We start from the raw sequence: 56,489 nt of genomic DNA, 5'->3' as shown, positions 1-56,489 counted from the left end.
GTCTACGTGTTCTCGCCAACGGTCGATGAGCGTCACGTTTTCTCCTGCGGCAGCCAGTCGCGCGCCAATGAATCCGCCTACTGCGCCAGCACCGACAACCGCAATGTGGGGTGCCATTACTGGCCCTCCTTATCCAGCCAGACATTTTTCAGCGAACTGAAGGTTTGGTCTGGCGTGTTGCTGATGCCGTGCAGGTGCGAGCTGTAAACGGTCTGACGCTGTAACTCGAACAGCGGCAGGTTAGGCAAATCCGTCATCGCAATGCGTTGCCATTCATGGAACGCTTTCAGGCGGTTCGCGGGGTTGGTGTCGGTTTGCGTGGTTTTGATAATCGCATCCAGCGTCGGGTTGGAATAACGCGCCCCGTTGGTGTTGGGCACGCCTTTCACAATGGAGTCGGTGCCGTACAGGCGGTATAGCCCCATGGCCGGATCGATCAGCGCGGAGAACTGCCCGGCACGGGTTTGGAAATCATAATCGGTGTAAATCCGACGGTAGTAGCTTGGGGTGTCCTGCGTGCGCAGTTTTAGCGTCACGCCGACCTGTTTCAGGTTCTGGCGCAAAAACTCCGCGGTATTCTGCAAGGATTCATTGTTTCCCTCATAGTCGAAAAACAGCGAGAAGCGCTCACCGTTGGCACCGCGCGGGTAGCCTGCCGCATCCAGCAGTTGTTCCGCTTTCTTGGCATCGAAGGGGTAATGCGGAACATCATTGGTGAAATATTTTTGATAATGCGGAATAGGGCTGGTAGCCACTTTACCAATGCCGTACCACGCACTGTCGATCAATCCCTGACGGTCAATCGCGTAAGCCAGCGCCTGCCGCACGTTGACCTGCCGCAGAATCGGGTCTTGCGTGTTGAATTCGAAGGTAAAGAACGGGGAGAGCCAGTTATAGCCTTCGCTGGTAATTTTCAGCGTCGGATTTTTTTTCAATCGGGCGATATCGGCCAGTGGAACCGGATCGAACGGTCCGTATTTTACCTCTCCGGTTTCAAACGCGGCGGCTCGTGACGCATCGTCTGGGATCAGGCGGAAAATCAGTTTATCGAGATAGGGCTTGCCCTGATCCCAATAGTTTTCATTGCGCGCCAACTCGATGAATTCACCCCGACGCCAGCTCACAAAGCGGAATGGGCCGGTACCGATCGGCGCAATATTGTGGGGGTTTTTCAGTGGATCGCTGCCCTGATACAGATGCGCAGGCAATACCTGCGATTCTGCCGCACTCAGTGCGCTGAGCAAGATCGGTGACGGTTGAGACAGTTTGAATATCGCCGTCAGCGGGTCGGGCGTTTCTACATCCACCAGATTGGCAAAGGTGGTGCGTCCGCGCGGGTGCAGTTTTTTCCACAGTTCCAACGCGCTGTAGCGAATATCCTGTGAGGTGAAGGGTTCGCCATCGTGCCATTTTACGTTGGGGCGCAAGTTGAAGCGCACCGAGAGACCGTCTGCGGCGGTTTCCCAACTCAGCGCCAGGCTCGGCTGCGGGTTCATGTCTTTGTCGTAAGAAAGCAGACCATCGAACACATTGGGCGATACCGCGTTAACCGAAAAGTGGTTGTTGATGGCACTGCTCAGCACGCTCGGTGCCGGATTGATGACCGCGATCAGTGTGCCACCGCGCACCGGTTCAGCGGCGTAGGCCAGACTGCCGCCCAACAGCAGAGTCCCTATCAACAGGCTTGTCGGAAAACGAATATCCTTTAGAACATGGATGTACTTTAGAAAACGAATGTACTTAGGCATGAGATTTCCCCTTACTGGTGTGTAATGTGTGGTTAAGGCTTTTATTGTTGTGACTTCACGGGCTGTTAGTTGAACGGGCTTTCCGTTGACGGTGCGGATAAATGACAAGCAACGAGAGAATCCGAACCGACGGAATGCAAGGGTGGTACGCTGCGGCGACAGCGATCGGTAGCAAAACGGCAGCGGGTATGGAACGCGCACCCGCTGGGGATAGAGAGCGGACTGGGGACATCCCCAGTGAGTATCTGTTTATCGGCAATACGTGAACGGCGTGGGTCCATCACCGGGATAGCCTGGAGCAGTGCCTGGGTGTAGGGATGCTGCGGCGATTCCATGATGTCGGCATAAGGTGCTATTTCCACAATGCGCCCCAAATACATCACGGCGATTCGGTCCGCCATATGCTGCACCACGCCGATATCATGGCTGACAAACAGGTACGCCATCCGGTACTGCTGCTGCAAATCCACCAGCAAATTCAATACCTGCGCCTGCAACGAGACGTCCAGTGCGGAGACCGGTTCATCCAGTACGATAATGTCTGGGCGAGGCGCGATGGCGCGAGCAATGGCGACCCGCTGACGCTGACCGCCGGAAAGCTGATGTGGGAAACGGTCGAACAGCGCAACGGGTAACCCGACGTCATCCATCAACGCCAGCACGCGTTTATTGCGCGTAGCCCGGTGTTTTTCCGTCAGCGTTAACGGCTCGCCAATCAGTTGCCCCACCGTGAAACGCGGATCGAGGGATGCTGCCGGATCCTGGAACACCATCTGAATGCGCTGACGCAACGGGCGCAGCTTTCGTTTCGGGAGCGAGGTTACGTCCACGCCACCGATCACAACGCGCCCGGCACTCGGTTCCAACAGCCGCATCACGGCGAGCGCCAATGAGGATTTGCCACAGCCAGATTCACCGACAATACCGACCGTTTCGCCCGCCGCAACCTCAAGGTTGATGCCGTTGACCGCATAGGCCTTGCCTTGTGGGGTGGGGTAGGTCACCTGTAAATCTTGCACCTGTAACATTACGCGGCCTCCTCGCTGCTGCGGGCATCATTGACGCTGTGCAGGCGCGGCCTGGTGCCATGACGGGCACGCGGCTGAGGGCGTGCCAACAGCAACTGGCGGCTATAGGGATGGCGTGGGCCATCAAAAAAGGAAAATACATCCTGCTCTTCCACGATGACGCCGTGGCGCATCACGGCGACGCGATCGGCGGTTTCGGCGATCACGCCCAGATCGTGGGTAATCAGCAGCAGAGACATGTCCAGTTCGTCTTTAAGGCTGACCAGCAGTTGCAGTATCTGGGCCTGAATGGTGACATCCAGTGCGGTGGTCGGCTCATCGGCAATCAACACTGCCGGACGCGCCGCCAGTGCCAGTGCGATGACCACCCGCTGGCGCATCCCGCCAGAGAGCTTGTGCGGATAGTCGTTAAAACGGCGTTCGGGTTCTGGAATTCGCACTTGCAGCAGCAGATCGAGTGCGCGCATCTTGGCCTCGCGCTGGGAAAGTGAGCTGGCGGCAAGGATCGCCTCAATCAACTGACTGCCAATGGTCAACACCGGATTCAACGCGCTCATCGGGTCTTGAAATACCATAGCCAATGCCGGGCCGCCGCGCTGACGGCGCTGGCGCGGTGTGGTATGTAAAATATCGGTACCACCCAGCAGGACATGCCCGGTGCTGTGTGCCTCGGGTAATAATCCCATCAGCGTCAGTCCGGTCACGCTTTTACCACAGCCTGATTCCCCCACCAGCGCCAGCGTTTGACCCGCGAAAAGATCGAAAGAGATGCCGTGCACCACGCGTTGCGGCACGGCATGGCGGGCCGAAAACGCAACCCTGAGATCCTGAACCTGAAGCAGCGGTGCGGTCATTTTGTGGCCCCCTTATGCGGATTCCCTTTATGTGGATTGAGCAGATCCGTAAGGCCGTTGCTTAACAACGTAAAGCTCATGACGGTGATAAAAATAGCCAGCCCCGGCAGCGCGATGAGATACCAGGCGGTTCTCAGTAACGGTCTGGCGTTGCGAATCATCGCGCCCCACGACACGGTATTAGGATCGCCCAGACCGAGAAACGCGAGCGCGGCTTCGACCAGAATGGCGTGGGCGATCACCACGGAAATCATCACAATGACCGGCGCGGCACTGTTCGGAAGGATGTGCTGACGCACGATGCCGAGATGGCCGATGCCCATGGTTTCGGCGGCCAGTACATAATCGGCGTGACGGATTTTGAACACTTCGGCACGGGTCAGACGCGCAATTTCGGTCCATGACGTAAGGCCGATTGCCAGCGCCACGCTGCCCAACGACGGGGAGAGCAGCGCGACCAGCACCATTGAAAACAGAAAGGTCGGGATGGTTTGGAAGTATTCGCAAATGCGGATCAGCACATCGTCATACCACCCGCCGAGATAACCGGCGGTAGCACCGACGCTGACGCCAATCACCGTGGCAATCAGCGCAGCACCGAGACCAATGGCTAATGACACACGGGCACCGTGTGCCAATTGCGCGGCCACGTCGCGCCCGAGCTGATCGGTGCCTAACGGAAATTGCGTATTTTGCAGTGGCCACAGCGTGCGCGGCCCCACCATCGACTGGGGATCGCCGGGGAACAGCAGTCCGGCGCAGGCAGCGATAACCAACAGCGCTGCTAACAGGTAGAGCCCGATGCGCAGATAGGCATTGAGATGAACGTCAGGGCGGATTTTCATGACGCCAATCCAATGCGCGGATCGAGCACGCCGTACAGAATATCAATCAGCAGGCTGCTCAACACCACCAACAACGAGTTGCAGAGGAACAGGCTGAGCAACAGATTGATATCGCGATCGGACACCGCCTCGAAAGCCAGTCTCCCCATACCCGGCCAGGAGAAGACGGTTTCGACCACCACGGCACCGCCAAGCAACGAGCCGAGCTGTAAACCGGTAAGGGTGACCACCGGCAACAGTGAGTTGCGCAAAATGTGGCGCAGGGTGACTGCCGTCTCGCTGATGCCTTTCGCCCGCGCAGTGCGCACAAAATCGAGCGGGTACACTTCCAGCATTGAGGCGCGTGTCACCCGGGCATACAGCGCTAAATGCGATAAACCCAATGCGATGGCGGGCATAATCAGATGCCAGGCGACATCGCCTGCCACACCGAATGCTCCAGGCGTGGCACCTACCGTGACCATGCCGCCGATGGGCAGCCAACGGAAATGTACCGCGAACAGCACAATGCCCATCAAGCCGAACCAGAACACGGGTATGGCAAACACCACGGCGGAAAACAGCGTAACGCCCTGATCGAAAAGGCCATGGCGATAGCGTGCGGCAAAACACCCGAGGATCACGCCAACTATCACAGAAAACAGCAGACTGCTGCCCAGCAGCAGCAGCGTGGCGGGCAGTCGCTCCAGAATTAATGTTTGTACCGGCAGGTTATAGCGAAACGAAAATCCCAGATCGAAATGGGCTATTTGAGAAAAATAGGTGGTCAGCTGTTCAAAACCGGAGCGGTCGAGACCGAATTGCGCGCGCAACATCTCCATATATTCAGGCGTTGCTGCACCGGATTCTCCGGCAATAACATCCGCCAAATCTCCCGGTACCGATCTGAGTAAAATAAAATTACCCAATATCACTAATCCGGCGACAATACTGACCTGTGCAAGCCGGCGAAATAGATAACGCATCATTTCAGTCAGTGTGTCCTGATTAATCACTAATCCAAATAATCATACGGAGAATGCCCTTGGTGTCTATTTCATTTTTTAGCTATAAATAGTCCGAGAGTGGCAATATAAATAGCGCTGGATTGTCTGCTTTAATTATGTTTTCTTATTTGAATGCAAACAACAAAACTAACGATTCATTATATTTTATTAAGTATTAATAAAATAATGGCATCGTGATGTAGACCGTATTCTGTAAACACCAGTATCGCTAAACCCATAAAGGAAACACCCGTTATGTCCATCAAGAACGTGAAAACAAAGAATATCTCTTGGTTAAAACTTAAAAATACGACAACGACGCAAGAGACAGAAAAGTTATTCGAGGACTCCATCGAGACACGCGGTTTTATCCGCAATATGCAGGCGGTATTGGGACAATTCCCTGCGGCGCTGCTGGCTCAGGATGCGCTAAGCCGCGCGCTGACCGTGGAATACGAAGGAGGATTGAACGGTAAAGAGCGCGAATTGATTGCGCTGGTGGTGAGCGTACAAAACCGTTGCCGTCCTTGCGTTTGGGGGCACGCGGCGAAACTGCGGCAGATCACCGGTGATGCGCTCTGGGTTGGCGGCATTGAAGTGAACTACCGTGACGCGGAATTAACCCCACGTGAGCGGGCGATTGCTGACTATGTGCAGAAATTGACGGAAGCGCCGGAAACCGTGGAAGAGCGCGATTTGGCACCGCTGCGCGCCAGCGGCGTCACGGAGCAGGAGATTATCGAAGTGGTCGCTATCGCCGCCTATTTCAACTTCAGTAACCGCATCAACAGCGGGCTTGGCGTCCAACCCAATCCGGAACCTTTCCTTTCATTCCGCTAAGCCTTGCCCACGCCCTTGATGCGCTGATGTTTTCCTACGCTTATCAGGCGGGGGCGTTGCCACGCTAACAGGAAGAGACTCATCATGTCTGAACGTATTTTAATTATCGGTGCGGGGGCGATTGGCAGCTATCTTGGCGCCTATCTGACTCGCGCCGGGCGTCAGGTCACGCTTATCGACCCCTGGGCCGAAAATGTCGAGGCGATCCGGCGTGACGGCGTGTCGTTGGAAGGACTGACGCCGGAAGAGCATTTCACCGTGCCGTTAAACATTCTTCACCTTGGCGACGCGCAGCGCCTGCACCTGGAGCCACCGTTTGATATTGGGCTGGTGGCGCTCAAGTCTTACGATACGCTGTGGGCCACCCAGTTTATCCGCCCCTTTATCCGGCCCGAGGGGGTGATTGCCTCCGCGCAGAATTGTATCAACGACGCGCGCGTGGCGTCGGTTGCCGGCAAGGAGAATACGCTGGGCATTGTCATTACCATCGCTGCCGAGCTGTATGCACCGGGCAAGGTGCGTCGCGGTAACCAGCGCGGTGCGCCGGGAACGCTGCGCGTGGGTGAGTTTGGCGGCGGTATCACGTCGCGTTTGCAGCGTGTGGGTGAGCTGTTGCAGCCTGTCGATGCGGTGCTGGTGACGCCTGATTTGTACGCCCACCGTTGGACCAAACTCAGCATCAATGCGATGCGTAATTCGATTGCCGCCGCCAGCGGCCTGACCGGTAACGATCTGATTCGTCATGAACGGGTTCGGCGCTTTGCCATTCGGTTAGGAGGAGAAGCGGCACAGGTAGGATTGGCGCAAGGGCTGGCACTGGATGCCATAAACCGCAGTACGCCAGAGGTATTGGTTAAGGCGGCACAAGGTGATGTGCACGCGCTGGCGGAGGCCGAGGCCAACTTTTTGTCTTATGTGGAACTTGGGACACAGAGTGAACATCAGCGTCCGTCGATGGGGCAGGATATCCGCCGCCAGCGGCGCACTGAAATCGATTATATGAACGGCCTTATCGTTGAGGTCGGCCAACAGGTTGGCGTTGCTACTCCGGCGAATGCCGCGATTGTTGATGCTATCCATCAGATTGAACGCGGACAGCTTTCACCCTCACCAGAATTGATCGTCCAGTTGGATGAATCATTGCAGCGCTAATGAATACGGAGCGTGGGTTTTGCACTCACGCTCCGTATCTCATCCCTCTTTTTCCTTGTTACTCAACGAAGATTTTATCCCGCCCCAACCGCACCATCGGTGCCAGCGTGATCAACAGCAGTAATCCCGAGGCAATCAATAACCCTAAGCTAATGGGCTCATGCACGAAAATACCGAAATCTCCGCGTGAAATGATCAGCGCCCGGCGTAAATTCTCCTCCATCATCGGTCCGAGAATAAAGCCCAACAGCAGCGGCGCAAGCTCAAAGCGCAGCATCGCCAGGGTATAACCCAATAAGGCAAACAGGGCGGCCAAAAACAGGTCGAACGGATTATTGGAGACGCTGTAAATACCGACGCAGCTAAACAGCACAATGGCCGGATAAAACAAGCGATAAGGTATTTTTAACAGACGGACCCACACGCCGACCATCGGCAAGTTGAGCACCAGCAGCATCGCGTTCCCTACCCACATGCTCGCCACCATGCCCCAAAACAGGTCCGGTTCGCTCTGCATAATGCGTGGGCCGGGGTTAATACCGTGGATCATCATGGCGCCCACCATCAGGGCCATAATGGCGTTTGACGGTAATCCCAGCGTGAGCAGCGGAATAAACGAGGTTTGCGCCGCTGCGTTATTGGCGGATTCCGGCGCGGCAACCCCTTCGATAGCCCCCTTGCCGAAGCGGGAAGGGTCTTTCGCCAGCTTCTTTTCCACCGTGTAGGCGGCGAAAGAGGCGAGTGCGGCCCCTCCACCCGGCAGCAGACCGAGCACTGAGCCCAGTAAGGAACCACGTAAAACGGCAGGAGTGGCCTGACGGATATCCTGCGCGCTTGGCATCAGCTTACCGTGTTCAATCACCGTACCGCCGCTTTTTTCCTGCTGTACTAACACGCGGATGATTTCACCAATGCCAAAAACCCCCATTGCCAGCGGCACAAAATCGATGCCGTCAGCGAGTTCAGGAATACCAAAGGTGAAGCGTAATTCACCGGAGTTGATGTCGGTGCCCACCAATCCCAGCAGCAGTCCAACCACTACCATGGTGATGGCTTTTAGCAGTGAGCCTTGTGCCAGCACCACCGCGCCAATGAGGCCTAACACCAGCAGCGAGAAATAATCTGCCGGCCCGAAGCGAATGGCCATGCTGGCGAGCGACGGGGAGAAAAACCCAATGACAAAGGTCGCCAGGGTTCCGGCAAAAAACGACCCCAACGCGGCAATCGCCAATGCGGGACCGGCACGGCCCTGTTTCGCCATGGCGTGCCCGTCCAGACAGGTGATCACCGAGGAGGTTTCACCCGGCATATTCAGTAGAATCGACGTGGTAGAACCGCCATATTGTGCGCCGTAATAAATCCCCGCCAACATGATCAGGGCACTGGTCGGTTCCAGCGTGAAAGTAAACGGCAACAGCAGCGCGATGGTGACCAGCGGCCCGACGCCGGGTAACACGCCCACCAGCGTGCCAAACAGCGCGCCGCAAAAGCAATAGAACAGGTTGTTCGGTAACAGTGCTATCGACAGGCCGTGGAACAACCCCTGCCATACATCCGGGATCATAGCGGCCATACCTTAAGCGGTAAGCCCAGCACCTGAACAAACAGCAGTGGGACGGAAAACGCCAGCACCGTCGCCAGCGCCAGCGTTTCCTTGAGTTTGGCTTCACGGCTGCCGATTGCGGCGGTAATCACCGTCAGCAGGCTGGCAACAATAATGCCCCACTGATCGACCAACAGGGCAAATAAAATCACCGCACCCAGCATCAATAGCGGAGCACGCAGCGTGAAACCGGCTTCATCGGGGGCGCGGCGACGTGGCGATGATAGCCAGGCACGCACGGCAATCAATCCCCCCAGCAGTACCAACAGTGCACCCAAAATGGTCGGCATGTAACCGGCACCCATTCTGGCGGCGGTGCCGAGCGTGTGTTCGGTGTTGGCAATGGCGATGGCACCTGCGCCAAGCAGGGCAATCGCGATGCCGGACAGGAATTCGCCCTGTATGCGTTTATGCGTTGCAGACATGGGTCTACCTCGTTTAATCATTTATTGTTTAAGCGTGATGTTGTAGCGATACCGGGGGATCACCACTTGCCGGGGGGCAGAATACCCGCTGCGTCACGCGCCGATGCGCCCTGTTCCAGCGCTTTCAACAGATGACTCTCTTTTTCTGCCGCTTGCAGCGCGCGATCCAGCACGGTCTGCGCAACATCACTGGGGACGATAATCACGCCATCGTTATCCGCCAGAATCAGATCGCCGGGCCTGACCTGAACGCCGCCGATATTGACCACATCGTTAAACGCCACCAGTTCCAGACGGCGCTTGCCGGTGCGCGGTGTGACGCTGCGTGACCAGACTTTCAACCCCGATTCGACGATGCTGCCGCTGTCGCGCACGGCACCGTCAACCACCACCCCTGCCAGCCCTTTGGCCTTTGCCGCCGTGGCAAGAATGCCGCCAAAGCTGGAGGCATCGTTGCTGCCTGCCGCATCAACCACGAACACATCGCCGGGCTGCGTTAGCGTGATTTGGTCGATACCGCCGCCTTGCGGCGCGTTGCCAGCGGACAGCGTGAAGCCGGGCAACTGTCTGGCGCGGCTCTGACGCGCTGTCACCGCCGGGCCGACGATGCGTTGTCCCGGCGCAAGTGGCCGTAGCGTCTGTGCCGGGATCGCCGTGTCATAGCCCAGTTCATCAAGAATGTCCGCCACCACCGAGGTCAGATCCGGCAATGATAAAAACCCCTGAATCACCTCTGCGGCCGGTCGGGTGATCTCCACGTGCCTGATTAGCTGTGGGTTCAGCGTGCCCAGCAGGCGATCGGCATAAGGCTGTAACTGTTGTGCGATTGATTTTGTCTCACTCATGGCGCGCTCCTGACTTATTGCTGCTGGATATTGGCGTTGGTTACCACGGTGCGCCATTGCTCGTAACCGCGTTTGATTTCGGCATCGAATTCCGCTGGCGTGCTGTTGACCAACGTCATGCCGGCCTTATCGGTGATCGCGATGTAGCTCGGGTCATTCTGGTAGCCAACCACGGCATCGTGCAGCTTTGTCACTACGCTATCTGGCGTCGATGCCGGGCCAAGCAGCCCCAGCCAGGAACGGGCAACAAAGTTAGGGACACCCGCTTCTGAAAGGGTCGGAATATCAGGGGCAAACGGGCTGCGCTGTTCGGTTGAAACACCCAGCGGGCGAATGGTGCCGGCCTCAAAGTAGGGCACCGCCGTGCTCAGCACCAGGAAGCCCAGTTGAATCCGCTTGCCCAGCAGCTCGGAAATGATTTCGCCCTGGCCCTTGAGCGGCACATGCACCACATCAATACCCGTTAACTGTTGTAAATAGGCGGTGCTGAGATGCTGGCCGGAGCCTATGCCCGCCGTGCCGTAATTGTATTTCCCCGGATTGGCGTTGATGTGCGCCAACACTTCCGTCAGGTTTTTCCCCGGCAGGTCGGGCGAGACGGCGAAGACGCTTGCCTGATCGCTCACCAGAGAGATGGATTTGAAATCCTTGAAGATGTCATAGCGCAAGTGGGTGTTGAGTGCCGGTACGGTCACGTGATTGGATGAGGCGAACAGGAAGGTGTGACCATCGGTCGCTCGTGCCACGTATTCGGTGCCGACAGCCGCCCCGGCACCGGGACGGTTTTCCACCACAAACGTCTGACCGAACGATTTGCTCAGGCGTTCCGCCAGGGCGCGAGCCAACAGATCGGTGCCTCCGCCGGGTGGGAACGGTACCACCAGCTTGACGGTTTTGGTGGGCCAGTCAGCGTTCGCCGCCATGGCCGGTGACCCCAATGCTATTCCGGCGGCCACTAAGGATGCGGATGCTAACTGTAACCAGCGACGGCGTGATATCCCCGATGTATTCATAATGTGTTACTCCTCAATGATTTTATTGTTATACCCGTCATACTTCGAGTTGCAGATGCGTTGGCTACGCTCACTCACCCGAATCACTTACTTGAGTAAGCTCATCGGGGTTCCCTCTCTTGCCGCCTTCCTGCAACTCGAATTATTTAGGGTATAGATAGCTGCTAAGCCAGTAATGGAACGGGCTATTCCCACGCTTTCAGCGCTTGCCAATCTTCCGGGGTTGCGGTGGAAGAGAAACGGTGCAGCAAGCGTGTTTTTTCTTCCTGTAACGGCTGTAAACGCGCAATTGTGTCGTCAAGCAAGGCATAGGGAATGGCGATAACGCCGTCGTCATCTCCCACAATCAGGTCGCCGGGAGAGATTTCCACGCCAGCCACTGTCAGCGGGGTCGCCAGTGGGCCGAGCTGTGCTTTTTCGCCCCGGCTTTTCAGGCTAATGCCACGGGCAAACAGGGGAAGATCCCAAGTGCGCAATAGCGCGGCATCGCGAATGGCACCGTCAATCAAGACACCGCCTAGCCCACGGTTGGCGGCGAGCGTCGCCATCATGTCGCCGAAAGAGGCACCTTGGGTAAAACCGTCCACGCTATACACCAGGATGTCTCCCGGCTGTGCCAGCGTGATGGCGGCATGTCCCGTCAGGTTGTCGCCGGGAAAACCGGCGGCGGTAAACGCGGCACCCAGCAGCCGAAACCCCGAACGCAGCGGCTTGATGGAGGAATGCAGTGCACCACGTTGCCCAACAGCCTGATAAATCAGTGCAGTACTGGCCGTTTTGAACGCCGCCAATTGATCCGCATTGGGTCGGGGGAAATCGGTATTTATTACGCTGGCCAAGGCGTTATCTCCAGATAATCACAATTTCAGGCTGCCATCGGTTTTTAATAGTTGAATCAGGCAGGAAGCAATAAACCTATACCCATTAATCAGGTATGAGAATGACAACCAAGGGTATGAAAATAAGATAATGCCATCGAGAATAAGGTGATTAAATTTTTTGTCTAGTGATTATCCGGTGGATCATTATTCAAATAAGGGCTAATTATTCTTCAAATATGAAATAAGAGAGAAATAGATTAATAATATTAAACAGTCATGAGGATGTTTCGAATTTCAAACTCGATTATTCAGTAAGTGGAAATAGTTAGAATAATATTGGCTATGTTTACGCATCAATTTTGCGTTATATCTTGTCGCTCTGCGCTTTTGTCTAATAAGGGCCACAATGAAAATCACAAATATTGAAACCTTTTTTTATCATCCAGGGGTCGGGAAAAACCTGCTTTTTGTCAAAGTGGATACCGATGAAGGCATTTATGGCTGGGGCGAAGCCTATGTGACAAATACCAAAGAGAAGGTCGTCAGTGAATACCTTAATGCCATCTCTCCGCTGGTGATCGGGCGTGAAGCCTACCATATCCGTCACCTTGGTCAGACGCTGCTTGATGATTTTGCGATTCGCCGTAATTCGGTTGACCTGCTGTGCGCCTGGAGTGCCATCGAACTGGCGCTGTGGGATATCGTCGGCAAGAAAGCCGGGCTGCCGCTGCACCGTATTCTGGGTGGCGCGGTGCGCGAAAAGATTCGTCTTTATGCCAACGGCTGGTGGTTTGGTGCCAAGAGCATTGATGATACGGTAAAACGCGCATTGAACGTGGTCGCGCAAGGGTATGATGCCATCAAATGGGACCCCTTCCCTGGCCCATGGCGCACCTTTATTTCCCGCGCCGATGAAACCGCTGCCGTGGAGAATGTGAAGGCGGTGCGTGAAGCGGTAGGGCCGAATGTGGAACTGCTGATCGACGGCCACCGTCGCCTGGCACCGAATCACGCCATTCGCGTGATTGAACGTCTGGAAGAATACGATATTGGCTGGTACGAAGAGCCCTGTCCGCCAGAAAACATCGATCTCACCGTCGAAGTCAAACGCAGCACGCACACGCCGATCGTGCTGGGTGAAGCGCTCTACACCAAAGAAGGGTTTGTGCCGGTGTTTGAGAAACGCGCGGCGGACATTATCAACCCGGATATTTGCGCGGTTGGCGGCTTGTTATCGATGCTGGAGATTGCTGCGCTGGCCGCCCCGCACGGCGTGGCCGTCACACCGCATAACTACAACAGCCCGATTGTCGGGCTGGCGGCGACGGTCCACCTTTCCGCGGTTATCCCTAACTTCAATATTGCAGAAGTGTTCGTCAACCTGATTGAACCGACACAGGGTATTGCCACCCAAGGCATCACGATTGCCAACGGCTGGGCCGACGTGCCCGACGCGCCGGGACTGGGAATCGATCTGGATATTAATGAACTCAAGAAACGCCCTTACAGCCCGTTACCGGGTAAAGGACTGCGTGATTACCGCGAAGAATTCCCGCGCAAAGTCGCTGCCGTTGCCCCTAATGTCTTTAACCCAGCCTGATTCACGGAAAACATAACCATGTCAAAACTTACTCAAGATTTCATTCGCCCAGACCAGGAACTGATTGACGCTTTTAAAGAAATTACCGCCGCTACCGCCCATGAAGCCTTCGGTCGACGCGGTGCGGTAGACTCTGCCATCAAGCCGATTTATCCCGGTTTGCGCGTATTGGGCTCCGCATTCACGGTGAAAACCCCTGCCGGGGATAATTTCACTATCCACGCGGCGCTCCAGTTGGCGAAACCCGGTGACGTTCTGGTGATTGATGCCGGAGACTACACGGAACAAGGGTCGTTTGGTGATGTCATGGCCACGGCGGCCCTCAGTCGCGGTATCGCCGGATTGGTCACCAACGGCGGGGTGCGGGATGCGGAACGCATCCACAAATTGGGCTTCCCGATTTTCTCCCGCTCCATTTCCATTAAGGGTACGGTTAAAGAAACCTTTGGTGAAATCAATCAGCCGATTTCTTTTGGCGGCGTGACGATAAATCCGGGCGATCTGATCATCGGTGATGATGACGGCATCGTTGCCATTCCGCGTGAGAAGATTGAAGAGGTGCTTGCCGCTTCGCGCAGCCGTGATGAAAAAGAAGTGAAACTGCGTGCGCAAATTCAGCAGGGCAAAACCATCTGGGAACTGCACAACTTCAATGCGCTGTTGAAGCGTAATGGCATTGATGTTGAGATTTGATCTGCCCGAGGTATAACTCCGCGTTGTTATACGCTGTTTTTTCTAAATAGCCTGATAGGTGAGTGCTGCACCGATGCGCGGTGCGGCGCTTGCTTTATTGGGTTGCCATTTTTATTTCTGCTTTCTGAGATTAACAGCAGGGAATAAAAACATCGACCTTCTTCGCAAAAATAAAAAACGACAATAATAGTGCTTATCGTTTGTGTTATTTGTTTCGTCTCAATGATGTCATTTATCGGTGATTGAGATGAAAAAAAGCATGTTGATTATTTTTGTACTTTTCTTTAGTCATGGTGCTTATTCCACTTTATTTTTCTACCGTTACGATAGCGTGGACGCTGAGGATGCATTTAAAATTGGTTTTATTCCCTCAGGGCATAACAGGAACATGTATGAACACATAAGGGGAACCAGCTGTTTTGAGGGGGACGCAACTTCTAATTTTATTTCTACTTCATCCTCAGAGCAAATGTCACACATTATGGCAGAATCAGCGACGCCTGTTGGAATGATGTACTACCTCTATACCATTCGTCCTACCAGCAATTTTTATAGCTCAGTGAATAGTCTCCGAGCGGCTTTCGTTCGCACCAACGATTGGCGCTTTCAAAGTACGGTTCTAGATTATATGCATGAACAGGAGTGGTTGGCATTAGGGGGCATTGACACGGAGCAAATCTACAGCGCAAGGGCCTATCGAAGTAGAGGGCCCGATCAGCAGGCGGAATTTATCGCAGAGTATCTCAATCCTGCCTATCTTGATGCTGATACTGGGCCTAGTAGTGGTCATTATTATATTCCAGATTTACCTCGCTACGAATCGAGTGAGCGCTCTGCATGTTCTATTTGTTCCATTGATTCAATATCCAGTATGACTAAAAGAGATATAACCGACAGTCTTAGTCGATGGAAGAAATGCAGATATAAGATGATCGCAGCTGTGATGGATGACTAAAAAATATTAATGGAGGCTACGAATGAGAAGGACAGTCGGGTTAACAGTATTGCTGTTAATAAGCATGTCTTCCCATGCAATGGGGGACTTGGAAAGTGAATGTCACAAGGGAGGTAAACACAATATGCTCAAGGGTGAACATATAAAGGAGTATTTTATATCAACAACGATATCTGAAACAAATTATGGATTTAAGATAAAAGTAAATGATGAATGGTATAAAACAATATTAAAAGAGAACGAAGAGCAAGGGTATCGAGATCAGTTTTCCAGTACAGCCAGAATAGCCAAAATACTCCATCTTCCTGTGAATGTTTGTGTAGACAAAGTAAATGGCTATTTACTGGGTATCGAGCTTTTCTAGCAAGCGGGCTCGCATTGCAGTGGCATCGGGTGAAGTGCTTAAAGGTCGACGTTGCACCGCAACAGACAAAAAACGCCTGCCATTTCTGGCAAGCGTTTTTCTAAAAAACCAACGGTAATGAACCAGTATCAGTTCATGCCGTATTTTTTCAATTTCTTGCGCAGCGTACCGCGGTTGATACCCATCATCAGGGCCGCGCGGGTCTGGTTACCACGGGTGTACTGCATCACCATGTCCAACAGTGGCTGTTCAACTTCAGCCAGTACCAGCTCATACAGGTCATTCACATCCTGACCGTTAAGTTGAGCGAAATAGTTCTTCAGTGCCTGTTTAACCGAGTCGCGCAGGGGTTTTTGGGTTACCTGAGCCTGAGAGTTTACGGTAGAAACGGTCAGTACGTCAGAATTCACGCGTTGTTCGAACATAGTTCTGTCAGCTCTTTTTCTGTTTACGCAAGATTTTCAAAATATGCCTCCAACGCCTCCAGCTGTTCGCTGGCATCCTCAATGGCGTTGAATGTGCGCCTAAACTGGTCATTGGGGGCGTTCTCCTGGAGATACCAGGAGACGTGCTTACGAGCAATACGGAATCCCTTGCCCGGACCATAAAAGTCGTGCAATTCCCGTATGTGCTTGAAGAGCAAACGCTTCACCTCTGCCAATGGCATCGGTGCCAGTTGCTCCCCCGTGTCCAGATAATGCTGGATTTCCCGAAAGATCCAGGGTCTTCCCTGAGCAGCCCGTCCTATCATCAGGGCATCTGCCCCGGTGTAATCAAGAACCGCTCTGGCTTTACGCGGGCTTGTAATGTCGCCATTCGCGATAACGGGAATGGAAACGGCCTGCTTAACCGCCCGAATGCTGTCGTATTCTGCCTCACCGTTGAACAGGCACGCACGGGTGCGGCCATGTACGGTAAGCGCCTGAATACCACAGGCTTCGGCCAGTCTGGCAATGTCTACACAGTTACGGTGCTCCGGTGCCCAGCCAGTACGAATTTTCAGCGTGACCGGTACGTCCACCGCCTTAACCACGGCGGAGAGGATCTGTTTTACCAAATCCGGATACTGCAACAGCGCAGAACCCGCCATCTTGCGGTTTACCTTCTTTGCAGGACACCCCATGTTGATATCAATGATTTGCGCGCCAAAATCAGTGTTGATTCTGGCTGCCGCTGCCATCTCATCAGGGTCGCTACCGGCAATCTGCACGGCGCGGATCCCAGGTTCATCACTGTGTACCATGCGCAGACGCGACTTATCCGAACGCCACACCTCCGGATTGGAGGAGAGCATTTCGGAGACCGTCATCCCAGCCCCCATCTCATGACAGAGCGTCCTGAACGGGCGATCGCTGACGCCAGCCATGGGGGCGGCAATCAATCGATTAGCTAGCTGAAATTGTCCAATGTGCATAGACAAAGAGTGACCATACTGTGTCTGCAAGGGCGCGTATATTACGCATTTTTTACGCCAGATGAAAGGCCAAACTTTGAGCAATTGAGCGGAACAGATCAAGGAAATGTGTCTTTGCGCGCTTGAAATTCTTAATTGTCTTTTTATTACAGCAAGTTATAAGAAAAGTCACTTATTGGTCCAACCATTGCACGATAAAACATTTCTGCGCAACAGTACGCAAATGCTGGGACAGGCCGCGCCCGATGGCGTTTTGCTGCGCAACAACCGGCGCTTTATCGCACAGCCGCTATACCCGTCATACTTCAAGCTGCAGGTGCGTTGGCTGCACTCGTTATTCGGCCCATCCCTGGGCCTCACCTCTTACGAGGCCGCCGCAGGCGGCGTTCAAATCTGCTCCCGGCAGATTTGTCACCCGAATCACTTACCTGAGTAAGCTCATCGGGATTCGTTCGCTTGCCGCGTTACGAGACGCATAAATGAGTCTCGCCCTAAAGGGCCAGCGCAAGCGCTGTTCAAAACGTAAACGTTTTGTCCTGCAACTCGAATTATTTAGGGTATATACATCAATGATTTTGACGAGTGCCGCCAACCGCCGTGAAACGGCTAAGGACACTCGCCATGATGCTTAGCGCTTGATGCCGGTAATGCGGCACCACTCCTCTTTCTCAACGGTCGGGTCGAGTTCGAACAGCTCGGTGTAAGCCGCTGCCACGTTCTCTGCCTGTGACGCCAGAATGCCCGATAACCCTAAATGCCCTCCCGCCTTGGGCAGTGTGCTAATCAGCGGTGCCAGCTCGCGCAGCGGGCCTGCAAGGATATTGGCAACCACAACGTCGGCAGAGAGATCGTTGGGCTGGTCTTTCGACAGATAGAGCGCCAGACGCTCTGAGACGCCATTACGCTGCGCATTGTCGCGGCTGGCTTGAATGGCCTGAGGGTCGATATCGATGCCAATTGCCTGTGCCGCGCCCAGTTTCAGCGCGGCGATCGCCAAAATACCGGAACCACAGCCAAAATCGATAACCGTCTTGCCTGCCAGATCCAGACCATCGAGCCATTGCAGGCACAGGGACGTAGTAGGGTGCGTGCCGGTACCAAAGGCCAGGCCGGGATCCAGCATCACGTTAACCGCGTTCGGATCAGGGATGTCACGCCAGCTCGGGCAGATCCACAGGCGTTTACCAAACTGCATCGGGTGGAAGTTGTCCATCCACTCCCGTTCCCAGTCTTTGTCTTCCAATTGCTCGATTTTATGGTGAAAACCGGCACCTAGCAGCGGCTCTTGTTCCAGTTGAGCAATCACGTCCGGCATCTCGGTTTCGGCGTCGTACAGCCCAATCACGTCGGTATCGCCCCATAAACGGGTTTCCCCCGGCAGCGGCTCGAATACCGGCGTATCGTGGGTATCCTGAAAGGTGACGGATACCGCACCGCTCTCGATAAGCACATCGCCCAATTGTTCAGCCTGCGCGCCCGTCGTATTAATTTTGAGTTGAATCCACGGCATAGCAGCCTCTGTTCCCGTTAATGTGAAGGTGTAGCGGCAGCGTTTGGCACAGGATTGCTGCCAAAACGGTTACCAATAAGAAATGCCAATAAGCTGAACGAAAGGGCGGGGACAATCGGGTGAAAGCCCGCCAGATTCAGCTTAAAGGTGGCAAGTAGGGTATAGCATAAGGCACCGACCATCATGGCGCTGAGCGCGCCGGTCGCATTGGCGCGTTCCCAATAAAGCCCCAGCACCAGCGGCCACAGGAATACCGCCTCCAGGCCGCCAAAGGCCAGCAGATTGAGCCAGATAATCATTTCAGGCGGTCGCCAGGAGGCCAGCAGCGTCAGCATACCCAGCAGCAGCGTGGTGGCGCTGGAGAGCCATTTGATATGGCGTTCACTCTGCGCTTGATGCGGTTTTACGCTCAGATACAGATCTTTGATGATGGTGGCAGACGCTTGCAGCAGGTGCGCATTAATGTTGGCCATAATGGCGGACATGGGCGCAGCGAGGAAGATGCCAGCAGCCAGCGGCGGCAGCACCTTCACCATCAGTTCCGGCAAGACCTGATCGGGAATGGTCAGGTTGGGCATAATAGCGCGCCCCAGCGCGCCTGCCAGATGCATGCCCAGCATCAGCACGGTGATCACGATGGTGCCGATAATGATGCCACGATGCAGCGCTTTGCTGTCTTTGTAGGAAATGCAGCGCACTGCGGTGTTAGGCAGGCCGATGACGCCGAAGCACACCAATACCCAAAATGACGCCATAAACGGGAAGGTAAGCGTCTGGCCGCTGCCGTGCGGGTCGACCAGTGCCGGATCGATCTGACGCAGCGTTTCTACCGCGCTGCCCAGCCCGCCAGCGGCAGAGATAATCGCCACCAGCAGCAAGACCGTGCCGATCAGCATCACCACGCCTTGCATCGCGTCATTGAGCACGCTGGCGCGAAAACCGCCGAAGGTGGTGTAAAGCCCTATCGTGACGCCGAAAATCAGCAAGCCAACGTCGTAGGGCACGTTAGCCGCAGTTTCCAGCAGGCGAGCGCCGCCGATAAACTGTACCGCCATCGCCCCGATAAAGGCCACCAGCAGGCTCAGACTGGCAAACCACACCAGCAGGCGGCTGCCATAACGGGCATACAGCATATCGTTCAGGGTAATGGCGTTGTAGCGCCGCGCCAGAATGGCGAATTTTTTCCCCAGAATACCGAGAGAAAGCAGCATGGTTGGCACTTGGATCACTGCCAACAGCACCCAGCCCAGGCCGTATTTATAGGCGGCACCCGGCCCACCGATAAACGAACTGGCGCTGACATAGGTGCCAATCAGCGTCATGGCGAGCACAAACCCACCCATCGAACGGCTACCGAGGAAATACTCGTTGAGGAAATTGCCTTCGCGGCGGCGCAGATAAGCGTAAATCGACAGCCCGAACACCAGCATCAGGTAGACGACCAGCGGCAGAATCACATCATTGTGCATCGTCGTCTCCCAATGGGATATCGCGGAACACCAGGTGCGTCATCAGCCAGCACAGCACGATAAACACCAGCGGCAGCAGCAGGCAGGAGAACTCAAACCAGCGCGGCAGCCCGGTCGGTCCGGCGGTATTGTCAGGCACGTAGGCGGTGACTATCCAGCCTACGAGGTAAAAGAGTGTCAGGAACAGTGCCCAGCGCGCCTCTTTGTGCGCTTGGGGGAAGCGTTTGTCCATGGTTTTTCCCTGTAAAGCAGTACCAGCAAGCAAAAAGGCCAGCATGGCTGGCCTTTATACGCTTGTACGATGCAGATTATTGCAGACCGAGTTTTTTCTCCAGATAGTGGATATTGGTTCCACCGTGCTGGAAGTTCTCGTCGCTCATAATCTTCAACTGCAACTCAATGTTGGTTTTAATACCATCAATGATCAGTTCCGCCAAGGCGTTTTTCATCCGGGAAATCGCGATATCGCGGCTTTCACCGTAAGTGATCAGCTTGCCGATCATGGAATCGTAGTACGGCGGCACGGTATAGCCCGCGTAAATGTGCGATTCCCAGCGTACGCCAAAACCGCCCGGTGCGTGGAAACGGGTGATCTTGCCCGGACTCGGCAGGAAGGTGTTGGGATCTTCGGCGTTGATACGGCATTCCACCGCATGACCGCGCACGATGACTTCTTCCTGTTTGATCGACAGCGGCTGACCGGCAGCGATGCGCAGCTGCTCTTTGATCAGATCGACTCCGGTGATCATCTCCGTTACCGGATGCTCAACCTGAATACGGGTGTTCATCTCGATAAAGTAAAATTCACCGTTTTCAAACAGGAATTCGAACGTACCGGCACCGCGATAGCCGATATCCACACAGGCTTTGGCGCAGCGATCGCCGATGTAGCGACGCAAATCTGCCGTGATGCCCGGTGCAGGCGCTTCTTCCACCACTTTCTGGTGACGACGCTGCATGGAGCAGTCGCGTTCTGCCAGATAGATGGCGTTGCCCTGACCGTCAGCCAATACCTGAATTTCCACGTGACGCGGATTTTCCAGGTATTTTTCCATATACACCATGTCGTTATTGAAAGCGGCTTTCGCTTCCGCACGGGTCATGAGGATGGATTGCTCCAGATCTTTTTCGCTGCGCACTACGCGCATGCCGCGACCGCCGCCGCCGCCAGAGGCTTTGATAATCACCGGGTAGCCGATGCGTTTACCAAAGGCGCGGTTCTTGTCCATGTCGTCGCCCAGCGGGCCGTCAGAGCCCGGTACGCACGGTACGCCCGCTTTCTTCATGGCAGAAATGGCAGAGACTTTGTCACCCATCAAACGGATGGTGTCTGCGCGTGGGCCAATGAAGATAAAGCCGGAGCGCTCAACCTGCTCGGCAAAATCGGCATTCTCGGACAAAAAGCCGTAGCCGGGGTGGATGGCCACAGCGCCGGTGATTTCTGCGGCAGAAATGATCGCCGGGATGTTCAGGTAGCTCTTGGTCGACTGCGCCGGGCCGATACACACGGTCTCATCGGCCAGCAGCACATGTTTCAGATCGCGGTCCGCGCTGGAGTGAACGGCAACGGTTTTGATGCCCAGTTCTTTACAGGCGCGCAAAATACGCAGCGCAATCTCTCCGCGGTTCGCGATAACGATTTTATCTAGCATGGTAAGCCTCGTTATTCGATGACAACCGGTTATTCAATGATAACCAGAGCCTCATCAAACTCTACCGGTTGGCCGTTTTCAAGCAGCACGGCTTTCACCACGCCTGCTTTATCAGCTTCGATTTGGTTCATCATTTTCATGGCTTCAACGATGCACAAGGTATCGCCGACGTTAACGCGCTGCCCCACTTCAACGAATGCCTTGGCATCCGGGCTTGGCGTACGGTAGAACGTACCCACCATGGGAGAGCGCACGATGTGACCGCTCACGGCCGCCGGTGCAGCGGCAACTTCCGGTGCCGGAGCCACCGCGTTTGCCAATGCCGGTGCAGGTTGCTGCATCATGGGCGCATAGGCTTGCTGCATCATCGGGTAAGCCGGTGCTACAGGGGCACGACTGATACGTACTGATTCTTCACCTTCTGAGATTTCCAGTTCGGCGATGCCGGATTCTTCAACCAGTTCGATCAGTTTCTTGATTTTACGAATATCCATGGATGTGGTTCCGTACTCATTTGTTGAAATGGGTTTATTTAGTTTGACGTGGACAGGCGTTTTACCGCCGTCTGTAACGCATAGCCATATCCATCCGCGCCCAGGCCGCAAATCACACCCACCGCCACATCGGACAGGTAAGAGTGATGGCGGAACGGCTCGCGTGCGTGCACGTTGCTCAGATGGATCTCGATAAACGGAATTTCCACGGCCAGTAGCGCATCACGTAATGCAACGCTGGTGTGGGTGAATGCCGCCGGGTTAATTAAAATAAAATCCGTGTTGCCGCGTGCCTGATGAAGCGTATCAATCAGCACATGCTCGGCATTGGATTGGACATGGGAGAAGTGTACATTGAGCGACTGCGCCTGATGTTCCAGACCGCTGACGATCTCTGCAAGCGTAGTGCTGCCGTACTTCTCTGGCTCACGGGTTCCCAGCAGATTCAGGTTGGGACCGTTCAAAAGCAAAATGTGAAATCTCTCTGCCATTGTGCCGCTATCTCCCGCGATACACCCAGTTTGTAGAAAAACGTGTCGCACAACATAGCGCGAAGCACATCGTTTGTCACCTTTTGGCAACGTAAATTGTTCACCGGGCGATAAGGTCGGGCATTATAACCATATCGTGGCAATTAGCAGCTAAATACTGGTCTTATCTCCGCAACTGGCTTTAACACCCCCGTCGCACGCGGCGGCGCGCTGCTGTCGCTTTCCCGGCATTAACGCCACCACTGGCGGAACTTTTTGTAACGCAGTGCTAACAAGAACAGCGCACCCAGCCCATAGATCACCGGCTGCGGCGATAAGATTTTTACTGACCACAAATAATGAATCGGTGCGAGCACCGCGATGGCATAGATAAGGTTATGCAAGCGCTGCCAGTTTTTGCCAAGCGCCCGTTGCGCCGCCTGAAATGAGGTTACCGCCAGGGCCAGCAATAGCAGCCAACTGAGTGCGCCGACTGTCAGGTAGGGGCGATTAATCAGCTCCTGGCCCAACAGCGCAAGGTTGGCGATCCCCAGTTCCAACAGCGCATAGCTGGTCAGATGCAGTGTAGCCCAGGCAAAACACCACAGGCCAAGCAAGCGGCGGCAGCGGATCAGCAGCGGCTGTTTGCCGTAGCGCGCCAGCGGCGTGACCAACAGCGTGCCCAGCAACAGCTTTAGCGCCATTCGTCCGGTAAAGTGCTGGATATCTTTGGCCGGATCGGCGCTCAATGCCCCTTGTTGAATGGCATAAAACAGCCACAGCAGCGGCAACGCGGCGGCGGCATGCAAGATGATTTTCAGCCAGAACACCTGGCGGAGTGTCAGACGCATTCAGAAATTATCCCGCAGGTTCAGACCGCGATACAGCGGTGCCACTTGCTCGGCATAGCCGTTAAACAGCAGCGTCGGTTGGCGCTGAACGTTAAGCAGTCCGCCTGCACCAATCACCCGTTCACTGGCCTGCGACCAGCGCGGATGGTTAACATCCGGGTTCACATTGGCATAAAACCCATATTCATCTGGCGCCGCCAGATTCCAGGTTGAGGGCGGTCGTTCGCGCGTAAAGCGGATTTTTACGATGGATTTGATGTTTTTGAATCCATATTTCCACGGTGTCACCAGGCGGATGGGCGCGCCGTTCTGCGGTGGCAAGGTTTTGCCATAGACACCGAGCGCCAGCAGGGTCAAGGGATGTAGCGCCTCTTCCAGGGTTAAGCCTTCTACATAAGGATAGTCAAGCCCGCCGCCGAGAAAGCGATCTTTCTGCCCCGGCATCTGTTCGGGATCGTGCAGGGTTTGAAAGGCAACATAGCGCGCGGCGCTGGTCGGCTCTGCGAACTGAATCAGTTTCGCCAACGGGAACCCTACCCAGGGAATCACCATTGACCAGGCCTCGACGCAGCGAAAACGATAGATGCGCTCTTCCAGCGGAAAGCGCTTGATAATGTCATCGATATCCAGCGTGATGGGCTTGGCGATTTCCCCTTCTATTTGTACCTTCCAGCCTTCCGTGCGCAACCCGCCTGCATTGGCGGCCGGGTCGGCTTTATCCAGCCCGAATTCATAAAAGTTGTTGTAGCCTGTCACCTTGTCTTCGGGTGTCAGCGTAAGTGATGTCGGCGCATTGTGTTCAGGTGTGAAGGTAAGCGGCGTGGGCGGTGGTGCCGTCGGCCTTTTTTTGCCGCCGCCGGTGAGCCAGTCCAGCACGTCCGCCTGTGCGCTGTGCGGCAGGCTCAGCGAGGCGGCGGCGATGCCCAGCGCTTTCATCACGGCGCGGCGCTGGTGAAAAATCCCCTCAGGGGTCACGTCGGCGGCGCTCGGTTGGCGTTGACGATGAGAATCAGACATGATGATGCTCCACGGGTTACAACGGCTGAATGCTATAAGTATGGAAGATAAGACGGCCTGAGCAAAAAAGAGTTCATTGCAGAGTGTTGCACGGTAAGCCTAAAGGGGAGCCTGACGGCGGATATCGGTTGCGAACACGCCACGATCGCGATGGGATTGTGACCGGAGAGGAAAAGTCAGGGAAAATCCTTTAGTGTCTATATTTGTAACAGGTAGTATTGGTGCTAGCGGTGAAAACGGCGCGGGGGATATCACCCGTGCGGCGAGAGGATGCAGGGATGGGCGAATGACGAAATTTTCTTCATTGATGACGATGGTACTGGTCGTCGTCATATCCCTGCTTTTTATCATAGGGTTAGTCACCATTGTTGACGATAATCTACAGCAGGTTGACAACCAGCTTCACGCTATTGCGACCAGTATCGATCAGGCGCTGTTGGTGCAACCTCCTGAACGGTTACGCTTTTGGCTGCCCTCAATGATGAAGGCGGCGGGGGTTGTGCTGCTGGAGATCCGCGATCTCGATCAAAACCTGCAATATTCGCTGCGACTGCCGGAGCTGATGAGCGCAGAGGGTGATTATGTGCACCACGTGATGCAACTGCCACTGATGCAAAACGCCGATTTCCGCGTCAATCTCACCTATCTTGATCCCTTTTTCGGTTCGCCGCGCTGGATTTTCTCCACCATCGCCATGGTGGTGGCGATGGCGTGCATGCCCGCGCTGCTGGTGTATGCCGTGCGGCGTTTTCGCCGCAAGGTGGCAGGACACGAACAGCTCGAGACGCGTGCCAACCGCATTTTGCGCGGTGAACGCGAGTCGGTGGCGCGGGGTTCGGTGCACGAATGGCCCGATAGCGCCAGCGGTGCGTTCGATCAGTTGCTGTCGGATCTCGCCGACGCTCGCGAAGAGCGCAGTCGACTGGATACGCTGATTCGCGCGTTTGCCGCCCAGGATGCGGAAACCGGATTAAGCAATCGCCTGTTTTTTGATAACCAACTCACCACACAGTTGGAAGACGCGGAAAATGTCGGCACCCACGGTGTGGTAATGATGATTCGCCTGCCGGATTTCGATACCTTGCAGGAAACGCACCGTTACGCCAATGAACTGCGCGAGTACCGCAATACGCTGGTCAATATGCTCTCGACCTTTGTCATGCGTTACCCCTCCGCGCTGCTGGCGCGCTATTTCAACAGCGATTTTGCCGTGCTGCTGCCACACCGTTCGCTGAAAGAAGCGGATATTATTGCGGCGCAGTTAGTCAAAGCGCTGGATATTCTGCCGATCACGCCGCTTATCGATCGCGAGGATGTGCTGCATATCGGCATTTGCGCCTATGCCAGCGGGCAGAGTTCTGAACAGGTGATGGAAAGCGTGGAAGATGCCACGCGCAATGCGGTATTGCAGGGCGGCAACGGCTGGTGCGTATTTGACCGGCAGGTGCCTGACAAGGGGCGCGGTAGCGTGAAATGGCGCACATTGCTGGAACAGACGCTGGCAAAAGGGGGCCCGCATCTGTACCAAAAACCGGCGGTGACGCGCGATGGCGTAGTGCATCATCGGGAAATCATGCCGCGTATTACCGATGGCGATCAGGTACTGTTGGCCGCTGAATATATGCCGCTGGTGCAGCAATTGGGGCTGACGCCCAATTATGACCGGTTGCTGGTGGCGCAAATCATCGCGCTGTCAGCCTCGTGGCCGCAAGAGACCCTGGCGATGCCCGTCAATGTGGATTCGCTGTTGCAGCGTCCTTTCTGGCGTTGGCTACAAGAAGTGCTATTGCAATGTCCGAAACAGCAGCGTCAACGTATATTGTTTGAACTTGCTGAGTCAGATGTGTGTCAGTATATCGAGCGTCTGCGTCCGATTCTGAATACGCTGGTGGGATTGGGGTGTCGGCTGGCGGTGACGCAAGCCGGGCTGACCTTGGTCAGTACCACCTATATCAGAACGTTGCAGGTAGAAATCATCAAGTTGCATCCGGGTCTGGTGCGGCGTTTTGAACGCAGAACGGAAAATCAGCTTTTTGTTCAAAGCCTGATTGAAGCCTGCAAGGGAACCTCCGCCAGCGTATTTGCCGCGGGCGTCAGAACCCAGGAAGAGTGGAATACACTTTCGAGTCGCGGTGTTTACGGTGGTCAGGGCGATTTTTTCGCGGCGTCTATCCCCGTCAGCGATGAGTTGAAAAAATATTCACCCCGGCGTCGTGTTTAGGATGAATGTCGCAGGTAAATTGACGTAGAATGCGTGGTTTATAAATCGGTTAGTGTCTGCATATTGCATGGACTGGCCGATAAAATGTTAGATTTTGTGTCCTGTGTTAACGCCATCCGGCTGCGTGAAAAAGCGGTAACTCGCTTTACCGCACAAAGAAATATCGCCCCGACCGTTTTTTCGGGGAACGCGATGCGTATGACACAGGGGAATTTTTCACCGATGCAGAGCGCTGTCGTGCCTTGTCGCTGCACCGTGTGGTTGGTAAAGTAGGCGGATTTCTTTTCGCCCCCAGCTTGCAGGATTATCCTTTCGTTATGTTTAAAAAATTTCGTGGCATGTTTTCCAACGACTTGTCCATCGACCTGGGTACCGCCAATACCCTGATTTATGTTAAAGGGCAGGGCATTGTACTGAATGAGCCGTCTGTGGTCGCCATCCGTCAGGATCGCGCCGGTTCGCCTAAGAGCGTCGCCGCCGTAGGCCATGAAGCCAAACAGATGCTTGGTCGTACTCCGGGTAATATCGCAGCCATCCGCCCGATGAAAGACGGCGTGATTGCCGACTTTTTCGTGACCGAGAAAATGTTGCAGCACTTTATCAAACAAGTGCACAGCAACAGCTTCATGCGTCCGAGCCCGCGCGTGCTGGTGTGTGTGCCGGTCGGTGCAACTCAGGTTGAACGCCGTGCCATCCGTGAATCTGCGCAAGGGGCCGGGGCGCGCGAAGTGTTCCTTATTGAAGAACCGATGGCAGCGGCTATCGGTGCCGGGCTGCCGGTTTCTGAAGCAACCGGCTCCATGGTGGTGGATATCGGTGGCGGTACCACGGAAGTGGCGGTTATCTCCCTGAACGGCGTGGTCTACTCTTCTTCCGTGCGTATTGGCGGTGACCGCTTCGATGAAGCTATCATCAATTATGTGCGCCGTAACTACGGCTCGCTGATCGGTGAAGCGACGGCGGAACGTATCAAGCACGAAATCGGTTCTGCGTATCCGGGCGATGAAGTGCGCGAAATCGAAGTACGTGGTCGTAACCTGGCTGAGGGCGTGCCGCGCGGCTTTACCCTTAACTCGAACGAAATTCTGGAAGCATTGCAGGAACCGTTGACCGGCATCGTGAGCGCGGTGATGGTTGCACTGGAACAGTGCCCGCCAGAACTGGCTTCCGACATTTCTGAACGCGGTATGGTGTTGACCGGTGGCGGCGCGCTGCTGCGTAACCTGGATCGCCTGCTGATGGAAGAGACCGGCATTCCGGTGGTGGTTGCCGAAGATCCGCTGACCTGTGTGGCACGCGGTGGCGGTAAAGCGCTGGAAATGATCGACATGCACGGCGGCGATCTGTTCAGCGAAGAGTAAGAGTGCCGAATAAAAGGAAGGGGAACCGTATGGGGAAACAGCGTTGTTTTTCATCCCGTAGGGTAGCCCCTCTTTTTTTATTCTGTGGCGAGCCATTTTCACGGGTATCGCCATTAGCGTAATTCCCTACGCCCGACGCCCCTCTGCCCCTGCGTTTCTGCGGGCATGACGGCGGTGAATAATATGAATGGTCTCTTTAGTGTCGAGCGTGTCGGGCGTTCTTTATTCGCGTTGAGGAATACGCAACCTTTATGAAGCCGATTTTTAGCAGGGGACCTTCCCTGCAATTGCGACTTTTTCTTGCCGTCTTCACGGCGATGGCGATCATTATCGCCGATAGCCGCTTGGGGACGTTTCTCAAGATCCGTACCTATATGGATACGGCGGTCAGCCCGTTCTATTTTCTCGCCAACGGGCCGCGTGAAGTATTGGATAATGTCTCTGAATCGCTGGCGACCAAAAATCAGCTAGCGCTGGAAAACCGTGCGTTACGCCAGGAACTGCAACTGCGCAACAGCGATCTGCTGCTGCTCGGCCAACTAAAACAGGAAAATGCGCGTCTGCGCGAACTGTTGGGGTCACCGCTGCGTCAGGATGAGCAGAAGATGGTGACCCAGGTGATTTCCGCAGGCACCGACCCTTATAGCGATCAGGTGGTTATCGATAAAGGGGCGGCGCACGGGGTCTACGAAGGGCAACCGGTTATCAGCGATAAAGGGGTGGTCGGGCAGGTTGTCGCGGTCGGTCAGTTGACCAGCCGTGTGCTGCTGATCTGCGATGTTTCCCATGCGCTGCCGATTCAGGTGCTGCGCAATGATATCCGCGTGATTGCCGCCGGTAATGGCTGCACTGACGATCTGCAACTGGAGCATTTGCCCAACAACACCGATGTTCGCGTCGGCGATGTGCTGGTGACCTCCGGGCTGGGCGGTCGTTTCCCTGAAGGGTATCCGGTGGGCGTCGTCTCCGAAGTGAAGGTGGATACGCAACGCGCCTACACCGTTATCAAGGCGCATCCCACCGCCGGCCTGCAACGTTTACGCTATCTGCTGCTGTTGTGGGGTGTCGACGACGTGTCGGGCAAAGGGTTGCCGCCGCAAGAAGTGCACCGCGTCGCCAATGAACGTTTGATGCAGATGATGCCGCAGGTACTGCCGTCTCCTGATGAAATGGGCCCGCCCGCACCGCCTGCCGCTGCGGCACCCGCCGCGCCGTCGCAGGGCAATGCACAACCGAAGAGTGCCCCTGCGCGCAGCTCGTCTCAAGGTCAGCAACCTCAACGTAATACGCCACCTGCTGCTACGCCAGCACAGGGAGGACGCCAATGAACCGCTATCGCCGTCACGGCAACTGGATCATCTGGTTATCGTTCCTGATTGCCATGGTGCTGCAAATCATGCCGTGGCCGGATCAGTTCTATCACTTCCGGCCCTCGTGGCTCTCACTGTTTCTGATCTATTGGGTGATGGCGCTACCCCATCGGGTTAACGTCGGCACCGGTTTTGTGCTGGGAATGGTGATGGATCTTATTTTAGGGTCCACGCTTGGCGTGCGTGCGCTGGCGCTCAGCATTGTTGCCTATCTGGTGGCGTTCAAATTTCAACTGTTCCGCAATATGGCGCTCTGGCAACAAGCTCTGATTGTCATGGTGCTTTCGCTGGTGATGGATCTGATTGTCTTCTGGGCGGAATTCTTGGTAAGCAATGTGTCATTCCGGCCGGAAAATTTGTGGAACTGTGTGGTCGATGGCGTGTTGTGGCCCTGGCTATTCCTGTTGATGCGCAAAATTCGCCGTCAGTTCACAGTACAATAATCAATAAGGGCGTAGTCCTTAACCGGCGCGCCTACAGTAAAATACGTAGGGTGACTACGTAGTGAGGATATATGACTGCGCTCTATCTGGCCTCGGGTTCACCGCGCCGCCGCGAACTGCTTACGTTGCTGGACATCCCTTTTGAACTGCTGCGGGTTGATGTTATTGAGCAGCGGGCAGCGCATGAAACGGCAGAGGTCTATGTGCGCCGCCTGGCGCAGGATAAAGCGCAGGCAGGGGTTGCTGCCGCACCGCAGGATTTGCCGGTGTTGGGGGCAGATACCATCGTGGTGCTGGAAGGGCAGGTACTGGAAAAACCGCGCGATGAAGCCCATGCTGCACACATCTTATCGATGCTTTCAGGGCGACATCATCAGGTGATGACCGCGGTCACGTTGGCCGATCGCCGCACCCAGTGCAGTGCGCTGGTGGTCACCGACGTGACGTTTCGCGCCCTGACGCCGCAGGATATTGCCCATTACGTTGCCAGCGGTGAGCCGATGGATAAAGCGGGAGCCTACGGCATTCAGGGTAAAGGCGGCTGTTTCGTCAGAGCGATCGCCGGCAGTTACCACGCGGTTGTCGGGTTGCCGCTGGTGGAAACCCATGAATTGTATAATCAGATTATAGCGTTACGAACGGCAGGAGCAGAGAATGACAGCTGAGTTACTGGTCAACGTGACGCCGTCGGAAACGCGCGTTGCCTACATTGACGGCGGAATACTGCAAGAGATCCACATTGAGCGCGAAGCGAAACGCGGTATCGTGGGCAATATCTATAAAGGTCGTGTCAGCCGGGTGTTGCCGGGCATGCAGGCCGCCTTCGTGGATATCGGGCTGGATAAGGCGGCGTTTTTGCACGCGTCAGACATCATGCCCCACACCGAATGCGTGGCCGGAGAAGAACAGAAAAATTTCCACGTGCGCGATATCGCTGAACTGGTGCGCCAGGGGCAGGATCTGATGGTGCAGGTGGTGAAAGATCCGCTCGGCACCAAAGGTGCCCGATTGACCACCGATATTACGCTGCCATCGCGCTATCTGGTTTTCATGCCCGGCGCGGCCCACGTTGGCGTTTCACAGCGTATTGAAAGTGAAGTGGAACGCGAACGCCTAAAGAAAATCGTCAGCGAATACTGCGACGAGCAGGGCGGGTTTATTATCCGCACGGCGGCGGAAGGGATCGGGGAAGATGAGCTTTCTTCCGACGCCGCGTTTCTTAAACGCCTGTGGACCAAAGTCAGCGAGCGTAAAAAACGTAACCAGACCAAATGCAAGCTGTACGGTGAAGTGGCGTTGGCGCAGCGTATTCTGCGCGATTTTGCCGGTGCGGCGTTGGACCGCATCCGCATCGACTCCCGCCTGACCTATGACGCGCTGCTGGAGTTCACCACTGACTATATTCCGGAAACCACCAATAAGCTGGAGCATTACGCCGGACGCCAGCCCATTTTCGATCTCTATGATGTGGAGAATGAAATTCAGCGCTCGCTGGACCGAAAGGTGGAACTCAAATCCGGCGGCTATCTGATCATCGATCAGACCGAGGCGATGACGACGATAGACATCAATACCGGGGCGTTCGTCGGTCACCGCAATCTGGATGAGACCATCTTTAACACCAATATCGAAGCGACGCAGGCCATCGCCCGCCAACTGCGGCTGCGCAACCTGGGTGGTATCATCATTATCGATTTCATCGACATGAGTAATGAAGACCACCGTCGCCGGGTGCTGCACTCTCTGGAGCAGGCGCTCGCCAAAGATCGGGTTAAAACCAGTATTAACGGTTTCTCTCAACTAGGATTAGTGGAGATGACGCGCAAACGCACCCGTGAGAGCATTGAGCATGTGCTGTGTCATCAATGCCCGACGTGCCATGGTCGCGGCAGAGTGAAAAGCGTCGAGACCGTTTGCTACGAAATCATGCGTGAAATTGTGCGGGTGCATCATGCCTATGACACCGATCGCTTCCTGGTCTACGCATCGCCTGCGGTGGCTGAGGTATTGAAAAGCGAAGAATCCCATGCCCTGGCGGAAGTGGAAATCTTTGTCGGCAAACAGGTCAAGGTGCAGATTGAGCCGTTGTACAGCCAGGAACAGTTTGATGTGGTGATGATGTAATCCCCATGTCGATGGTAAAACAAACAGAATGACTTCCCCGCGTCGCCTGCGACGAAGATCAAGGAGAATAGTGTGAGGCGACTGCCCGGCCTACTGCTGATGACGGGCGCCACGATCGTTGTTGTCGTGGCGCTAATCGTCAGTGGTTTACGATTAGCGATGCCGCAGCTCGATCGTTTTCGGCCGCAAATCATGGCGTGGGTGACGTCGACGACCGGCGTATCGGTTGACGCGCAACGCCTTACTGGCAGTTGGGCCTCCTTTGGGCCAACGCTTTCGATCGATGGCCTGACGAGCGAGTCGCCTGCTGCACGCTGGCAGGCAGAGCGCATCACGCTGGCGCTGGATGTGTGGCAGTCATTGCTGCATGCGCGCTGGCAGTTTCGCGATCTGACGTTCCACCGCATGCACCTGACGCTGGATGCTACGCTGACCGGGCAGCGGGCCGACGGTAGCCTGATCGAAACCGATCGTCTTAGTACGCTGTTCCTTCAGCAGTTCGATCACTTCGATCTGCGCGACAGCCACCTCTCTTTCCTCACGCCTTCTGGCGATCGTGCTGAGCTTGCCATCCCGCAATTGACCTGGTTGAACCGCAACAACCGGCACCGTGCCGAAGGGCAAATCAGCCTGTCGAGCTTTAATGGGCAGCACGGTGTGGTGCAGGTGCGCATGGATTTGCAGGCTATTCAGGGTCATCTGAATGACGGCACGGTGTACCTCCAGGCTGACAATATTGATATGAAGCCCTGGATCAGCCGGTGGCTAAAAAATAATACCGGGCTGGAGAGTGCCAATTTCAATCTGGCGGCCTGGTTGCAGGTGCGTAGCGGAGCGCTGGTTGCCAGCGATGTCTTTTTGGCCCATGGCACGGCAGCCTGGAAAGAGGGCGACAACACCCACCGTCTGAACGTAGATGAGCTGGCGCTGCACGCCACGCGGCAAGGTGAGGGCTGGCAGGTGGCCGTGCCCGTCTTGAATCTGGCTACGGACGGCATCGCCTGGCCGAAGGGAAGTCTGGCGGCGAGCTGGATACCCGCACCGTCGACAGATCAGCAAGATATGCTGCGGGTGCGTGCCAGTGAGCTCAGTCTGGCGCGTTTGCGCGACTTACTTCCGCTGCTGTCCACGGTCACGCCCGAGCTTAAAACACGCTGGGAGGCGCTGCAACCGGAAGGCCTTCTGACACAACTGGCCCTCGATATTCCTTTAAAACAGCCGGAGAAAAGTCGTTTTCAGGCGGCATGGCGCGATCTGCGCTGGAAAGCGTGGCAATGGTTGCCGGGCGGCGAGAAGCTGGCCGGCACGCTGAGTGGCAGCGTTGAACGCGGGCGCGTCACCTTTGCATTGCCGAAAAGCGTGCTGCCCAGCGGCAATCAGTTCCGTGCCCCGTTTGAGATTCAGCAGGCAACCGGCGCTGTCGACTGGAGCAATGCTGCCGACGGCTGGGAAGTATGGAGTAACGGGCTGAATGTGCAGGCGCGGGCGCTACAGGCTCAGGGTGATTTTCAATATCGTCATCCGGTGAGCGGGGAGCCGCGTCTGGATATTCTGGCCGGGATTCGGTTGGCCGATGCCTCTGAAGCCTGGCGTTACTTCCCGGAACCGCTGATGGGCGCGCAGTTGGTCAAGTACCTGACCGGCGCGTTAAAAGGGGGACAGGTCGATAACGCCACGCTGGTTTTTGCCGGTAACCCGTCACATTTCCCCTTTGAGCATAACGAAGGGCAGTTTCAGGTGTGGGTGCCGCTGCGCGCTGCCACCTTTGAATTTGAACCCGGTTGGCCCGCGCTGTCACCGCTGGATATCGATCTCAATTTTGCCAACAACGGCCTGTGGATGTCCGCGCCGTCAACGCAGTTGGGGAACGTCGCTGGCAGAAACATTCTTGCCGCCATCCCTGACTACAGTAAAGAAAAGTTGCTGATTGATGGCGAACTTCAGGGGGATGGGCCCGATGTCGGACACTATTTTGAACAAACGCCGCTCAAGGACAGCGTGGGGAGTGCGTTAAAGCAACTGCAAATTGGCGGGAGCGTCAATGGCACGCTGCACCTCGATATTCCCCTGTCGCATGGCGCGGTGGAGGCCAGTGGTGACATTCAACTCAGTAACAATAGCCTGTATATCAAACCGCTGAACAGCACGCTGAAACAGCTCAACGGGCGCTTCCATTATCGCAATGGCACCCTGAACAGCGATGATATTGCGGCTAACTGGTTAGGGCAGCCCGTCACGTTCAGTTTCAACACCGAAGAGCAGGAAAAGGCCTTTCTGGTGAAGGTGGGACTGAACGGGGAATGGGCACCCGCGCAGTTCCCTGGTCTGCCAAAGTCATTGCAAACCGCACTGTCGGGAACTGCCGCCTGGCGTAGCAATGTGACGGTGAATCTGCCTTATAAAGGCGTTGAGACCTATGAGGTCAGCGTCGATGCTGACCTGAAAAATGTAAGTACTCGCTTACCTGAGCCCTTTAACAAGGCGCAGGGGACGGCGGTGCCGCTCAAGATCGCCGTTAAAGGGGATCTCAAGGGGTTTGCGCTGTCGGGGAACCTGGGAAAATCCGCACAGTTTAACAGCCAGTGGCTGCTGCACGGTGATGCGCTAACGCTCGCGCGTGCGGTGTGGCAACAAGGTGCCCAAACGCTGCCCGCGCTGCCGGAACAGTCTGAACTGGTGTTGGCGCTGCCCGCGCTGGACGCCGAGCGCTGGTTGGCATTACTGCCTGCCCTGCGTGGCGATACCGCCTTGCGCAAAGGGGCACAAAGCAACCTCCATGTGCCGGAAAGCGTGACGCTGCGTACGCCTGCGCTGCAACTGCTCGGTCAGCAGTGGCATGATGTGGTACTCAATAGCCGCAATACGCCGCAGGGCAGTGAAATTCACACTACCGGGCGTGAGATTGATGCTAACTTGACGGTTCCACAAAGCGGCATGTGGCGCGCTGATATTCGCTATCTCTATTACAACCCGCAGTGGAAAGGGGATGAAGCGACCAACCCCGTGGCGCTGGCGGAGAAGAAATCACCGCTTAATGACCCCAGCATCCGCTTTGAAGATTGGCCCGCGTTGCAGCTTGCCTGCCGGGAATGCTGGATTGCCGGGCAGAATCTGGGTCAAATCACGGCGACGCTGCAACCAGAAAAAGATAAGCTGACGCTCAGTGAGGGTGTGATCGATACCGGCAAAGCCAAGCTGACCGCCAGCGGCAGTTGGCAGGAGAATGCAGAGGGGGTTCGCACCGCACTCAAAGGGCGTCTGACGGGCGGCACGCTGGAGCAAAATGCCGACTGGTTTGGTATTGATACGCCGCTGCGCGCAGCAACCTTTGATGTTGACTATGATCTCTATTGGCGCGGTTCGCCGTGGGCACCGCATCTGGCGAGTCTGAGCGGTATTCTGCACACGCGTATTGGCAAGGGCGACATCGTCAATGCGGGCACTGGCCAGGCGGGACGCTTACTGAGGCTGGTGAGCTTTGATGCGCTGTTGCGTAAATTGCAGTTTGATTTTAGCGATACCTTCGGCAAAGGCTTCTATTTTGATTCCATCCGCAGCACGGCCTGGATTAAAGACGGCGTGTTGCACACCGACGATCTGCTGGTGGACGGACTGGAAGCCGATATCGCCATGAAGGGCAGTGTCGATCTGGCTAACCGCCAAATTGCCATGGAAGCGGTGATTGCGCCGGAAATATCAGCCACGGTGGGAGTGGCGACCGCCTTTGTGGTCAACCCGGTGATCGGTGCTGCGGTGTTTGCGGCCAGCAAGGTGCTGGCACCGCTCTGGAACAAAATCTCGCTGATTCGCTACCAGATTCATGGCAGCCTGGATCAGCCTACGATTAAGGAAGTCCTGCGTGAGCCGCAAAAAAGTGCGGCGCAGGAACGGCGTTAATCCGCCTGTATAGTGATGGCTCCGTGCCGTTTATTCATCGGTTTCATGTGAACTAAAGTGGAAAAAATATGAGTCTTTCGTTTGTCAGTGAACAGTTACTCACTGCTAACAACTTGAGCCAGCAAGACCTGTTCTCGGTGTTAGAGGTATTGAATGAACGTCGCCTGGATTATGCCGATCTCTATTTTCAATCCAGTTACCATGAATCCTGGGTGCTGGAAGACCGCATCATTAAAGATGGCTCTTACAATATCGATCAAGGGGTCGGTATTCGTGCGGTAAGCGGGGAAAAAACCGGGTTTGCCTATGCGGACCAGATCACGCTCAATGCGCTGCACCAAAGCGCCCAGGCGGCGCGCAGCATCGTGCGCGAGCAGGGCAATGGCCGCGTTCACACGCTGGGGGAAAACGTTCATCGTGCGCTGTATCCGCAGCTCAACCCGCTGGACAGCCTGAGCCGTGAAGATAAACTGGCCCTGCTGCAACGCGCAGACAGCGTGGCGCGCGCGGCTGACACCCGCGTGCAGGAAGTGAGCGTCAGCCTGACCGGCGTCTACGAACACGTGCTGGTGGCGGCAACCGATGGCACGCTGGCGGCCGATGTGCGCCCTCTGGTGCGTTTATCGATCAGCGTGCTGGTCGAGCAGGACGGCAAACGTGAACGTGGTGCCAGCGGCGGCGGTGCGCGCGTAGGTTACGACTACTTCTGGCAAGTGGTGGACGGTGAAGCTCGGGTGGAAGCCTGGGCGAAAGAAGCGGTACGTATGGCGCTGGTCAACCTGTCCGCCGTTGCTGCGCCTGCGGGCACTATGCCGGTGGTGCTGGGCGCAGGCTGGCCGGGCGTGCTGCTGCATGAAGCCGTCGGGCACGGGTTGGAAGGGGACTTTAACCGCCGCGGCACGTCGGTGTTCAGCGGGCAGATGGGCAAGTTGGTGGCCTCTGAACTCTGTACCGTGGTGGATGACGGTACGCTGGAAGGACGTCGCGGTTCGCTGGCGATGGATGACGAAGGCGTTGCCGGGCAGTACAACGTGCTGATTGAGAACGGCGTGCTGAAAGGCTATATGCAGGACAAACTCAACGCACGTTTGATGGGCGTAGCACCGACCGGCAATGGTCGCCGTGAGTCTTATGCCCATTTGCCGATGCCGCGCATGACCAACACCTACATGTTGGCAGGTAAATCGACGCCGGAAGAGATTATCGCCAGCGTAGAATACGGCTTATACGCGCCTAACTTTGGCGGCGGTCAGGTGGATATCACCTCTGGCAAGTTTGTATTCTCAACCTCCGAGGCCTATCTGATTGAAAACGGCAAAGTCACGACGCCGGTTAAAGGGGCAACCCTGATCGGTTCCGGTATCGAAGCCATGCAGCAGATATCCATGGTGGGTAACGATTTGGCATTGGATAAAGGCGTTGGCGTGTGCGGTAAAGAGGGCCAAAGCCTGCCCGTGGGCGTTGGGCAACCGACGCTGAAACTGGACAGCATGACGGTGGGCGGTACGGCGTAAGCCTGCGCCTGAGTCACCGTCACGCTACGATGAAAATGCATGACGGTGACTACTCAATTCCCGGGTGTGAGACGGTAATGTCAGAAATATTGCAATGTCCGTTTATGTCGATATCAATCCGGGCTTTTGCGTATAAACAGGGATATTTAGATTCAGGACACATTGATTGATAAACCTGGTGTTTTTCAGCGTCAAGGTTATTAATGATATGTATTTCAACGGTGATGTTTCCCTGATTTTTTAAAGAAAGAAACAATTTTTTACTGGGGTCACCGAGCAGTGACATCGCTTTGGCATGCTGATTAATTTGGTTCTTGATATCGATAACGCCAATTTGAGAGAGTGCAATATTTAGCGATTTTTTTTGTTCTTCTGACATTTTATTAATAATCTGTGGCAGCATGTCAACGGTAATGCGTTCATGATGGGTCGAGGTATGACAAAAATACATTTCACTTCTTGGTATGTCTTTTTTTACTTGTTCCAGATGAATGTCTCGTTCGATAAAATATTCTGGAGTGAAGGTCTTGATGTGCTCATTCAGATTGATGCTTTTGCCCGTCGTAGAGATCTCACCCGTAGAAAATAAAGCACCAATAGACAGATTGACGGTAAACGAGGTATCACTTATCGCTGTCGTCGTGTAAGTGAAGGCATCTTTAAACGCGGGTGATACCATGGCTTTTAACTGGTTAAAAGCGTCTATTTTTATAGTTGCATCATCATTGTTGATCAATTCAAATAACGCTTTTTTGGCATTTTCTTTATCGGTTCCACAAAACCAGTCTGCAATCTTACCCCAAAGGCTTTTTATTTCATTGGGATTTTTTGCATTTTTAATACCTTCTATTTCATTAAGTGAAATCGTTCTTGAAAATAGATTTCCTGAAATATTAAATGCTGTTGTCATAAATGCCCCCCTGGTTAAGGAAAGCACACTATAACAGCAAAAAGGTGAAGGCAACCTATACCAGATTGTATATTCAGGTTAATGCCGTAGTGTGAAAATAATTATTTCCCCAGTGTTTCTTCCCTATGGCTTTGATAAATCTGTGCAACATTTTTAAAATACTCCGTCATATAATTGATACACAGTTGCACCTTGAGCGGCAAATTATCCTTGCGGGTATACAACGCATACACCGGGCGCGGATCGGAGTGATAGCGACTGAACAGTATTTCCACTTCACCGCGGGCAATTTCATCGATAATCCACATCAATGGGATATAGGCAATGCCTGCACCGGTTTTGAGCCAACGCACCAACGTCTGCGGATCGTTAGTGGCAAAGCGGCCCTGCGGCGCGATTTTGGTGGAAATGCCCTCCGGGGCGATCAGTTCGAACTCACTGTCGGCGCGCACGGTGTATTCCAACCAGGAGAAACTTTCCACATCGGAAGGTTTTTCCGGGGTGCCATGCTGGGTCAAATAGCGTTTGGCAGCGCACACCACCATCGGCATCGAGCCGAGACGTTTGGCAAACAGGCTGGAGTCCTGCAAGGCGCCCACGCGGATGACAATATCCAACCCGTCCGCAATCAGATCGGGGGCGGGAATGCCGGTGACCAGATTGACCGAGAGCCCTGGGTATTTCAGCAGCATCTCTGCCGTCATGGCCGCCAGCACGTTTTGCGCCATGGTGGAGGAGCTGCCAATGCGCAGCGTACCGATCGGCGTATTATTGAAAGCATAGAGCTGATCGTGCGCTTCGTGCGCCTCATGCAGCATACGACGGCAGCCGTGGTAGTAGATCTTGCCGCCTTCTGTGAGGCCAATGCTGCGCGTGCTGCGATTGAGCAGCTTGATCTGCAACTCCTCTTCCAGCCGGGTCACCGTTTGGCTGACAGCGGAAACGCTCATGTTCAATTGTCGGGCGGCGGCGGTAAACGAGCCACACTGCACTACGCGCGCAAACACCGACATGCTCTTTAGTCTTTCCATTGTTCACTCTGGCTTAAAAGTGATTTAGATCACACATCGTAGATGAAACGATAATAAACATCCATAATACACCGCATTCGAACGAATCGGGCGGGAAGAGTTCCGGTGTGCTTCGTGCTATTTGTTTCCATCAGGTAACAGGTTGCGTTCGCTTCTACTAAACAACCTGCAATCTCTCTTGATCAGTGTAATGCCCTTCATGCCTTTTAGCATTGGTGGCTGAAAGGTCCGTGTCGTCGTTGGTAATGAACCCTCATGCCTGTGTCTACGGCGACACGGTCGGTATCGTTTATTCGTCAATTGAAATGAAAAGGAATAGAGGATGAGTTCACTCCCGGTGATGGTGCTGTTTGGCCTGTCATTCCCGCCCGTATTCTTTGTGTTGCTGGTATCGCTGGCACTGTTTTTTGTGTTGAACCGTGTTCTACAGCCCACCGGCGTTTATGACGTGGTATGGCATCCGGCGCTGTTTAACACCGCTCTGTTTTGTTGCCTGTTTTATCTGATCTTTCGCTTCTCCCTTTGAGGTCAATGTGAAAACCCTTGCTCTAAAATTTCCTGTTGTCTCGCTGATAACCAAAAAGCTGCTGCGTGTGGGTATCACGCTGTGCGTGCTGCTGCTGGCTGCCGTTGCGCTGCTGCGCGTGTGGGCGTTCTATACCGAATCGCCGTGGACGCGAGACGCGAAGTTCAGCGCAGACGTTGTGGCGATCGCGCCTGATGTCAGCGGTCTGTTGACCGAGGTGTTGGTGCATGACAATCAGCAGGTGAAACAGGGGGATGTGCTTTTTGTGGTCGATCCACCCCGTTTTCAGCAAGCGCAAGCGCAAGCACAGGCGGATGTCGACTACTACCTGGCGCTGGTCACTGAAAAACGGCGTGAGTCCGGGCGACGTACGCGCCTTGGTGTGCAGGCTATGTCGCAAGAAGCTATCGATCAGTCCGGCAGCGCGCTGGAAACCGCGCAGCATCAGCTAGCCAAGGCACAAGCGACGCTGGCGCTGGCGAAGCTGGATCTGGAGCGTACCGTGATTCGCGCACCGGCGGACGGTTGGGTCACCAACCTCAACGTGCAGCGCGGTGAATACATTACGCGCGGCGCAACCGCCGTGGCGTTGGTGAAAAAGGGCTCGTTCTATCTGGTGGCCTATATGGAAGAGACCAAGCTGGCGAGCGTTCACGCGGGCGATCGGGTCGAGATAACGCCGCTGGGTAGCGATCGGTTGTTTTACGGTACGGTCGACAGCGTGGCGGCGGCGATCACCAACAGCAGCGCCAACGTAGACAGTAAAGGGCTGGCGACCGTGGATGCCAATCTGGAATGGGTGCGGCTGGCGCAGCGCGTGCCGGTAAGAATCCATCTGGATCAACAGCGAGATCTTCCTTATCCTGCGGGCACCACGGCCACCGTGGTGATCGCGCAGGCCGACGCCCCGCAAAACAAGCAGCCTTCTCCGTTGGTTCGCTTGCTCTATCGGCTGCGTGAGTTTGGCTAAGGCGAACTCATGATGAAAATGCCTGCTTTTCCCCACTGGCGTTTTGCCTGCAAACTCAGCGTTGCCGTCGTGCTGTCGCTGTTTCTCGGTTTCCACTTTCAGTTGGAAACGCCGCGTTGGTCAGTACTCACTGCGGCCATCGTTGCTGCTGGCCCTGCGTTTGCCGCTGGTGGCGATCCCTTTTCCGGGGCGATTCGGCATCGCGGGATATTGCGCATTGTAGGCACCTTTATCGGATGTATCGGTGCGCTGGTGATTATCATCGCCACCATTCGTGCCCCTGTGGTGATGCTGCTGCTGTGCTGCATCTGGGCGGGATTCTGCACCTGGATTTCATCGCTGGTTAAGGTAGAAAACGCCTACGTATGGGGATTGGCGGGCTATACCGCATTGATTATCATCGTCTCTACCCAGAGTGCGCCATTGCTGACGCCACAGTTCGCCGTTGAACGCTGTAGCGAAATTGTTTTGGGCATTGTCTGTGCCATTGTGGCCGATTTGCTGTTCACTCCGCGTTCCATCAAACACCATATCGACAGCAGTCTGGAAGGGCTGCTGGTGGATCACTATCGCCTGCTGCAACTGTGTATCCGTGGCGCAACGCGCGAAGAGCTTGACGTGGCCTGGCATGGGCTGGTGCGTAAAAGCACCGCGTTGGGCGGCATGGGCAACCCGCTGCTGCTGGAATCGGCGCGCTGGCAAAATAGCCACCGGCGCATCAACGCGCTGCTGGCGCAATCCTTTACCCTGATAACTCAGGCGTGTGAGACCTATCTGGTGCTACAGGATAAACCGGAGCCGCTCAGAACCAGCCTGGCATTGCTGATTGATGCGCCGGTAGACTCGATGGCCGATGTGCGTAAGCGGGTAAAACAGCTGCGCCACGCGATTGCTGCTGGTGAGCGCAAGACCGTGCCGCCGACGCTGATTGGCTGGGTGGGAGCCGCAACGCGTTACCTGTTACTGGCAAAAGGGATTCAGACCAACGCTCGTCTGACGCAGATTGAGGGCGAACTACTGCGTGATGAAGTGATGGTGAAAGCGGCTTCCGCTGAGCGCCATCACGCGATGATCAACGGCTGGCGCACTGGCGTGGCGACGGCAGTAGGCTGTTTATTTTGGCTTATCACCGGTTGGACCTCAGGCAGTGCCTGCATGGTGATGATTGCCGTGGTGACGGCGCTGGCGATGCGCCTGCCCAACCCGAAACGCATGGCGGTCGATTTCCTGGTCGGCACGGTCTATGCCTTGCCGTTGGGATCGCTGCTGTTTATGTTTGTGTTGCCCTCCACGCAGCAAAGCATGCTGCTGCTGTGCCTCAGTCTGGGCATTATGGCCTTCATTATCGGCATTGAAGTGCAAAAGCGGCGTATGGGATCGCTGGGGGCGCTGGCCAGCACCATCAATATTCTGGTGTTGGATAACCCGATGACGTTTAATCTCAGCCACTTTCTGGACAGCGCAATTGGGCAGGTTATCGGCTGTTTGCTGGCGTGGCTGGTTATCTTGTTGATTCGCGATAATTCGCGTGCGCGTACCGGACAGACGCTACTTAACCGCTTTGTTTACAGCGCGATATCGGCACTGACCACCAACCCCAGTAAACGGCGTGAGAACCATTTGCCCGCGCTCTATCAGCAGCTCTATCTGCTGCTGACCCTGTTTCCTAACGACATAGCCAAATACCGTCTGGCGCTGTCACTGATCATTCTGCATCAGCGCATGCGGAATCTACCACTGCCGATGGATAGCGAACTGTCGGCGTTTCATCGTCGTCTTCGTCAGGCGGCAGAGCAGGTCAGCGATGCGCGACGAGAGATTTCCCGCCGTCACGCTTTTACTCAGTTGCTGACGTTATTGGATGAGTATCAGGTTGCGCTATGCCAGCGCCAGATAGCGCCGGAGATTGGTGCATCGGTCGGGCGTATCACGGAGATACTGCACCGTTATCAGCATGCGTTGGTGGAGTAACGCCGAGGGCGACTCCACCACGAGGTGATTTACCATAGGGCTATTTACCTTAAGGGTTATCTACCTCAAGGGGCTAGGCCTGATCTTCAGCCAGTTCGCGCAGATACTGGAAAATTTGGCGGTAAGACTTGGGCGGCTTGTTCGCGGCTTTTTCTTTCTGCGCATTGCGCACCAGTGAGCGCAACTGCTGGCGATCGGCGTTCGGGTAGAGCCCAAGGATATCAGGGATGGCATCATCCCCTTCCTCAATCAGCCTGTCGCGCAGTTGTTCCAGTTTGTGAAACAGGGCGACCTGCTGGTTGTGGCGGTTCTTCAACTTATCCAGTGCGATTTGAATCGGCTCTGGATCGCGGGCGCGCAGCATCTTACCGATCAGTTGCACCTGACGGCGGCGACCCTCTTTTTTGATGCGCTGCGCCAGCTCAACCGCAGCACGCAGATCGTCATCCAGCGGGATGCGCTCCAGCGCATTTTTACCGAGCTCAATCAGCTCAACGCCAAGATCTTTCAGCGCTTCTGCATCGCGTTTGATTTCGCTTTTGCTGACCCAGATGATCTCATCGTCTTCATCATCTTCGGCGTGCGGGTCCGGTACGTCGTCCAGCCACTCTTCAGGGTGTTTGTTCATTATCTCTTTCCGTAACAATTCGGGCATGTGACGCGGTTAACGCCATAAAAAAGACGCCGATCCTAACAGGTTTGGGCTTTTTGCGAAATTATCCTGATATCCTGTTAGACTCAAGCATACACCTTTAGGCGCAGAAGAGGGGCAAGGCAGACGCCATTTCCCGGCTTCTGAACGGCTTTTAACTCAGTATGGCAGAACGATGACAATAATCACTCAGGTTGCAGAACAGCGTAAAGCATTGGAGCAGGCAGTTGCACAGGCGTTGGAGCTGGCGCGTGCTGGTTCAGATGCGGCAGAGGTGGCCATTTCAAAAACCACAGGGATCAGCGTCAGTACGCGCTACGGCGAGGTTGAAAATGTGGAATTCAACAGCGATGGCGCGTTGGGGATTACCGTATACCATCAGCAGCGTAAAGGCAGTGCGTCATCGACCGATTTGAGCCCGGCTGCCATTGCACGCACCGTGCAGGCTGCGCTGGATATTGCCCGTTATACCTCGCCCGATCCCTTTTCTGGCCCGGCAGAACAAGAACTGCTGGCGTTTGACGCACCCGATCTCGATCTGTTTCATCCTGCCGCGTTGGATGCGGAAAAAGGCATTGAGCTGGCCGCTCGCGCCGAGCAGGCGGCGCTCAACGTCGATTCGCGCATTACCAATACCGAAGGGGGCAGCTTCAACAGCCACTACGGTATCAAAGTGTTTGGCAACAGCCACGGTATGCTGCAAAGCTATCTGTCGAGCCGCCACTCGATGTCGAGCTGTGTGATTGCCGAAGTGAACGGCGATATGGAGCGCGATTACGCCTACACCGTCGGGCGTGCGCTGGACGATCTGCAAAGCCCTGAATGGGTGGGCGAAGAGTGCGCTCGCCGCACGCTCTCGCGTTTATCACCGCGCAAGCTGCCAACCATGGAAGCACCGGTGATGTTTGCCGCCGAAGTGGCTACCGGGCTGTTCGGCCATTTGGTGGGGGCGATCAGCGGCGGTAACGTGTACCGCAAATCGACCTTCCTGCTCGATAAGCTGGGCCAGCAGATCCTGCCGGACTGGCTGACCATCGAAGAACTGCCGCATCTGCGCAAAGGGCTGGCGTCTACCCCGTTCGACAGTGAAGGGGTTCGTACCTCGCAGCGGGACATCGTTAAAGACGGTGTCTTGCAAACCTGGCTGTTGACCAGCTACGCCGCGCGTAAACTCGGCATGAAGAGCACTGGTCACGCTGGCGGCATTCACAACTGGCGTATTGCGGGCCAGGGGCTAAATTTCCAGCAGATGCTCAAGCAGATGGATAAAGGCCTGCTGGTGACCGAGCTGATGGGACAGGGCGTGAGTGCGGTAACGGGCGATTACTCGCGCGGGGCGTCAGGCTTCTGGGTGGAAAATGGTGAAATTCAGTATCCGGTGAGCGAAATCACCATCGCCGGTAACCTTAAAACCATGCTGCGCGACATGGTGACGCTGGGGGATGATATTGAAACCCGCAGTAATATCCAGTGCGGTTCGGCGCTGCTGCCGAGCATGAAGATCGCCGGGATGTAATCAGGCGTATACGGATACAACGGCATGTCTAGGGAGCAGGGAATGCCCGACAGCGCGTTTGATGGCGATCTCGCACAGCAACTCGCGCAGGATAAAACTGATTTTCGCAAGCGGCTGGCGCTGGTGGCGCATTTGCGTGTCGAGCCGGATCCGCGCAGTCTGGTGATTTTGCACGACATGATGCAGCGGGATTTCGTTTTTGATGTGCGCTGGGCTGCCTGGGAAGCATTGACGGCCAAAGGGGAATCGCCCACCGAACCGCGTAAGAAAGCAGGCCATCTGATGTCACGCATTTGGTGGCAAGGTTTGGGGGATAAACTGACGAACTGGTGGCTGCTGTGGCCGTTTTGACGCAATCATGACTGCCCTGAAATCAGGGCAGTGGGCGCGTGCTTAGCGACGATATTCGCCAGCGGCCTCAGGCTGATAGAGCAATTCCAGTACTTCCACGCGCGTTTCTGTACCGTTATGCAACTGCCAGGTAATGGTATTCCCAACGCGCAGACCCAGCAGGGCTGCGCCGAGCGGCGCCATAACAGAAAGTTGTTCTTTGCTGTCCTGCATGGCGGCAGGATAAACCAGTGTTCGAGTGTGCTCTTCGTTAGTGTTTAAATCGCGAAAGCGTACCCGACTGTTCATAGTGACGACATCTGACGGGATGTCCTCTGAAGGCAAGATCTCAGCACGATCCAGCTCCTCATTTAACGCTTGTGCAATCGGTGTGCCCGCAAACGCGGGTTGTTCCAACAGCCGATCCAGGCGTTCCGCATCCAGTTCGCTAATAGTCAGGTTAGGTTTCGTCATACTCCTCTCCAATAGGTTGGTAAAACACAACTCCCGATAAAACGCATAGCAGTAACAAACAACGTTACGTCATGACAGTAAAATCAAGGTTCATAGGGATATAAACACGTGCTGCATATATGAAAAAACAATATCAAGAGAAAAAGTCTACCGCATTTATAAAGCAACACCCCCGCGCCAGTGACGCGGGGGTGTTGATAAAAATGAGAGATAACTTGTAACGAAGTTATACCATAAGGCAGCGTTATTACCTATGGCATTGTCGATTTTTGGGATTATTGTCGCGTGTTACTCTTCGTCAAACCCGGCTTCGAACAACTCAACCACCGCCGCCAGTGCGGCGGTTTCATCGGTGCCGCTGGCTTCCACTTCAATGTGCTTACCCTGGGCTGAATCCAGCATGATCATGGCGATCACGCTGCTGGCTTCGGCCTCAACGCCGCTTTCATTACGCAGCATCACTTCGGCATCAAAGCTTTGCACCAGTTCAAACAGCTTCATCGCCGGGCGGGCGTGCATACCGAGCTTATTCTTGACGATGACGGTGTGTTTGACGGCCATTATTTGCGTTTTTCCAGCGTGCGGTGGCGGGACTGTACGTTTTTGCCGCGCGAGCGAAAATAGTCTGCCAGTTGCTCAGCCACATAGACGGAACGGTGCTTGCCGCCGGTACAGCCAATAGCCACCGTCAGGTAGCTGCGGTTGTTGGTTTCCAGCATGGGCAGCCACAGTTCCAGATAGCTACGCGTCTGGTAAATAAAGTTGTGCACTTCCGTATGGCGATCGAGGAACGCGGCAACCGGCTTGTCCAGCCCGGTCATCGGACGTAATTTCGGATCCCAGTGGGGGTTAGGCAGGAAGCGCACATCGAACACGTAATCCGCATCGATAGGAATGCCGTGCTTGTAACCAAAGGATTCGAACACCATGGTCAGTTCACGCTCGCGTTTGCCCAGCAGCCGGGTACGCAGCATTTCCGCCAGTTCATGCACTGACATTTCTGAGGTATCGATGATCAGATCGGCGCGAGAACGCAACGGTTCCAGCAAATCGTTCTCTTCATCGATGGCGCTTTCCAGCGAGAGATTTTTGCTGGAAAGGGGGTGCAAACGGCGTGTGTCGCTGTAACGGCGAATCAGAGTGTTGCGATCGGCATCCAGAAACAGCAGTTGCGGCGCAAAACTGGGCGGCAGCTGATCCATGGCGTGCTCGAAGATTTCCGGCGATTCTGGCATATTGCGCACGTCAATGCTGACCGCTGCCGAGATATCGCGTTGTGCCAGCGTGTTTGCCAGTTCCGGCAGCAACACCACGGGCAGGTTGTCCACGCAATAAAACCCCATATCTTCCAGGGCGCGCAGGGCCACAGATTTTCCTGAACCTGAGCGACCACTGACAATCATCAGCACCATCCGACGACTCCCCTCCGGCTATTGCCTTCTTTTGTTACACCCTGACCGAGTGATTCATCTGTGACGCACATCGTAGCGCGAATGTCTGAATGTCGCGCGTTTTCTATCGGGGATTAATCCCCTTCAATCATAATTTGGTACAGCTCTTCGTCACTCTGCGCGGCCCGTAAACGCCGACACACACTTTTGTCAGCCAGGCGTTTGGCGACAAGTGATAGCGTATGTAGATGGGTTTTACATTGTTCTGCGGGAACCAGCAAGGCAAAAAGCAAGTCTACCCCTTGATTATCAATAGCATCAAAGGATATCGGCTGTTCAAGTTGGATAAAGACCCCGGTGGCACCCAAGGCGTTATCATCATCGAGTTTTCCGTGTGGGATCGCGATACCGCCGCCAATACCGGTACTGCCCATTCTCTCACGCGTCAGCAATGCCTCGAAGATCAGCGGCGTCGGCAGGTTTAACTGCCTGGCTGCCAATTCGCTGATGATTTCCAACGCCCGTTTCTTGCTTTGGCAATGAACGGTGCTGCGGGTGCACTCTTGGCGTAATACCGCGCTGAGTTGCAAAATGGGATCGTTATTCATGGTGTTTTCACTTAACGGCCCGCTCATCTCTTCACGCCTCTGACGCTGTGCCAGAGGCGTATTCCCTGCGCCCTGAGGCGGAGATGACGATCAGTGCTGTTTGAGTTTGTCCTTGTGTTTATTTAACTGACGCGCCAGTTTGTCGATCAACAGATCGATGGCGGCATACATGTCTTCAGATTCGGATGTGGCATGCAGTTCACCGCCATTAACGAACAGGGTAGCATCGGCAATCTGCTCCACTTTCTCCACCTTGAGCACCACGTTGATCTGGTTGATGCGATCAAAGTATTGCTCCAGCTTGGCAAATTTTGTGTTAACGAACTCGCGTAATGCGGGTGTGATTTCGATGTGGTGTCCGGTGATATTCAGCTGCATAGCGTCTTCCTTCTCTGTAGAAATCAAACCAACTGCTTACGCTGGTTTGACGGCGGGATGGATAAAGACTCTCGGTACTTTGCCACGGTACGCCGCGCGACAATGATCCCCTGATCGGAGAGCAGCGTAGTCAGCTTGCTGTCGCTCAAGGGTTTGCCGGGGTTTTCCGCCGCGATCAATTTTTTCACCAGCGCCCGAATGGCAGTGGATGATGCCTCACCGCCGCTGTCGGTATTTACATGGCTGGAGAAGAAATATTTTAGTTCGAAAATGCCACGTGGGCTGTGAAGAAATTTCTGGGTTGTGACGCGTGAGATAGTGGATTCATGCATATCCACAGCCTGAGCGATATCCGCCAGCACCATGGGTTTCATAAACTCTTCCCCTTTCTCAAAAAAATCCTGCTGTTGTTCCACAATGCAGCGTGTGACCTTGAGCAGCGTATCGTTGCGGCTCTCCAGGCTTTTTATCAGCCAGCGCGCCTCTTGCAGGTGGCTGCGGATAAACTGGCTGTCACTGTCGTTACGCGCGCTGTGGCCCAGTGCGGCATACTGCTGGTTGACTTGCAGGCGCGGCACGCTGTCGGTATTGAGTTCCACCACCCAGCGATCTTGATGTTTACGCACCAGCACGTCGGGGATCACATACTCCGACTCGCCGGTATTGATCGATTGCCCCGGACGCGGATCGAGTGACTGAATCAACGCCAGCGCCTCTTTCAGCGCATCCTCTTTGATCCGGCTTGCGCGGATCAGTGCACGAAAATCATGGTTGGCCAGAAGGTCGAGGTATTCGTTGACGATAAGCTTGGCTTCCGCCAGCCACGGGGTTTCGGGGGCAAACTGAGACAGTTGGACTTGCAGGCAATCGCGCAAATCACGCGCTGCCACGCCGACCGGGTCAAAACGTTGCACGCGTTTTAACACCGCTTCCACTTCCTCAATCGTCAGGTCATCGTCGCCAATGCTTTCGAGGATGTCTTCCAGCGGAACGGTCAGATAGCCGGTGGTGTCCACCGCATCAACAATCGAGGTAGCGATGGCCGCATCGGTGTCGGAAAACGGCGTCAACTCCACCTGCCACATCAGGTAATCCTGCAACGTTTGCGTGGTTTCACCCTGATAGACCGGCAGTTCTTCATCGCGGTAATCGGTGCCGGTGCCCGAGGGCGTGCCTGCGGAGTAGATTTCATCCCAGGTGGCGTCCAGCGGCAGCTCTTCCGGCATGTCTTTCTGCTCAAGGGCTTCGCATGTGTCTAGTGATTCACTGTCGCTCGTTTCCTGAGCATCGATTTCATCGTGGCTGTCGGTTTGTTCAAGCAACGGGTTGCTTTCCAGCGCTTGTTGGATTTCCTGCTGGAGTTCAAGCGTAGACAACTGAAGCAGACGAATCGCCTGCTGAAGTTGTGGCGTCATGGCCAGTTGTTGACTTAGCCTGAGTTGCAAACCTTGCTTCATAACTCGTGTCACTTTCCCTTAAATGGAACGCCCATTGCAAACGTTACAGTATCAAAGTCGGAAGCCTTCGCCCAGATAGACGCGTTTCACCTGCTCATCCGCCAGGATTTCGCTGGGTGAGCCGTGGGAAATCAGCTGTCCCTGACTGACGATATAGGCGCGTTCGCACACGTCCAACGTTTCACGCACGTTGTGATCGGTAATCAGTACGCCCAGGCCGCTGTCTCGCAGATGCTCAATGATTTTTTTTATGTCGAGCACCGAAATTGGATCGACACCGGCAAACGGTTCATCCAGCAAAATGAATTTGGGATTGGCCGCCAGTGCGCGGGCGATCTCTACGCGACGACGTTCGCCGCCGGACAGTGATTGTCCCAGACTATCGCGTAAATGAATAATATGGAATTCTTCCATTAACTCATTGGCGCGATCGTCCTGCTGCTCCGGCGTCAGGTCTTTGCGAATCTGCAAGACGGCCATCAGGTTGTCATAGACGCTCAAACGGCGAAAAATCGAGGCTTCCTGCGGCAGATAGCCGATACCGCGGCGTGCGCGTTCATGCAACGGCAGCAAGCTTATCTCTTCATCATCAATCACGATCCGCCCGGAATCGCGCTGGACAATGCCGACAACCATATAGAATGTCGTGGTTTTTCCCGCACCATTCGGCCCGAGCAACCCGACGATTTCACCGGAGTTGACCGTTAAACTTACGTTTTCGACCACGCGACGGCCCTTGTAGGCCTTCGCCAGGTTTTCTGCGATTAATGTTGCCATAGGTTATTCAGTTGCCTGTGGTTGCTGCTTGGCTTTTTGAGACGAGGGTGCGGCGGCCTTGCCGTTCTTTTCCTGTAACTGCGAGGGCACCAGCACGGTGGTGACGCGCCCGCCTTTATCGCCCACCGCTTCCATCTGCTGCTGTTTCACCAGATAGGTGATGCGATCGCCTTTCACGTTGCTATCCAGTTGTTCCAGATACGCATTACCCGTCAGTGTGATCTTGTCCTGCGCCAGTTCATAGCGCACTTTCTGTGCACGGCCTTTCACCGGTTTGCCGTTATCTTGCATCTGGAAGAACGTGACCGGATTACCAAAGGCCTCGATCACTTCCTGGCCCTGCGATCCCTGTGGGCGCGTGACCACGACTTTTTCGGCCTTCACGTCGATGGTGCCTTGTTTGACCGTGACATTGCCGGTAAAGGTGACCGTATTGCCCTGCATGTCCAATGACTGCTGCGCGGAATCAATGTGAATCGGCTGACTGGTGTCTCCTGTCACAGCAAGGGCAGGCAGGCTTGCTGCTAACAGGGCGCTGGCAATGGCTGCGTGACGCCAGGCATTATTGGTGTTGAATTTCATAAGAGGTTTTTACCTTTTCAATCAATTCGGCAGTTTTGTTACGCAAATTGCCGCGCATTTTCATCCCATTCGAGAGGAAACTGGCTCCGTACAGTGTCACCTCATCATCGGAGGCGATGTCCTGTGTCACCAGGTTAACTTGCGCATTATCGGTTTTTATCTGCCGTAATTGTGAGTCATTGGTCAGACTGTTGACTTCCACATGCCCGTATAAGAACAACATTTTATCTTTGGTCAGCTTGGCGCGGTCGGCTTGCACCGTCCAGGTGGCGATACCCTGTTCGTTAAACAGCGTAGCGACAGGCGCAGTAAACCAGGTGAGCTGCTCCGCGTTAAAATACTCCACTCTTTGCGCCACCAGTCGATAGTTCAGGCCACCCTGCGGGTTAAACACGCGCGTGGTGGTTTCATCGCTGGTGTAGGTCGGCACCGCATTGTCCTGGGGTTCCGTTTGTGGCGCGCTGTCCTGATCCGTCAGGTTCCAGCCAATCAGAATCAATACAATGAGCGCCAATAGCGCGGTTAGCCAACGCTTCGTCTTATTCATAATAAAAACGTACTCATGGTCATCGCAAACGTGCGGCGATAGCCCATTTGCAGTGACGATACCGTCATATCGATAGCCCTTTGGCTTCGTCCAGCTTACCCTGCGCCAGCAGGATAAGGTCACACAGCTCGCGTACCGCACCGCGTCCGCCAGCAATTTGCGTCACGTAGTCCGCCCTGGGCAGCAGCAGAGGATGGGCATCTGCCACGGCCACGCTAAGGCCTACCTGTGTCATCACCGGCCAGTCAATCAAATCGTCACCAATATAGGCAACCTGATCGGCGCTAAGCGACAGTGTATCTAACAGTTCACGGAAGGCCAAAACCTTATCTGACTGTCCCTGATAAAGGTGGGTGATACCCAGCGTGCGGCAGCGGTCTTCTACCAGCGACGCAGAACGCCCGGTAATGATCGCGACCTCAATGCCGGACGTTAGCAGACAGCGAATACCATAGCCGTCGCGCACGTTGAATGCCTTCAATTCTTCCCCTTGATTGCCCATGTAGATCAGGCCGTCGGAAAGCACGCCATCAACGTCGCAAATCAGCAATTTGATGGCTTGCGCCTTTTCCAACACCCGATCCGCGACGGGGCCGTAGCAGGTGGCGGTTTGCGCCAGGGGGTTATTCATAAACACATATCCTTGCTGTCACCCTTCTGTAGGGATCGCCAAAAAGACGATCCCGTATACTGTCACACCACGCCAGCGCGCAGCATATCATGCATATGGACGATACCGACCAGTCGATCGGATTGTGCCACCAGCAACGACGTAATATGGCGCGACTGCATCAGATTCAGGGCATCCACCGCCAACGTATTGGGGGTAACCCGAATGCCGCCTGCCGTCATCAGATCGGCGATACGCGCATCGTTCAGGTTGATCTGCATATCAAAGATGCGACGCAGGTCACCGTCGGTAAAGATGCCCTCGATCGTCATGTCCGGCGTGCAAATCACGGTCATACCGAAACTTTTGCGGGTGATTTCCACCAGCGCATCACGCAACGAGGCGTCTCGGGTAACGTGAGGAATCTCGTCTCCGGTATGCATAATATCCGCAACGCGCAGCAAAAGTTTGCGACCCAGTGCGCCGCCGGGGTGAGAAAGGGCAAAATCTTCGGCGGTGAAACCCCGCGCCTGTAGCAAGGCGACGGCCAGCGCATCGCCCATCACCAGCGTGGCCGTGGTGCTGGAGGTGGGTGCCAGCCCCAACGGACAGGCTTCCTGCGGCACGTGGACACAGAGGTGAATATCGGCCGCTTTACCCATGGTGCTTTCCGGGTTGCTGGTGATGCAAATCAGAAACACGCCCAGACGCTTGAGCACCGGGATCAGCGCCAGAATTTCATTGGACTCACCCGAATTGGATATCGCGATCACGATATCCTGCGCAGTGATCATCCCGAGGTCACCGTGGCTGGCCTCGCCGGGATGGACAAAAAACGAGGGGGTGCCGGTGCTGGCGAAGGTTGCCGCCATCTTGCAGCCGATGTGCCCGGATTTCCCCATTCCCATTACCACCACTTTGCCCTGGCAATGGAACATGGTGCGACACGCACGGGTGAAGTTGTCATCGATATACTGGTCCAGATGGGCCAACCCGTCGCGTTCGATGGCGAGCACGTGTCGGCCCGCCTGTTGGAAATCGAAATCGGGCTGTTGTTCAACGTTGGACATAACGGTTAATCCTGACTATTTGAGTTTTCCAAGAAAACGAGTCGTGCGCCGCTAGTACAGCAAAAACAGCGTCGCAAGGTAAGCAATAAACATACACAGTAACAGCGCGCCAGCACCTTGTCCGATAGAGCGCTTTTTCCGCAGACAGAGCAGCGTCAGCAGCAGGCTGGCGCCCAGCATCACGCCGTAATCGCGTTGAAACGCCAGCGGGTTCACCGCACCGGGTGACAGCAGCGCCGGGACGCCAAGCACGATAACCAGATTGAAGACGTTTGACCCGATCAGGTTACCCAGCGCGATATCATCCTCTTTTTTCAGCGTGCCGACGATGGCGGTAGCCAGTTCCGGCAGGCTGGTGCCAATCGCCAGCACCGTCAGCCCAATGGTCAGCTCGTCAAAGGCAAAATGACGAGCAATCACCGTGGCATTGTCAATCACGATACGCGCCGCCATCGGCAGAATAATCAATCCCAGCAGCAGCCAGAGTACGGCAACCGTCTGGTTACCGTCGGCCTGTGCCTGCGGCAGCTCCGCCAATTGTTCGCGTGTCAGGCTGTCACTGCCGTTTTGTTGCGCCTGACGCGCCATGCGCAGCATCAGCACAATCCAGGCACCCGCCGCGGCGAGCAGCATGACACCATCAAGCCGACTCAGGTAGCCATTGTAAAGCACGCCGCCGCTGAACAGCGTGATCAACAGCATGGGGAACAGTTCACGCCGCAGCAGGTCGGAACGAAAGGTCAAGGGGCGAATCAGGGCGGCAGTGCCGAGGATAAGCATGATATTGGCGATATTCGATCCCAATACGTTACCGACCGCCATGTCCATTTGCTGGTTCAGACCCGCCGTGACCGACACCGCCAACTCTGGCAGTGAGGTGCCGATGCCAACAATCATCACGCCGATAATCAAAGGAGAAACGCCCCACACACGGGCAAGAACGGCGGCGCCATAAACCAAACGGTCGGCACCATAAACCAAAAGAAACAGGCCAATAACCAGCAGAACTATCGCAAAAAGCATGCAGCGTCCTTTATTCGGGTATAATCACCGGTTCATGAGGCAATGAACCGGTGCGCGGACGAATGTCGAGCAAAAATTGCGTTGCATCGTAGAGGGGTAATTTTGACTGTCTGGGCAGAAAAAGTAAAACCTATGGCAGCCCTAACCCGCCCTTTTCGGTAAGAATTGTCGGTAATATTTTGTAAAACTCGGGCTTTGCCTGAAACCTGCCGTTAAGCTTGATAGGAAATGCAACGGTTGTTGCACGTAATGAACGTATAACAGCGACGATCGTCAAGGGGAGTGAGTGAAGGAAAAGATCGCATGAGCCAAGAAGCTACTCATCTGGTTGAAATTCGTGGGCTCAATTTTTCACGCGGCGAGCGGCCCATTTTCACCGATGTTTCATTAACCGTACCCAAAGGGAAAGTCACCGCTATCATGGGGCCTTCCGGTATCGGTAAAACCACGCTGCTGCGCCTGATTGGCGGTCAGCTTCAACCGGACAGCGGCGAGATCTGGTTTGACGGAGAGAATATTCCAACGCTCTCCCGTTCCCGATTGTATGACGTGCGTAAAAAAATGAGCATGTTGTTCCAGTCTGGCGCGCTGTTCACCGATCTTACCGTGTTTGAGAACGTGGCCTGGCCGCTGCGGGAACATACCCGACTGCCTGAAGTCCTGTTACGCAGCACGGTGCTGATGAAACTGGAAGCGGTAGGGCTACGCGGTGCGGCCAACCTGATGCCTTCAGAGCTCTCCGGGGGGATGGCCCGCCGTGCCGCGCTGGCCCGCGCCATCGCGCTCGATCCGCAAATGATCATGTTCGACGAACCTTTTGTCGGCCAGGACCCGATCACCATGGGCGTGTTGGTTAAGCTTATCGACGAACTGAACCATGCGCTGGGCATCACCTGCGTTGTGGTCTCCCATGACGTGCCGGAAGTGCTGAGCATCGCGGATTATGCCTATATCGTTGCTGACCAGCACATCGTTGCGCACGGCTCGGTGGAGGCGCTGCGCGCGAATTCCGATCCTCGGGTGCGGCAATTTATTGATGGCATTGCCGATGGCCCCGTGCCGTTTCGCTTTCCTGCTGGTGACTACAAAACCAGCCTGTTAGGCTCCGGGAGTTAATCAATTCATGCTACGAGAAGCATTGGCGTCGTTCGGACGCCAGGGAATCCGGTCCTGTGCTGCCTTTGGCCGTGCCGGGTTCATGTTGTTTAATGCGCTGGTGGGCCGTCCCGAACTGCGCAAGCAAGGCCCGCTGTTGCTCAAGCAACTGCACAGCGTTGGGGTTCAGTCGTTATTGATCATCCTGGTGTCCGGTCTGTTTATCGGTATGGTGTTGGGGCTGCAAGGGTATCTTGTGCTGACCACCTACAGCGCCGAGGCCAGTCTGGGCATGATGGTGGCGCTGTCTCTGCTGCGCGAACTGGGGCCGGTGGTCACCGCGCTGTTGTTTGCTGGCCGCGCCGGATCGGCCCTGACGGCAGAAATTGGCCTGATGAAAGCCACCGAGCAGCTCTCCAGTATGGAGATGATGGCCGTGGACCCGCTACGGCGCGTGGTAGCCCCGCGTTTTTGGGCTGGACTTATCAGCATGCCGCTGCTGACGATTATCTTCGTGGCGGTCGGCATCTGGGGCGGCTCGTTGGTTGGCGTGAGCTGGAAGGGCATCGATGATGGCTTCTTCTGGTCAGCGATGCAGGGCGCGGTCGAGTGGCGCAAGGATCTGCTGAACTGCGTGATTAAAAGTGTGGTATTTGCGATTACCGTGACCTGGATTGCGTTGTTCAATGGCTATGATGCGATCCCGACCTCTGAGGGGATCAGCCGGGCGACGACGCGCACGGTGGTGCATTCGTCATTGGCGGTATTGGGATTGGATTTTGTGCTGACAGCACTGATGTTTGGGAACTGAGTCGATGCAAACAAAGCGAAGTGAAATCTGGGTTGGCGTATTCCTGTTGATCGCCCTGGGCGCCATTATTTTTCTCTGTTTGAAAGTCGCCGATGTGAAGTCTATCGGCAGCGAACAGACCTACCGGCTGTACGCCACCTTTGACAATATCGGTGGCCTGAAAGCGCGTTCCCCGATAAAA

At 55.1% G+C, this 56,489-nt stretch carries 58 protein-coding genes (2 of these 58 cut by a window edge); 22 read left to right on the top strand and 36 right to left on the bottom strand.

Going from position 1 to position 56,489, the window contains the following annotated elements:
• From J5067_RS13380 to J5067_RS13355, 6 genes are all read right to left on the bottom strand, one after another.
• Positions 1-117, bottom strand: the start of a protein-coding gene (locus tag J5067_RS13380; protein ID WP_264651304.1) for a ketopantoate reductase family protein. Its footprint begins 942 nt before the window's first position; the window shows 117 of its 1,059 coding nt (coding positions 1-117); the start codon lies at positions 115-117; its stop codon lies off the left edge, out of view.
• Complete coding sequence (locus tag J5067_RS13375; protein WP_264643804.1) at positions 117-1,748, bottom strand: ABC transporter substrate-binding protein; 1,632 nt, start codon at positions 1,746-1,748, stop codon at positions 117-119. The genes J5067_RS13380 and J5067_RS13375 overlap by 1 nt, the downstream gene beginning before the upstream one ends.
• 65 nt (positions 1,749-1,813) lie before the next feature.
• Entirely contained in the window at positions 1,814-2,776 is a 963-nt protein-coding gene (locus tag J5067_RS13370; protein WP_264651303.1) for an ABC transporter ATP-binding protein, read from the bottom strand.
• Positions 2,776-3,630: an ABC transporter ATP-binding protein gene (locus J5067_RS13365; protein WP_264651302.1), complete on the bottom strand. Its 855-nt coding sequence runs from the start codon at positions 3,628-3,630 to the stop codon at positions 2,776-2,778. Before J5067_RS13365 ends, J5067_RS13370 begins: the two co-directional genes overlap by 1 nt.
• On the bottom strand, positions 3,627-4,475 hold the full coding sequence (locus J5067_RS13360) for an ABC transporter permease (RefSeq protein WP_264651301.1): 849 nt from the start codon (positions 4,473-4,475) through the stop codon (positions 3,627-3,629). The genes J5067_RS13365 and J5067_RS13360 overlap by 4 nt, the downstream gene beginning before the upstream one ends.
• The gene (locus J5067_RS13355) at positions 4,472-5,443 is read right to left on the bottom strand and encodes an ABC transporter permease (RefSeq protein WP_264651300.1); all 972 of its coding nucleotides are present in this window, start codon (positions 5,441-5,443) and stop codon (positions 4,472-4,474) included. The genes J5067_RS13360 and J5067_RS13355 overlap by 4 nt, the downstream gene beginning before the upstream one ends.
• A 273-nt stretch (positions 5,444-5,716) precedes the next feature.
• Between J5067_RS13355 and J5067_RS13350 the strand changes: the two genes are divergently transcribed.
• Together J5067_RS13350 and J5067_RS13345 are read left to right on the top strand one after the other, a co-directional pair.
• A complete protein-coding gene (locus tag J5067_RS13350) occupies positions 5,717-6,301 on the top strand; it encodes a peroxidase-related enzyme (protein ID WP_264643809.1) in 585 nt (194 codons plus the stop codon).
• Between the two features lie 84 nt (positions 6,302-6,385).
• Positions 6,386-7,453 (top strand): ketopantoate reductase family protein, encoded by a 1,068-nt coding sequence (locus J5067_RS13345; protein WP_264651299.1) that lies wholly within the window; start codon positions 6,386-6,388, stop codon positions 7,451-7,453.
• 58 nt (positions 7,454-7,511) lie between these two features.
• On the opposite strand, the gene J5067_RS13340 is transcribed toward J5067_RS13345, so the two are convergent.
• From J5067_RS13340 to J5067_RS13320, 5 genes are all read right to left on the bottom strand, one after another.
• On the bottom strand, positions 7,512-9,017 hold the full coding sequence (locus J5067_RS13340; protein ID WP_264643811.1) for a tripartite tricarboxylate transporter permease: 1,506 nt from the start codon (positions 9,015-9,017) through the stop codon (positions 7,512-7,514).
• Positions 9,014-9,481 carry a tripartite tricarboxylate transporter TctB family protein gene (locus tag J5067_RS13335; protein WP_264643812.1) on the bottom strand — a complete coding sequence of 156 codons (468 nt, stop codon included), beginning with the start codon at positions 9,479-9,481 and terminating at the stop codon, positions 9,014-9,016. The genes J5067_RS13340 and J5067_RS13335 overlap by 4 nt, the downstream gene beginning before the upstream one ends.
• A 59-nt stretch (positions 9,482-9,540) precedes the next feature.
• The gene (locus J5067_RS13330) at positions 9,541-10,326 is read right to left on the bottom strand and encodes an RraA family protein (RefSeq protein WP_264651298.1); all 786 of its coding nucleotides are present in this window, start codon (positions 10,324-10,326) and stop codon (positions 9,541-9,543) included.
• Between the two features lie 14 nt (positions 10,327-10,340).
• The gene (locus J5067_RS13325; protein ID WP_264651297.1) at positions 10,341-11,339 is read right to left on the bottom strand and encodes a tripartite tricarboxylate transporter substrate binding protein; all 999 of its coding nucleotides are present in this window, start codon (positions 11,337-11,339) and stop codon (positions 10,341-10,343) included.
• Between the two features lie 185 nt (positions 11,340-11,524).
• Positions 11,525-12,178 (bottom strand): RraA family protein, encoded by a 654-nt coding sequence (locus J5067_RS13320; protein ID WP_264643815.1) that lies wholly within the window; start codon positions 12,176-12,178, stop codon positions 11,525-11,527.
• A gap of 388 nt (positions 12,179-12,566) precedes the next feature.
• On the opposite strand from J5067_RS13320, the gene J5067_RS13315 reads away from it, so the two are divergent.
• From J5067_RS13315 to J5067_RS13300, 4 genes are all read left to right on the top strand, one after another.
• Positions 12,567-13,760, top strand: a complete 1,194-nt coding sequence (locus tag J5067_RS13315) for a mandelate racemase/muconate lactonizing enzyme family protein (protein ID WP_264651296.1) — start codon at positions 12,567-12,569, stop codon at positions 13,758-13,760.
• An 18-nt stretch (positions 13,761-13,778) separates the two neighbouring features.
• Positions 13,779-14,453 (top strand): 4-carboxy-4-hydroxy-2-oxoadipate aldolase/oxaloacetate decarboxylase, encoded by a 675-nt coding sequence (locus J5067_RS13310; RefSeq protein ID WP_195314251.1) that lies wholly within the window; start codon positions 13,779-13,781, stop codon positions 14,451-14,453.
• 247 nt (positions 14,454-14,700) lie between these two features.
• Positions 14,701-15,408, top strand: coding sequence for an enterotoxin A family protein (locus J5067_RS13305; RefSeq protein WP_264628233.1), 708 nt, complete (start codon positions 14,701-14,703; stop codon positions 15,406-15,408).
• A gap of 22 nt (positions 15,409-15,430) precedes the next feature.
• The gene (locus tag J5067_RS13300; protein WP_264628232.1) at positions 15,431-15,772 is read left to right on the top strand and encodes a hypothetical protein; all 342 of its coding nucleotides are present in this window, start codon (positions 15,431-15,433) and stop codon (positions 15,770-15,772) included.
• Between the two features lie 128 nt (positions 15,773-15,900).
• On the opposite strand, the gene fis is transcribed toward J5067_RS13300, so the two are convergent.
• The 10 genes from fis to msrP all read right to left on the bottom strand — a co-directional run bounded on the left by fis (position 15,901) and on the right by msrP (position 24,649).
• On the bottom strand, positions 15,901-16,197 hold the full coding sequence (fis, locus tag J5067_RS13295) for a DNA-binding transcriptional regulator Fis (protein ID WP_012883002.1): 297 nt from the start codon (positions 16,195-16,197) through the stop codon (positions 15,901-15,903).
• A 23-nt stretch (positions 16,198-16,220) separates the two neighbouring features.
• A complete protein-coding gene (gene dusB / locus J5067_RS13290) occupies positions 16,221-17,186 on the bottom strand; it encodes a tRNA dihydrouridine synthase DusB (RefSeq protein ID WP_264643819.1) in 966 nt (321 codons plus the stop codon).
• A gap of 628 nt (positions 17,187-17,814) precedes the next feature.
• Entirely contained in the window at positions 17,815-18,696 is an 882-nt protein-coding gene (gene prmA / locus J5067_RS13285; protein WP_264643820.1) for a 50S ribosomal protein L11 methyltransferase, read from the bottom strand.
• 17 nt (positions 18,697-18,713) lie between these two features.
• Positions 18,714-20,165 (bottom strand): sodium/pantothenate symporter, encoded by a 1,452-nt coding sequence (gene panF, locus J5067_RS13280; RefSeq protein WP_264651295.1) that lies wholly within the window; start codon positions 20,163-20,165, stop codon positions 18,714-18,716.
• Positions 20,155-20,397: a YhdT family protein gene (locus J5067_RS13275; protein ID WP_264629236.1), complete on the bottom strand. Its 243-nt coding sequence runs from the start codon at positions 20,395-20,397 to the stop codon at positions 20,155-20,157. The genes panF and J5067_RS13275 overlap by 11 nt, the downstream gene beginning before the upstream one ends.
• Before the next feature lie 76 nt (positions 20,398-20,473).
• On the bottom strand, positions 20,474-21,817 hold the full coding sequence (accC, locus tag J5067_RS13270) for an acetyl-CoA carboxylase biotin carboxylase subunit (RefSeq protein WP_264643822.1): 1,344 nt from the start codon (positions 21,815-21,817) through the stop codon (positions 20,474-20,476).
• A gap of 29 nt (positions 21,818-21,846) precedes the next feature.
• The gene (accB, locus tag J5067_RS13265; protein ID WP_264643823.1) at positions 21,847-22,311 is read right to left on the bottom strand and encodes an acetyl-CoA carboxylase biotin carboxyl carrier protein; all 465 of its coding nucleotides are present in this window, start codon (positions 22,309-22,311) and stop codon (positions 21,847-21,849) included.
• A gap of 38 nt (positions 22,312-22,349) precedes the next feature.
• Positions 22,350-22,802: a type II 3-dehydroquinate dehydratase gene (aroQ, locus tag J5067_RS13260; RefSeq protein WP_264643824.1), complete on the bottom strand. Its 453-nt coding sequence runs from the start codon at positions 22,800-22,802 to the stop codon at positions 22,350-22,352.
• A 230-nt stretch (positions 22,803-23,032) separates the two neighbouring features.
• Positions 23,033-23,632: a protein-methionine-sulfoxide reductase heme-binding subunit MsrQ gene (gene msrQ / locus J5067_RS13255; RefSeq protein ID WP_264651294.1), complete on the bottom strand. Its 600-nt coding sequence runs from the start codon at positions 23,630-23,632 to the stop codon at positions 23,033-23,035.
• The gene (gene msrP / locus J5067_RS13250) at positions 23,633-24,649 is read right to left on the bottom strand and encodes a protein-methionine-sulfoxide reductase catalytic subunit MsrP (RefSeq protein WP_264651293.1); all 1,017 of its coding nucleotides are present in this window, start codon (positions 24,647-24,649) and stop codon (positions 23,633-23,635) included. It abuts the gene before it with no gap.
• 286 nt (positions 24,650-24,935) lie between these two features.
• Between msrP and csrD the strand changes: the two genes are divergently transcribed.
• The 8 genes from csrD to tldD all read left to right on the top strand — a co-directional run bounded on the left by csrD (position 24,936) and on the right by tldD (position 37,579).
• Positions 24,936-26,870 (top strand): RNase E specificity factor CsrD, encoded by a 1,935-nt coding sequence (gene csrD, locus J5067_RS13245; RefSeq protein ID WP_264643827.1) that lies wholly within the window; start codon positions 24,936-24,938, stop codon positions 26,868-26,870.
• 317 nt (positions 26,871-27,187) lie between these two features.
• Positions 27,188-28,231 (top strand): rod shape-determining protein MreB, encoded by a 1,044-nt coding sequence (mreB, locus tag J5067_RS13240; protein ID WP_004385136.1) that lies wholly within the window; start codon positions 27,188-27,190, stop codon positions 28,229-28,231.
• A 251-nt stretch (positions 28,232-28,482) separates the two neighbouring features.
• The gene (gene mreC / locus J5067_RS13235; RefSeq protein WP_264643828.1) at positions 28,483-29,559 is read left to right on the top strand and encodes a rod shape-determining protein MreC; all 1,077 of its coding nucleotides are present in this window, start codon (positions 28,483-28,485) and stop codon (positions 29,557-29,559) included.
• The gene (gene mreD, locus J5067_RS13230; protein WP_196908447.1) at positions 29,556-30,044 is read left to right on the top strand and encodes a rod shape-determining protein MreD; all 489 of its coding nucleotides are present in this window, start codon (positions 29,556-29,558) and stop codon (positions 30,042-30,044) included. Before mreC ends, mreD begins: the two co-directional genes overlap by 4 nt.
• A 71-nt stretch (positions 30,045-30,115) precedes the next feature.
• A complete protein-coding gene (locus J5067_RS13225; protein WP_264643829.1) occupies positions 30,116-30,709 on the top strand; it encodes a nucleoside triphosphate pyrophosphatase in 594 nt (197 codons plus the stop codon).
• Complete coding sequence (rng, locus tag J5067_RS13220) at positions 30,699-32,168, top strand: ribonuclease G (RefSeq protein WP_264627019.1); 1,470 nt, start codon at positions 30,699-30,701, stop codon at positions 32,166-32,168. The genes J5067_RS13225 and rng overlap by 11 nt, the downstream gene beginning before the upstream one ends.
• Before the next feature lie 72 nt (positions 32,169-32,240).
• Positions 32,241-36,065 (top strand): AsmA2 domain-containing protein YhdP, encoded by a 3,825-nt coding sequence (gene yhdP, locus J5067_RS13215; protein WP_264651292.1) that lies wholly within the window; start codon positions 32,241-32,243, stop codon positions 36,063-36,065.
• Positions 36,066-36,133: 68 nt separating this feature from the next.
• Positions 36,134-37,579 (top strand): metalloprotease TldD, encoded by a 1,446-nt coding sequence (gene tldD / locus J5067_RS13210; RefSeq protein ID WP_264643831.1) that lies wholly within the window; start codon positions 36,134-36,136, stop codon positions 37,577-37,579.
• Between the two features lie 49 nt (positions 37,580-37,628).
• On the opposite strand, the gene J5067_RS13205 is transcribed toward tldD, so the two are convergent.
• Positions 37,629-38,489 (bottom strand): hypothetical protein, encoded by an 861-nt coding sequence (locus J5067_RS13205; protein WP_264627945.1) that lies wholly within the window; start codon positions 38,487-38,489, stop codon positions 37,629-37,631.
• 101 nt (positions 38,490-38,590) lie between these two features.
• The gene (gene aaeR, locus J5067_RS13200) at positions 38,591-39,520 is read right to left on the bottom strand and encodes an HTH-type transcriptional activator AaeR (RefSeq protein WP_264643833.1); all 930 of its coding nucleotides are present in this window, start codon (positions 39,518-39,520) and stop codon (positions 38,591-38,593) included.
• A gap of 322 nt (positions 39,521-39,842) precedes the next feature.
• On the opposite strand from aaeR, the gene aaeX reads away from it, so the two are divergent.
• The 3 genes from aaeX to aaeB are packed head-to-tail and all read left to right on the top strand — an operon-like array spanning position 39,843 to position 42,987.
• Complete coding sequence (aaeX, locus tag J5067_RS13195) at positions 39,843-40,046, top strand: p-hydroxybenzoic acid efflux pump operon protein AaeX (protein ID WP_222159202.1); 204 nt, start codon at positions 39,843-39,845, stop codon at positions 40,044-40,046.
• 7 nt (positions 40,047-40,053) lie between these two features.
• Entirely contained in the window at positions 40,054-41,016 is a 963-nt protein-coding gene (aaeA, locus tag J5067_RS13190; RefSeq protein ID WP_264643834.1) for a p-hydroxybenzoic acid efflux pump subunit AaeA, read from the top strand.
• 12 nt (positions 41,017-41,028) lie between these two features.
• Positions 41,029-42,987, top strand: coding sequence for a p-hydroxybenzoic acid efflux pump subunit AaeB (gene aaeB / locus J5067_RS13185; RefSeq protein WP_264651319.1), 1,959 nt, complete (start codon positions 41,029-41,031; stop codon positions 42,985-42,987).
• Between the two features lie 73 nt (positions 42,988-43,060).
• Here aaeB and yjgA read toward each other — a convergent pair whose 3' ends face one another.
• The gene (gene yjgA / locus J5067_RS13180; RefSeq protein WP_264625264.1) at positions 43,061-43,615 is read right to left on the bottom strand and encodes a ribosome biogenesis factor YjgA; all 555 of its coding nucleotides are present in this window, start codon (positions 43,613-43,615) and stop codon (positions 43,061-43,063) included.
• A gap of 199 nt (positions 43,616-43,814) precedes the next feature.
• Here yjgA and pmbA point away from each other — a divergent pair, with 199 nt between their 5' ends.
• Together pmbA and J5067_RS13170 are read left to right on the top strand one after the other, a co-directional pair.
• Positions 43,815-45,155, top strand: a complete 1,341-nt coding sequence (pmbA, locus tag J5067_RS13175; protein ID WP_264643835.1) for a metalloprotease PmbA — start codon at positions 43,815-43,817, stop codon at positions 45,153-45,155.
• A 24-nt stretch (positions 45,156-45,179) separates the two neighbouring features.
• Entirely contained in the window at positions 45,180-45,506 is a 327-nt protein-coding gene (locus J5067_RS13170) for a hypothetical protein (RefSeq protein ID WP_264651291.1), read from the top strand.
• A gap of 42 nt (positions 45,507-45,548) precedes the next feature.
• On the opposite strand, the gene rnk is transcribed toward J5067_RS13170, so the two are convergent.
• The 12 genes from rnk to J5067_RS13110 form a co-directional block, all read right to left on the bottom strand.
• Complete coding sequence (gene rnk, locus J5067_RS13165; protein ID WP_264643837.1) at positions 45,549-45,959, bottom strand: nucleoside diphosphate kinase regulator; 411 nt, start codon at positions 45,957-45,959, stop codon at positions 45,549-45,551.
• 288 nt (positions 45,960-46,247) lie between these two features.
• Positions 46,248-46,520 (bottom strand): PTS phosphocarrier protein NPr, encoded by a 273-nt coding sequence (npr, locus tag J5067_RS13160; RefSeq protein ID WP_264643838.1) that lies wholly within the window; start codon positions 46,518-46,520, stop codon positions 46,248-46,250.
• Positions 46,520-47,371, bottom strand: coding sequence for an RNase adapter RapZ (rapZ, locus tag J5067_RS13155; protein ID WP_195314274.1), 852 nt, complete (start codon positions 47,369-47,371; stop codon positions 46,520-46,522). The genes npr and rapZ overlap by 1 nt, the downstream gene beginning before the upstream one ends.
• Before the next feature lie 113 nt (positions 47,372-47,484).
• The gene (ptsN, locus tag J5067_RS13150; RefSeq protein ID WP_264625263.1) at positions 47,485-47,958 is read right to left on the bottom strand and encodes a PTS IIA-like nitrogen regulatory protein PtsN; all 474 of its coding nucleotides are present in this window, start codon (positions 47,956-47,958) and stop codon (positions 47,485-47,487) included.
• 90 nt (positions 47,959-48,048) lie between these two features.
• Positions 48,049-48,336: a ribosome hibernation promoting factor gene (hpf, locus tag J5067_RS13145; RefSeq protein WP_195314275.1), complete on the bottom strand. Its 288-nt coding sequence runs from the start codon at positions 48,334-48,336 to the stop codon at positions 48,049-48,051.
• A gap of 23 nt (positions 48,337-48,359) precedes the next feature.
• Positions 48,360-49,793: an RNA polymerase factor sigma-54 gene (rpoN, locus tag J5067_RS13140; RefSeq protein WP_264643839.1), complete on the bottom strand. Its 1,434-nt coding sequence runs from the start codon at positions 49,791-49,793 to the stop codon at positions 48,360-48,362.
• 51 nt (positions 49,794-49,844) lie between these two features.
• Complete coding sequence (gene lptB, locus J5067_RS13135; RefSeq protein WP_195314277.1) at positions 49,845-50,570, bottom strand: LPS export ABC transporter ATP-binding protein; 726 nt, start codon at positions 50,568-50,570, stop codon at positions 49,845-49,847.
• A 3-nt stretch (positions 50,571-50,573) separates the two neighbouring features.
• Entirely contained in the window at positions 50,574-51,152 is a 579-nt protein-coding gene (gene lptA, locus J5067_RS13130; RefSeq protein WP_264651290.1) for a lipopolysaccharide ABC transporter substrate-binding protein LptA, read from the bottom strand.
• Entirely contained in the window at positions 51,133-51,699 is a 567-nt protein-coding gene (gene lptC, locus J5067_RS13125; RefSeq protein ID WP_264643841.1) for an LPS export ABC transporter periplasmic protein LptC, read from the bottom strand. Before lptC ends, lptA begins: the two co-directional genes overlap by 20 nt.
• A 64-nt stretch (positions 51,700-51,763) precedes the next feature.
• Positions 51,764-52,330, bottom strand: a complete 567-nt coding sequence (gene kdsC / locus J5067_RS13120; RefSeq protein WP_264643842.1) for a 3-deoxy-manno-octulosonate-8-phosphatase KdsC — start codon at positions 52,328-52,330, stop codon at positions 51,764-51,766.
• A gap of 62 nt (positions 52,331-52,392) precedes the next feature.
• On the bottom strand, positions 52,393-53,379 hold the full coding sequence (gene kdsD, locus J5067_RS13115) for an arabinose-5-phosphate isomerase KdsD (protein WP_222159213.1): 987 nt from the start codon (positions 53,377-53,379) through the stop codon (positions 52,393-52,395).
• A 51-nt stretch (positions 53,380-53,430) separates the two neighbouring features.
• On the bottom strand, positions 53,431-54,402 hold the full coding sequence (locus J5067_RS13110) for a calcium/sodium antiporter (protein ID WP_264643843.1): 972 nt from the start codon (positions 54,400-54,402) through the stop codon (positions 53,431-53,433).
• Positions 54,403-54,705: 303 nt separating this feature from the next.
• Here J5067_RS13110 and mlaF point away from each other — a divergent pair, with 303 nt between their 5' ends.
• The 3 genes in view from mlaF to mlaD are tightly spaced (at most 7 nt apart) and all read left to right on the top strand, a layout consistent with a single transcriptional unit that may run on beyond the window.
• Positions 54,706-55,518: a phospholipid ABC transporter ATP-binding protein MlaF gene (gene mlaF, locus J5067_RS13105; RefSeq protein WP_264643844.1), complete on the top strand. Its 813-nt coding sequence runs from the start codon at positions 54,706-54,708 to the stop codon at positions 55,516-55,518.
• Positions 55,519-55,525: 7 nt separating this feature from the next.
• Positions 55,526-56,308, top strand: a complete 783-nt coding sequence (mlaE, locus tag J5067_RS13100) for a lipid asymmetry maintenance ABC transporter permease subunit MlaE (RefSeq protein WP_264643845.1) — start codon at positions 55,526-55,528, stop codon at positions 56,306-56,308.
• Positions 56,309-56,312: 4 nt separating this feature from the next.
• Positions 56,313-56,489 carry the start of an outer membrane lipid asymmetry maintenance protein MlaD gene (mlaD, locus tag J5067_RS13095; protein WP_264651289.1) on the top strand. The gene runs 390 nt beyond the window's last position, so the window shows 177 of its 567 coding nt (coding positions 1-177); its start codon is at positions 56,313-56,315; the stop codon falls past the right edge of the window.

The organism is Candidatus Symbiopectobacterium sp. NZEC151 (assembly GCF_025962655.1).
Taxonomy (GTDB): Bacteria; Pseudomonadota; Gammaproteobacteria; order Enterobacterales; family Enterobacteriaceae; genus Symbiopectobacterium.
Note: the sequence above shows the minus strand (reverse complement) of the source record. Positions and strands in the feature narration are given on the sequence as shown.

What these genes read in the sequence shown, in the direction of transcription:
- J5067_RS13360 (WP_264651301.1), bottom strand. Translation starts at nt 4,475, where the DNA reads ATGAAAATCCGCCCTGACGTTCATCTCAATGCCTATCTGCGCATCGGG.
- J5067_RS13345 (WP_264651299.1), top strand. Translation starts at nt 6,386, where the DNA reads ATGTCTGAACGTATTTTAATTATCGGTGCGGGGGCGATTGGCAGCTAT.
- csrD (WP_264643827.1), top strand. Translation starts at nt 24,936, where the DNA reads ATGACGAAATTTTCTTCATTGATGACGATGGTACTGGTCGTCGTCATA.
- mreB (WP_004385136.1), top strand. Translation starts at nt 27,188, where the DNA reads ATGTTTAAAAAATTTCGTGGCATGTTTTCCAACGACTTGTCCATCGAC.
- hpf (WP_195314275.1), bottom strand. Translation starts at nt 48,336, where the DNA reads ATGCAGCTGAATATCACCGGACACCACATCGAAATCACACCCGCATTA.
- msrQ (WP_264651294.1), bottom strand. Translation starts at nt 23,632, where the DNA reads ATGCGTCTGACACTCCGCCAGGTGTTCTGGCTGAAAATCATCTTGCAT.
- J5067_RS13350 (WP_264643809.1), top strand. Translation starts at nt 5,717, where the DNA reads ATGTCCATCAAGAACGTGAAAACAAAGAATATCTCTTGGTTAAAACTT.
- accC (WP_264643822.1), bottom strand. Translation starts at nt 21,817, where the DNA reads ATGCTAGATAAAATCGTTATCGCGAACCGCGGAGAGATTGCGCTGCGT.
- J5067_RS13305 (WP_264628233.1), top strand. Translation starts at nt 14,701, where the DNA reads ATGAAAAAAAGCATGTTGATTATTTTTGTACTTTTCTTTAGTCATGGT.
- mreC (WP_264643828.1), top strand. Translation starts at nt 28,483, where the DNA reads ATGAAGCCGATTTTTAGCAGGGGACCTTCCCTGCAATTGCGACTTTTT.
- kdsD (WP_222159213.1), bottom strand. Translation starts at nt 53,379, where the DNA reads ATGTCCAACGTTGAACAACAGCCCGATTTCGATTTCCAACAGGCGGGC.
- J5067_RS13300 (WP_264628232.1), top strand. Translation starts at nt 15,431, where the DNA reads ATGAGAAGGACAGTCGGGTTAACAGTATTGCTGTTAATAAGCATGTCT.
- mlaE (WP_264643845.1), top strand. Translation starts at nt 55,526, where the DNA reads ATGCTACGAGAAGCATTGGCGTCGTTCGGACGCCAGGGAATCCGGTCC.
- msrP (WP_264651293.1), bottom strand. Translation starts at nt 24,649, where the DNA reads ATGTCTGATTCTCATCGTCAACGCCAACCGAGCGCCGCCGACGTGACC.
- prmA (WP_264643820.1), bottom strand. Translation starts at nt 18,696, where the DNA reads ATGCCGTGGATTCAACTCAAAATTAATACGACGGGCGCGCAGGCTGAA.
- accB (WP_264643823.1), bottom strand. Translation starts at nt 22,311, where the DNA reads ATGGATATTCGTAAAATCAAGAAACTGATCGAACTGGTTGAAGAATCC.
- rpoN (WP_264643839.1), bottom strand. Translation starts at nt 49,793, where the DNA reads ATGAAGCAAGGTTTGCAACTCAGGCTAAGTCAACAACTGGCCATGACG.
- lptC (WP_264643841.1), bottom strand. Translation starts at nt 51,699, where the DNA reads ATGAATAAGACGAAGCGTTGGCTAACCGCGCTATTGGCGCTCATTGTA.
- panF (WP_264651295.1), bottom strand. Translation starts at nt 20,165, where the DNA reads ATGCACAATGATGTGATTCTGCCGCTGGTCGTCTACCTGATGCTGGTG.
- lptA (WP_264651290.1), bottom strand. Translation starts at nt 51,152, where the DNA reads ATGAAATTCAACACCAATAATGCCTGGCGTCACGCAGCCATTGCCAGC.
- J5067_RS13275 (WP_264629236.1), bottom strand. Translation starts at nt 20,397, where the DNA reads ATGGACAAACGCTTCCCCCAAGCGCACAAAGAGGCGCGCTGGGCACTG.
- J5067_RS13110 (WP_264643843.1), bottom strand. Translation starts at nt 54,402, where the DNA reads ATGCTTTTTGCGATAGTTCTGCTGGTTATTGGCCTGTTTCTTTTGGTT.
- J5067_RS13170 (WP_264651291.1), top strand. Translation starts at nt 45,180, where the DNA reads ATGTCTAGGGAGCAGGGAATGCCCGACAGCGCGTTTGATGGCGATCTC.
- lptB (WP_195314277.1), bottom strand. Translation starts at nt 50,570, where the DNA reads ATGGCAACATTAATCGCAGAAAACCTGGCGAAGGCCTACAAGGGCCGT.
- aaeB (WP_264651319.1), top strand. Translation starts at nt 41,029, where the DNA reads ATGAAAATGCCTGCTTTTCCCCACTGGCGTTTTGCCTGCAAACTCAGC.
- rng (WP_264627019.1), top strand. Translation starts at nt 30,699, where the DNA reads ATGACAGCTGAGTTACTGGTCAACGTGACGCCGTCGGAAACGCGCGTT.
- tldD (WP_264643831.1), top strand. Translation starts at nt 36,134, where the DNA reads ATGAGTCTTTCGTTTGTCAGTGAACAGTTACTCACTGCTAACAACTTG.
- aaeR (WP_264643833.1), bottom strand. Translation starts at nt 39,520, where the DNA reads ATGGAAAGACTAAAGAGCATGTCGGTGTTTGCGCGCGTAGTGCAGTGT.
- J5067_RS13325 (WP_264651297.1), bottom strand. Translation starts at nt 11,339, where the DNA reads ATGAATACATCGGGGATATCACGCCGTCGCTGGTTACAGTTAGCATCC.
- J5067_RS13340 (WP_264643811.1), bottom strand. Translation starts at nt 9,017, where the DNA reads ATGATCCCGGATGTATGGCAGGGGTTGTTCCACGGCCTGTCGATAGCA.
- J5067_RS13330 (WP_264651298.1), bottom strand. Translation starts at nt 10,326, where the DNA reads ATGAGTGAGACAAAATCAATCGCACAACAGTTACAGCCTTATGCCGAT.
- pmbA (WP_264643835.1), top strand. Translation starts at nt 43,815, where the DNA reads ATGACAATAATCACTCAGGTTGCAGAACAGCGTAAAGCATTGGAGCAG.
- J5067_RS13205 (WP_264627945.1), bottom strand. Translation starts at nt 38,489, where the DNA reads ATGACAACAGCATTTAATATTTCAGGAAATCTATTTTCAAGAACGATT.
- J5067_RS13225 (WP_264643829.1), top strand. Translation starts at nt 30,116, where the DNA reads ATGACTGCGCTCTATCTGGCCTCGGGTTCACCGCGCCGCCGCGAACTG.
- mlaF (WP_264643844.1), top strand. Translation starts at nt 54,706, where the DNA reads ATGAGCCAAGAAGCTACTCATCTGGTTGAAATTCGTGGGCTCAATTTT.
- rnk (WP_264643837.1), bottom strand. Translation starts at nt 45,959, where the DNA reads ATGACGAAACCTAACCTGACTATTAGCGAACTGGATGCGGAACGCCTG.
- J5067_RS13370 (WP_264651303.1), bottom strand. Translation starts at nt 2,776, where the DNA reads ATGTTACAGGTGCAAGATTTACAGGTGACCTACCCCACCCCACAAGGC.
- npr (WP_264643838.1), bottom strand. Translation starts at nt 46,520, where the DNA reads ATGGCCGTCAAACACACCGTCATCGTCAAGAATAAGCTCGGTATGCAC.
- J5067_RS13365 (WP_264651302.1), bottom strand. Translation starts at nt 3,630, where the DNA reads ATGACCGCACCGCTGCTTCAGGTTCAGGATCTCAGGGTTGCGTTTTCG.
- dusB (WP_264643819.1), bottom strand. Translation starts at nt 17,186, where the DNA reads ATGCACATTGGACAATTTCAGCTAGCTAATCGATTGATTGCCGCCCCC.
- aroQ (WP_264643824.1), bottom strand. Translation starts at nt 22,802, where the DNA reads ATGGCAGAGAGATTTCACATTTTGCTTTTGAACGGTCCCAACCTGAAT.
- ptsN (WP_264625263.1), bottom strand. Translation starts at nt 47,958, where the DNA reads ATGAATAACGATCCCATTTTGCAACTCAGCGCGGTATTACGCCAAGAG.
- J5067_RS13310 (WP_195314251.1), top strand. Translation starts at nt 13,779, where the DNA reads ATGTCAAAACTTACTCAAGATTTCATTCGCCCAGACCAGGAACTGATT.
- J5067_RS13335 (WP_264643812.1), bottom strand. Translation starts at nt 9,481, where the DNA reads ATGTCTGCAACGCATAAACGCATACAGGGCGAATTCCTGTCCGGCATC.
- J5067_RS13315 (WP_264651296.1), top strand. Translation starts at nt 12,567, where the DNA reads ATGAAAATCACAAATATTGAAACCTTTTTTTATCATCCAGGGGTCGGG.
- fis (WP_012883002.1), bottom strand. Translation starts at nt 16,197, where the DNA reads ATGTTCGAACAACGCGTGAATTCTGACGTACTGACCGTTTCTACCGTA.
- rapZ (WP_195314274.1), bottom strand. Translation starts at nt 47,371, where the DNA reads ATGGTGCTGATGATTGTCAGTGGTCGCTCAGGTTCAGGAAAATCTGTG.
- kdsC (WP_264643842.1), bottom strand. Translation starts at nt 52,330, where the DNA reads ATGAATAACCCCCTGGCGCAAACCGCCACCTGCTACGGCCCCGTCGCG.
- mreD (WP_196908447.1), top strand. Translation starts at nt 29,556, where the DNA reads ATGAACCGCTATCGCCGTCACGGCAACTGGATCATCTGGTTATCGTTC.
- J5067_RS13355 (WP_264651300.1), bottom strand. Translation starts at nt 5,443, where the DNA reads ATGATGCGTTATCTATTTCGCCGGCTTGCACAGGTCAGTATTGTCGCC.
- J5067_RS13375 (WP_264643804.1), bottom strand. Translation starts at nt 1,748, where the DNA reads ATGCCTAAGTACATTCGTTTTCTAAAGTACATCCATGTTCTAAAGGAT.
- aaeX (WP_222159202.1), top strand. Translation starts at nt 39,843, where the DNA reads ATGAGTTCACTCCCGGTGATGGTGCTGTTTGGCCTGTCATTCCCGCCC.
- yjgA (WP_264625264.1), bottom strand. Translation starts at nt 43,615, where the DNA reads ATGAACAAACACCCTGAAGAGTGGCTGGACGACGTACCGGACCCGCAC.